The organism is Streptomyces sp. NPDC056580 (genome assembly GCF_042793175.1).
Classification (GTDB): Bacteria; Actinomycetota; Actinomycetes; order Streptomycetales; family Streptomycetaceae; genus Streptomyces.
Genome location: NZ_JBHTVE010000010.1, coordinates 256706 through 312383, shown reverse-complemented (window position 1 = coordinate 312383; position 55678 = coordinate 256706). Strand labels below are relative to the sequence as shown.

The following is a 55678-nucleotide window of genomic DNA, read 5'->3' as shown; positions in this document are numbered from 1 at the left end:
CACGACCACCACCCGCGCACCCCCGTCCGGTCCGGGCAAGGTGCCTCCTGGAGGGCGCGGTGGTGAACTGCCGGTACCCACCACTGTCGCCCGGCGGTCCGCGCCGCGTCGTGCGCGCGTCGCCCGGACCGCCGGTGGCGGCAGGCGGCCGCGCCCCCGCCAGGCGGGGCCGCCCGCTCTGGCGGATAGTGGTGGAGGGGCAGGAACACCTTCCAACCGGGTCTCCGTACACACGGGAGGACCGATGCGCGTTTCACGTCCGCTGGCCGCGCTCGCCTGCGTCGCGTTGTCCGGAGCGGGACTGGCCGCCTGCCAGGACCAGACGATCGGCACGATCACCGGGCTCGACGGGGGCAGACCGGTGCAGTCCTTCACGAACCCGTCGAACGAGGGGTGCCACCGCTTCAAGGCGGACGTCACCCGCGTCGACAACTTCACGCAGAACAGCATCCTGCTGTACGAGACGCCCGACTGCACCACGCCGAAGGGCCGGCCGAGCACCTACCTCAACATGCAGGGCTCGGACGAGGCGGTCCGGGCCACCGGTCCCTGGCGCAGCTTCTCCATCGCCCCCGCGTGACGCCCTGAGACCGGTCCGGCCACCGGGACGCCGCGCTCACTGCTCCTGCGTGCCCTCGTCGTCCCGCAGCCTGCGCCAGAGGTGGGTGCGGTGCAGCACGTACAGGGGGGCGCCCAGGACCGCCGGCTCGACTGTGTCCCGTGCCGGGCGCCGGCTCCCCGCCGCGCGCCGGTGGCTGACGCCCCGCGGTCCGTGCGGTGTGGCCGGGGGGCGGGTCAGCCGGGGGCGGGTCAGCCGGCGTGCGGCCGGGCCAGGCCGTGGTCGTAGGCGAAGATCACCGCCTGTACCCGGTCCCGCGCGCCGATCTTGGACAGGACGCGGCCGACGTGCGTCTTCACCGTGGACTCCGACAGGACGAAACGCGCGGCGATCTCGCTGTTGGTCCAGCCCTTGCCGACGGCGACGAGGATCTCGCGTTCGCGCTCGGTGAGGGCGCTCAGCCGGGCGTCCTCGCCCGTGCCGTCGGCGCCGGGCGGCACGAGACGGGCGAACTCGTGCAGCAGGCGGCGGGTGAGGGTCGGCGCGATCACCGCGTCGCCCGCGGCCACGGCCCGGATGCCCGCGAGCAGTTCGTCGGGCCGGGCGTCCTTGAGCAGGAAGCCGCTGGCCCCGGCGCGCAGGGCCGCGTGCACGTACTCGTCGAGGTCGAAGGTGGTCAGGACGAGGACCCGCGAACGGCCGCCCGTGGCGACGATGCGGCGCGTCGCCTCGATGCCGTCCATGCCCGGCATCCGTACGTCCATGAGGACCACGTCGGGGCGCAGGCCGGCGGCCTTGCGCACCGCCTCGGCGCCGTGCGCGGCCTCGCCTACCACCTCCGTCCCCGGCACGGAGTCCAGCAGCATGCGGAAGCCGTAGCGCTGCAGCGGCTGGTCGTCCACGACGAGCACGGTGGTCATCCGGCGCCTCCCCGAGGCGTGAGGTCGAGGACGGCGCGCACCGTCCAGCCCGGGCCCGCGGGGCCCGCGCTGACGTGCCCGCCGTAGAGAGCCGCGCGTTCCCGCATGCCCACCAGGCCGTGTCCTTCCTCGTTCGCCGGACCGGCCCGGCCGGCCGGAGCGGGCGGCCCCGAGTCCTGGACGGCGATCGTCACCCGGGCGTCCGCCACCACGACCGACAGGTTGGCGCGGGACCCGGCGCCGGCGTGCTTCAGGGTGTTCGTCAGGGCCTCCTGCACGATGCGGTAGACCGTGAGCTGCACCCCGCTGTCGAGCGAGTCGACGTCACCGGCCGTACGGTAGACGACCTCCAGGCCGGCCGCCCGCACCCCCTCGCACAGCGCGTCGATGTCCTTGAGGCCCGGCTGCGGGCTCAGCTCGGGCTCGGCCCGCGGGCCGTCCGCCTCGCGCAGCACGCCGAGCACCCGGCGCAGCTCGCTCAGGGCCTGCCGCCCGGTGCCGCCGATGAGACGCAGGGCCTCCTGCCCCCGCTCCGGGGCGGCGGCGGTGGCGTAGGCGCCCGCGTCGGCGAGGGTGATGATGACGGACAGGTTGTGGCCGACGATGTCGTGCATCTCGCGGGCCACCCGCGTCCGCTCCGCCGCGACGGCCAGCCTGCCGCGCTGGTCGCGTTCGATCTCCAGCCTCGCCGCGCGCTCGCGCAGCCCGGCCAGCTGGGCCCGCCGGATGCGGATCATCAGGCCCAGCGCGAGGGCCGCGGTGGCCGTGCTGAGCAGGAAGAAGAGCGCGTCCCAGGCCGGCACCGCCACCGACACCCGCGCCGCGACCAGGCCCAGCGCGCCCGCCAGGACCGCACAGGCCCAGGGGAGCTGCCGCAGCCGCCCGTGCAGGGCAAGGCTGTACAGGGCGACGAAGAGGGCGACGTCCGCGCGGAGCGCGACGCCGATCGACCACTGGAGGACGAAAACGGCGGTGACGGCGCCGAACGCCACCGCGGGCGCCCGGCGCCGCCACAGCAGCGGCAGCACCAGCCCGGCCTGCATGGCCGCCGTACCGGCCACGGGCAGCCGGGTGAACGCCGCGGGGAAGCGGTGCGGACCGTCCCCGCCGACCGCGTGCAGCAGGTCCGGCAGGCAGAACAGCAGCAGGACGAGGACCACCACCGCCGTGTCCAGCACCCATGGACGGGCCCGGTCGGCGTGCCGGAGCCGCTGGCCGGCCCGGCCGAGCCGGGCGACCAGCGGCCCCATCCCGCTGAGATCGTCGGAGGTCACCGAGGTCGCCGCCCACGACGCGGCCGGCGGCCGCTCACACGTCGCCGCGCAGCAGCCGGCAGGCCGCTCCGGCCAGCACCAGGGCCGTCCAGCCGAGGAGGACCGCGAGGCCGGCGCCCGGCGACAGGGTGGCCGAGTCGTGGGTCAGGGCGAAGAGCGACTCGCCCGCGTGGCTCGGCAGGTAGGGGTTGATGCGGGCCTGCCACGAGCTGGGCAGCAGGGTGATCAGGCCGGGCACGAGCAGGAGGCCGGCCACGAGCACCGAGATGCCACTGGCCACCGACCGCAGCAGCGCGCCCAGAGCGACGCCGATCACGCCGACCAGGCCGAGGTAGAGCCCGGCGCCCAGCAGACCGCGCACGACACCGGCGTGGCCGAGGGTGAGGGCGGCGGGCGTGCCGGAGACGATGCGGCTGCCGACGAGGAAGGCGGTGAACGCGCCCGCGGTCGCCACCACCAGTGCGACCAGCCCGAACACGGCCGCCTTGGACCACAGCACGGGCAGCCGGCGCGGCACCGCCGCCAGGGTCGAGCGGATCATCCCGGTGGACCACTCGCCCGCCGTCACCAGCACGCCGAGCACACCGAGGGCCAACTGCGCGAAGTTGGTGCCGAACAGCGACAGGCTCAGCGCCGTCGCGGTGGCGAAGTCGCGGTCGCCGGGCCCGCCCGAGCCGGGGCCCGCCTTGTAGCGGCTCGCGGCGATCACGCCGAAGGCCACGAGGAACAGCAGGCCCAGGCCGAGGGTGATCCAGGTGGAGCGCAGGGACCAGAGCTTCGCCCACTCGGAGGACAGCACACGCCGGCCGGTCACCCGGTAGGCGGGCCGGGTCCGGGCGGCCGGGGCCGCACCGGAGGTCTCGGGGGTCCCAGGGGTCCCGGAGGTCGCCGTGACGGTGCTCATGCCGCGCCCCCGGAGGTCCCGGCGCCGGTGGTGGAGCCGTGGTACTCCACGGCGTCCCTGGTCAGCTCCATGAACGCCTCCTCCAGCGACACCGCCTTCCCGGTCAGCTCGAACAGCGCGATCCCGTGCTCGGCGGCGGTCAGCCCGATCTGGCGTGCGGACAACCCGGTCACCTGCAGTTCCTCGGAGCCGATGCGGCCGGTGATCTCCACGCCCGGCCCGGCCAGCGCGTCCCGCAGCCGCGCGGGGTCGGACGTCGCGACCTTCACGCAGTCGCCGCCCGCCTCGCGGACCAGGTCCCGCACGGTCGTGTCGGCCAGCAGCCGGCCGCGCCCGACGACGATCAGGTGGTCCGCCACCAGCGCCACCTCGCTCATCAGGTGCGAGGAGACGAAGACCGTGCGCCCTTCCGCCGCGAGGGAGGTGAGCAGGTTGCGGATCCAGAGCACGCCCTCGGGGTCCAGGCCGTTGACGGGCTCGTCCAGCATCACCGTCCGCGGGTCGCCCAGCAGCGCGGCGGCGATGCCCAGGCGCTGTCCCATGCCGAGGGAGAAGGAGCCGGCCCGCTTGTCCGCGACGCTGCCGAGACCGGCCAGTTCCACGACCTCGTCGACCCGGCGGCGCGGGATGCCGTGGGTGAGCGCGAGCGCCCTGAGGTGGTTGCGGGCCGAGCGGCCCGGGTGGACCGACTTGGCCTCCAGCAGCGCGCCGACCTCCTGCAGCGGCGCCCGGTGACGGGCGTAGCGCTGTCCGTTCACCGTGACGGAGCCGCTCGTCGGCGCGTCCAGCCCGACGATCATCCGCATCGTCGTGGACTTGCCCGCGCCGTTGGGCCCCAGGAAGCCGGTCACCCTGCCCGGCCGCACGGTGAACTCCAGACCGTCGACGGCCGTCTTCTCCCCGTACCTCTTGGTGAGCCGCTGTGCATCGATCATTCGCGTTCCCTCTTTCGGGGTGCGGCGTACGGAACGCCCGACGCCTCCCTGGCAACGCTAGGTCCGGGATGTCCGTTTTCCGTGGTACCGGGGGCCCAAGCCCGCGGGGCGGGTGGTACCGGGGTACTACGCCCGCCGCCCGGCGTCCGGAGCGCCGGCCCGCGGGCTGAGGGCGGATGCGGGCAGCAGGTGGACGGCCGCGCACCCGCACGCTCCCAGCCAGCCGGCGGCGAACAGCCAGCCGCCCAGGACGTCGCTGAGCCAGTGCACGCCGAGGTAGCAGCGGGTCAGCCCGACCAGCAGGCCCCAGCAGGCGACGGCGATCCGCAGCGCCGTGCCGCCGCGCGGAGCGCGCAGGGTCAGCGCGACGATCAGCGTCCCCGCGGTCAGGGCGGCGGTGGTGGTGTGCCCGGACGGGAACGCCCAGCCGCTCGCGTGCGTCGCCCAGTCCATGTGCGGTGGGCGCGGCCGGTGGGCCAGCTCCATCACGCCGTACCGCAGCGCCTGTCCCAGTCCGAGACAGGCGAGGCAGAGGGCGGCCGCGACCAGCCGCTGCCGCGCGGTGCGTCCGGCCACGACGCCGGCCACGGCCACCAGGACGTAGGGGACGACGCCCGTGCCGGTGGCGGTCACGCCCCGTGCCAGGCTCACGGCCACCTCGGGGCGGTGGGCGGTCGCCCAGGCGAGGAAGCCGTCGTCCAGCCACAGCGGTGAACCGCCCCGGCCGACGACGACCATGGCCAGTACGGCGAACGCCACCCACGCGCCGAGGCCGGCGCTGCCGGCCAGTTCGGCGGTGTCCTCGCGGTTCACGAGACCGACAGCAGGGGACGGAGCGGAGCCGCCGAGGTCATCCGGCGGGCCAGCTCCGCGGAACGGCGCCGGAGCAGGAGCATCGCGGCGAGCGCGACGAGCCCGCCGACCACCAGTCCGGTCACCACGTCGTGCGGGTAGTGCACGCCGATCCAGACCCGGGAGGCGGCCATGGCGGCCGCCGCCACGCAGGCGACGGCGCCCAGCCGCCGGGAGACGAACAGCAGCGCCACCGCGGCGGCCGCCGCGATCGCCGCGTGGTTGCTGGGGAACGACCAGTCACCGGGCGCCGGACACGCCTCGAGGGTTCTCACCGGCAGGATCTGGCACGGGCGGTCCTCGTGCACGGCCAGCTTCAGCGCGGCGTTGACGCCGTACGCCAGCACCACGACCACCGGAACAGCCAGCGCGGTCACCGCCGGGGCCGCCCCGGTCCGCCGGGCCCGCCACCAGCCGAGGAGCATGAGCAGGGCGAACACCGCGAGCCCGTAGTCCGACCACACCGTCACCGCGGTGTCCAGCCAGCCCGGCGAGTGCTGGGCGAGATCCGTCACGTCCCGATAGGCGGAGCCGTCTATCGACGCCCCGTCGAATGCCAGGATCATCCGCGGACCTCCTTCTCGCGCGCCCGCCTGCGGCCGCGGTACAACTCCGAGGCGAGCGGAACCAGCGACACCACGACGATCAGCGCGACCAGCGGGAGCAGGTAGCGGTCGACGTTCGGGATCGAGGACCCCAGCGCATAGCCGGCCAGGGTCAGACCGAGGCTCCACACCAGGCCGCCGGCCACCTGCCACACCGCGAACGTCCGGGCGGGCACGTCGAGGGCCCCCGCCAGCGGATTGAGCACGGTCCGCACCACCGGCACGAACCTGGCCAGGAAGATCGCCTTGGCGTGCCCGTAGCGCCCGAGCAGTTCCTCGGCCCGCTCCGCGCCTTCGCGCAGCCGCGCCGAGCGGCTGCGCGCCAGCAGCGCACCGCCCGCCCGGCGCCCGATCAGGTAGCCGCACTGGGCGCCGGCCAGCGCGCCGAACGCCGCGGCGGCCAGCAGCGGTCCCAGCGACAGGTGCACGCCGTGCCGCCCCGAGCCTGTGCACAGCAGGCCGGCCGTGAAGAGCAGGGAGTCGCCCGGCAGGAAGAACCCGATCAGCAGGCCCGTCTCGGCGAACATCACGACGCCGACGCCCAGCACGCCGAAGGCGGCCAGCAGCGACTGCGCGTCCAGCGGGTTCACCGCCAGCTGCGACGACAGGGCCACGGATGTGGTCATCGGCATGAAGTCCTCTCCGGGCGCGCTGAAGCGCCAGTCGTCTACAATTCCGTAGACTGTCTACGGTACTGTAGACGATCGTTATGGGCGGACGGTTCCCGTACGGCAGGACGTCACCGGGCCGGGCCCGGCCGCCCGGCGGAGGGACTGGGCTGCCACGTCCCGGCGGAACGGCTGAGCTGCCGCGCCGCGGGCGTTCAGGATGCGTTCAGGCTTTTCGTGCCACGGTCGGGATCACGGCCGCCGCCGGCGGCCGGCTGGATCTCACAGGCGCTCGTCCCACTTCCCGGGGGCGAGCGCCCTGTCGTTCGACCGGACAGGAGAGCCGCATTGGAGAACTCGGAGGTCCTCACCGACCTCGACGTGGCGAGCGCGTCGAATACGACCAAGTCGGTGATGAAGAAGCTGCCCGAGGTCACGCTGGCGTTCTGGATCATGAAGATCGCCGCGACGACCCTGGGCGAGACGGCGGGCGACCTCTTCGCGCAGACCCTGAAGCTGGGCTATTTCCTCACGACGATCGCGCTGTTCCTGGTCTTCGTGGTGACGCTGGTGGTCCAGTTGCGTTCCAGCCGCTACAACCCGTTCTTCTACTGGACCGTGATCCTGTCGACCAGCATGGCCGGCACCACGATGTCCGACTTCATGAACCGCGACGCCAGTGCCAAGTACCTCTCGGCGGGCGCGACCAGACTGGGCTGGGGCCCGCAGGGGCTCGGCCTGGGCTATCCCACCGGGGCCGCCATCCTCGTCTCGATCCTGCTGGTGATCTTCACCGTCTGGAAGCTGAGCGGGATGACGTTCCAGATCCGGGACATCGTCTCCTTCCGGGGCGAGGCCCTGTTCTGGTCGGCGATCCTCGTGTCGAACACCCTCGGCACCTCCATGGGCGACTTCCTCTCCGACAGCTCCGGCCTGGGCTACGCCGGTGGCGCACTGCTGGTGACCGGGCTGCTCGGCGTGCTCCTCGCGCTGATGAAGGTGCCCGCGGTGCCGAACGTCCTGCTGTTCTGGTTCGCCTTCGTCCTCACCCGCCCGCTGGGCGCCACCGCGGGCGACTTCCTCACCAAGCCCGTCGCCAAGGGCGGCCTGGACCTGGGCACCGCGGGCTCGTCCGCCGTGCTCCTCGCCGTCCTGTTCGCGCTGATGGGGTACGCCCAGGTGCGGGAGCGCCGGTCCGCCGCCCGGCCGGCGGGGCAGGAGCCCGGCCCGGTCACCCGGCGGGCAGGCTGACGGTGAACCTGGCCCCGGGCCCGTGCCCGGGGTCGTGGGACACCTCACCGCCGACGGCGCGGGCCAGGCGCCGCGCGAGCGGCAGGCCCAGGCCCGCGCCGTCGTGACCGTCGCCCGGTTCGGCGCGCCGGCCGGGCTGGAACAGCTCGCCCGTGAACGACTCCGGCACACCGGGGCCGTCGTCGACGACGTCGATGCGCACACCGCCGGAGAGCCGCCGCGCGGACACGGTCACGTGCGAGCCGGCGTAGCGGGCCGCGTTGGCGAGCAGCGGGCTGAGGATGCGTTCGAGGAGAGCGGGGGCGACCCCCGCCTCCAGCACGGCCGCGTCCGTCTCCACCGCCGTCCGCACCCGGTCCGGCGTGTCGAGGCGCTGGAGCAGGCGGTCCAGGACGGGCACGACGTCGGTCGTTCCGGGGGCCGCCGCGGGGGGCAGCGCGTTCTCGCGGGCGTCGTTCAGGAGGGTGTCGCAGATGGTGCGCATGGACTGGGCGGCCTCGGCGATCACCTGCTGGGCGGCGCCGGTCTCGGCAGCCGTGCGGGGCCGGGCCCGCCACCAGTCGAGCTCCATGATGATCCGGGTGAGCGGCGTGCGCAGTTCGTGGGACAGCTCCCCGGTCAGCTGCCGCTCGTGGCGCAGCACCGTGCGTATGCGGTCCAGGAGCGCGTCCAGGGAGGCGCCCAGACGGGCGAGCTCGGCCGGGTGGTCGTCGGTGCCGAAGCGCTCGTCGGAGCCCACGGCGCTCCACTGCGTGGCCTGGTCGGTCATCGTCCGCACCGGGCGCAGCGCACGGCCCACCGACAGCCGGGTGAGCACGTAGGTGAAGCCGAGCATCACGACGTCCAGGACCACCGACCCCAGCAGCAGGGTGCCGGCCGAACTGCGGTACGGAGTCAGGTCCAGGGCGGTGACGACGGTGGCGGTGGCGCGGCGGCCGTGGACGGGCTGGGCGCACAGCCGGACGGGCCCGCGGCCGTGCGCCCGCACGGTCGTGCAGGCCTGACTCCGCCGCGCGGCCAGCCGGTCGGCGGCCAGCGCCGGCGGGGTGCCGGCCGCGGCGGACGGCGGCCTCTCCAGCAGACGCGTCCCCGCGTAGATCCACACGTTCGAGTCGAGCAGGCGGTCGTTGACGGTCTCCAGGACCCGCACCCGGGTTCCGGAGGTGTCGACGGTCGTGGCCACCGCCGCCGCCCGGTTGCGCAGTTCGTCGTCCGCCTGGTGCTGCAGGTGCCGGTCCATCACGGCGTTGAACACCACGGTCAGGATCGTCATCAGCAGGGCCGCGGTGGTCAGCGCCACCAGGGAGAGGCGGCCGCGCAGGGTGCGCGGTGCGAGGCGCCGCAGGGCGCGCGGGACCCGGTTCATGACAGGCGGTGGCCGATCCCGCGCGCCGTGTCGAGGGCCAGGCCGCTGCCGGCCTCACGCAGTTTGCGGCGCAGCCGGCTCAGGTACTGGTCCAGGGTGTTGTCGCTGACCTGCGCACCCTCGGGCCAGCCCGCCCGCACCAGGTCGCGGCGGCGTACGAGGGTGCCGTCCGCGGCGACGAGCGTGGCCAGCAGCCGGAACTCGGTGGGGGACAGCGTGACGCGGGCGCCGTGCACGGTCATGCTGTGGTCCACCGCGTCCAGGACCAGGTCGCCGACCCCGGCCACCGGCGGGCCGGCCGTCCGTCTGAGCACGGCCCTGAGCCTGGCGGCGAGCTCGGCGAGGTGGAAGGGCTTGGGCAGGTAGTCGTCGCCGCCGGCGGAGAACCCGGACAGGCGGTCGGTGAGCTGGTGCCGGGCGGTGAGGAAGACGATCGGGGCGAGGAAGCCGTTGGCGCGCATGGCCTGGCACACGTCCCGCCCGTCCGAGTCGGGCAGCCCGACGTCCAGCACGGCCGCCGAGATGTCGGCCGTGGCCAGCCGCAGCGCGGTGGCGCCGTCGGCCGCCGGGACCGGTTCGAAGTCCTCGTCCCGCAGCCCCCGGCGCAGCACGTCCCGCAGGGCGTGGTCGTCCTCGACCACCAGGATCTTGGGGCGCATCAATCCGCCGCCTCTCAGGGATGCACGAGGTCGGCAGCGAAGCGCCCCGGGCGCCCGGTGGCGAGCCGCCGGACCGGGGTTCCGACTGCCGCCGTGCTGCGGGCAAGGGCCGGGACCGAGTGACTACAGGAAAGTAGACCGTCCATCGGACTGTAGACGAACCACGGCCGACGAGCGTTCCCGGCCCACGGACGGCACGCGGAGGTCACCCGCGGTCGCGGTCACCGGCGGCCGCGCGGCGGGCCGGCCCCGCGGTCGCGGTCACGTGCTGTCGCTCGGCCGGCCGGGCGACCGATGCCGATGCCGGCGCCGAAGCCGCGTTCCGCGGGGGCGCCGGGTCCCCCGGCACATGACGAGGGCGGGACCCGGAGATCCCGCCCGCACCGACTCCCGTGAAACCCCAGGTCAGGGCCAGACCAGGCAATAAGGCTGATGCCCCGCCTCGTGCAGCCGGTGGCTGAAGTCCTGCCACTCGTGCAGCAGTTGGTACACGTTGAACGCGTCCCGGGGGCCGCCCCGGTCCGGGACCGTCGACCAGATGAACGCCGCCGCGCCCACCGCCTCCTCGCCGATGCCGCGCAGGGGGTCGACGACCGTCATGGGCAGCTTGACGACGGCGTAGTCGGGGTGCAGGACGACCAGTTCCAGAGGCGGCACCTTGTGCAGGGGGACACCCTCGATGCCGGTCAGCACCATGGCGGCCATCGTCTCCGGCTTGATCTTGGTGAACATGCCGTTCATGCCCAGCTCGTCGCCGCCGAGTTCCTCGGGGCGCATCGAGATGGGGACGCGGGCCGCCGTCGCGCCGTCCGGCGCGCCGAAGTATTTGTACGTCACCCCCACCCGACCACCATTCCTGCCTACCGCCCGTGACCGGTCGATCCGCCGGTCGTACCGCTCGGGCTCGCCCGGTACACCCTGTGTCTGATGTGCGTCGGCCTGACGTGCCTCGGTCGTTTCCTCCACCTCGCGCCGGTGCCTTCCCCGCCGGGCGCGTCGAGGACCCAGGTCGTCAGTCCCCTCGCCCAGTCCGCCACCGCGATGCATATCTCCACCCGACTGCTTTTCTAGGACGCGTGGCCCCCGCCGCGCAACCCGATCATCGTGTCAGTGACCTCCCCCACGGCCGCCCGCCGAAACGTGCGGCGAAACACCAGTCCGCGGGATCCTCCCGGTCACTGATCACTACGTGCCGTATGAGCTGTGTGTATCAGCTCTCAGTCTCGCAGATGGCGCGGCCGTGACCCGGAGGTCGGCCGCTCGACCCCCGGACGGCGGCCTACCCTGAGATGGTCACCACAGCAACCGGAGTCCGAGAAGCCGGAGAAGCCGCACGTCATGAGCGCCAAGAGCGAACTGCCCTATCCCTACGAAGCGCCCGTGTCGCAGGCGCTCTTCGACCGTGCGTCGGCCGTCACGCCGGGCGGCGTGAACTCACCGGTGCGCGCCTTCCGCGCCGTGGGCGGCACGCCCCGGTTCATGGTCTCCGGCAAGGGGCCCTATCTGACCGACGCCGACGGACGGGAGTACGTCGACCTCGTGTGCTCCTGGGGGCCGATGATCCTCGGCCACTCGCACCCCGAGGTGATCGCCGCGGTGCAGGAGGCCGTCGCCCGCGGAACGTCCTTCGGCACCCCGGGCGAGGGCGAGGTCGCCCTGGCCGAGGAGATCGTCGCGCGGGTCGAGCCCGTGGAGAAGGTGCGGCTGGTCAGCAGCGGCACCGAGGCGACGATGTCGGCGATCCGGCTCGCCCGCGGCTTCACCCAGCGCTCCAAGGTCGTCAAGTTCGCCGGCTGCTACCACGGCCACGTGGACTCGCTGCTGGCCGCCGCCGGGTCCGGCGTCGCCACCTTCGCGCTGCCCGACACGCCGGGTGTCACCGGCGCCCAGGCCGGCGACACGATCGTGCTCCCGTACAACGACCTGGAGGCCGTGCAGGAGGCCTTCCACCGGCACCCGGGGGAGATCGCCTGCGTGATCACCGAGGCCTCCCCGGGCAACATGGGCGTCGTGCCGCCGGCGCCCGGTTTCAACCAGGGCCTCAAGGACGCGTGCCGCAGGCACGGCGCCCTCTACATCTCCGACGAGGTGATGACCGGGTTCCGGACCAGCCGCGCCGGGTGGTACGGCGTGGACGGGGTCAGGCCCGACCTGATGACCTTCGGCAAGGTCATGGGCGGCGGCTTCCCCGCCGCCGCGTTCGGCGGCCGGGCCGACGTCATGGCCCACCTCGCGCCCGCCGGCCCCGTCTACCAGGCCGGCACCCTCTCCGGCAATCCCGTCGCCACCGCCGCCGGGCTCGCCCAGCTCCGGCTGCTCGACGACGCGGCGTACGAGACGGTCGACGCCGTCTCCGCGCAGATCCAGAGCCTCGTCACCGAGGCGCTGAGCAAGGAGGGCGTCGCGCACCGGCTGCAGGCCGCCTCCAACATGTTCTCCGTGTTCTTCACCGACCGGCAGGTGCGGGACTACGAGGACGCCAAGCGGCAGGCGTCGTTCCGCTTCACCGCCTTCTTCCACTCGCTGCTGTCGAACGGCGTCTACCTGCCGCCGTCGTCCTTCGAGTCCTGGTTCGTGTCCACGGCCCACGACGAGCGGGCCATCCAGAAGATCGCCGACGCCCTCCCGGCGGCGGCCCGAGCGGCCGCGGAGGCCACGGCAGCATGAGCAGCAGCGCGAGCACCAACGGCAGCGAGCGGGACATCACCGTCGTCCACCTCATGCGGCACGGCGAGGTCGAGAACCCGGGCGGCGTCCTCTACGGGCGGCTGCCCGGCTACCACCTGTCCGAGCTGGGCCGGAAGATGGCCGACCGGGTCGCCGAGCACCTCTCCACCCGGGACGTCACGCACGTCTGCGCCTCCCCGCTGGAGCGCGCGCAGGAGACCGCCACTCCGATCGCCAAGGCGCACGGTCTGGAACTGGCCACCGACGCCCGGCTCATCGAGGCCGACAACGTCTTCCAGGGCAAGACGTTCGGGGTCGGGGACGGCGCGCTGCGCAACCCCGACAACTGGAAGCACCTCGTCAACCCGTTCCGGCCGTCCTGGGGCGAGCCGTACATCGACCAGGTCGTGCGCATGATGGGCGCGCTGCACACCGCCAAGGACCGGGCCCGCGGGCACGAGGCGGTGCTGGTCAGCCATCAGCTCCCGATCTGGACGGTGCGGTCGTACGTCGAGAAGCGGCGGCTGTGGCACGACCCGCGCAAGCGGCAGTGCACCCTGGCGTCGCTGACGACCTTCACCTTCCAGGGCGACCGGATCGTCTCCGTCGGCTACTCCGAGCCCGCCATCGACCTGGTCCCCGCGCACCTGCGGGCCGGCGCCAAGCCCCAGAAGGGCAAGGGGACGGCGCAGGGCAAGGCCTTCGGAGCCTGAACCGCGGGCCGGGCCCTTTTGCCGGGCCTGTTACGAAAAGCACAAAGAAGTACCGGAACCTCCCCGAGCGTCACGCCCTCTGACTGGGTGACCACCAGCAGGCGTGACGAATCGGGGATCTCCATGCGCACCTTCTCCCGGACCGACCGGATGCTCTCCCGCAGGGGAGCGCTGGGCCTCGGCGCGGGCGCGGCCGCCGCCGCCTCGCTGGCCGGCTGCGGGAGCCTCAAGTCCTCGGACGAGAGCGGGCCCCGGTCCGGTTCCGGCCACGAGGGCGGCGGCGGGGGCGGCGCGGGCAAGGGCGGGAGCACGGCGCGTCCGGCCCGGCCCATCGGCGACGGCTCCACCTCGTTCACCGGCCGGCAGCCGCACCAGCCCGCGAAGCCCGAGCCGCTGGAGCCGGGTCAGACGCCTCCGCAGTTCGTGATCTTCTCCTGGGACGGCGCCGGCGAGGTCGGCAACGGTCTCTTCCCGCGCTTCCTGGACCTCGCCCGGGAGCACGGCGCGAGCATGACGTTCTTCCTCTCCGGGCTGTATCTGCTGCCGGAGTCGAAGAAGCGGCTCTACGACCCCCCGAACAACCCGCGCGGCGCCTCCGACATCGGCTACCTCAGCGACCCCCACATCAGGTCGACCCTGGCCAACGTGCGCCGGGCCTGGCTGGAGGGGCACGAGATCGGCACCCACTTCAACGGGCACTTCTGCGCCGGCTCCGGCTCGGTCGGCAACTGGACCCCGCAGCAGTGGCGGAGCGAGATACGGCAGGCCACCTCGTTCGTGAAGGAGTGGCGGACCAACACCGGCTGGACCGACCTGCCGCCGCTGCCGTTCGACTACGACAGGGAGCTGGTCGGCGGCCGCACCCCCTGTCTGCTCGGCCAGGACAACCTGCTGCCCGCCGCCCGCGAGCTGGGCTGGCGCTACGACGCCTCCTCGCCGGGCGGACGCCAGGTGTGGCCGCTGAAGCGGATGGGGATCTGGGACCTGCCGCTCCAGCAGATACCTTTCCCCGGACGCTCCTTCGAGGTCCTGTCCATGGACTACAACATGCTCGCCAACCAGTCCGTCAACTCGACCAACGCGCCCGCCTACAACCACCCGCGCTGGCGCGCCCAGTCCGCGCAGGCCTACATCCAGGGCTTCGAGCGGGCATACGGGACGAATCGGGCACCTCTCTTCATCGGCAACCACTTCGAGCAGTGGAACGGCGGCATCTACATGGACGCCGTGGAGCAGGCCTTCAAGCACATCGCGCGCGAGAAGGACAAGGGCGGGGACGTCCGGCTGGTCTCCTTCCGGCAGTTCGTGGACTGGATGGACGCGCAGAAGCCCGAGGTGCTCGCCCGGCTGCGCACCCTGGAGGTGGGGCAGCGGCCCGCCGGGGGCTGGAAGGAGTTCCTGCGGGACGCCAAGCCGGCCGCGGGCGCCACCGCGTGAGGAATCGCCCGGAATGTCCCGTGTAAATAGCTCCTGAAATGCGGTTTTCCACCCGACAGGGGGGTGCGCGAGATCGCCGGAACAGGCATGCGAAACTTTTCACATGAGTACCCGTAGCCGTACCGTCCTGCTCAGCGCCACGGCCGCCGTCGCGGCCCTGACCCTGTCCGCGTGCGGCAACGGCGGCACCTCCGGCGGAGGCGGCAACACCAACTTCGTCACCGGCAACAACGGCATCGACACCGCAGCCAAGGGCAAGCGCTCCGCCGCGCCCGACCTGTCGGGCAGGACCCTCGACGGCAAGAACCTCGACATCGCCGACTACAAGGGCAAGGTCGTCGTCGTCAACGTCTGGGGTTCCTGGTGCGGGCCGTGCCGGGAGGAGGCCCAGTACTTCTCCAAGGTCTCCAAGGCGTACGAGGGCAAGGGCGTGCAGTTCGTGGGGATCAACACCCGCGACACCAGCACCACCCCCGCGCTCGCCTTCGAGCGGGAGCACGGGATCGGCTACCCGAGCCTGTACGACCCGACCGGCAAGCTGATGCTCCGCTTCAAGAAGGGCACGCTCAACCCGCAGCTCATCCCCTCCACGCTCGTCATCGACAAGGACGGGAAGGTCGCCGCGCGGGCGCTGGAGGCGCTCGACGACACGGCGCTGCTCAAGATGCTCAAGCCGGTCGTCGCGGAGAAGTGACGTGAGCGCGACTTACCTGCTGGCCGCCGCCGGGACGGGCCCGAACGACACCGTGCTGAACGGTGCCCTGCTGGTCGCCCTGCCGATCGCCCTGCTCGGCGGACTGGTCTCCTTCTTCTCGCCCTGCGTGCTGCCGCTCGTCCCCGGCTACCTCTCCTACGTCACCGGCATCGCCGGCACCGACCTCGCCGAGGCCAGACGGGGGCGCATGGTCGCCGGCGCCTCGCTGTTCGTCCTCGGCTTCAGCGCCGTGTTCATCTCCAGCGGGGCGCTGTTCGGCTACTTCGGCTGGACCCTCCAGGACAACAAGGCCACCCTGTCGCGGGTGCTCGGCGTGCTCATGATCCTGCTGGGCGTCTTCTTCATGGGGCTGATGCCCTGGTTCACCCAGCGCGAGTTCCGCTTCCACCGGCGGCCGACCGCGGGCCTGGTGGGCGCGCCCCTGCTGGGCGCCCTGTTCGGCGTCGGCTGGACGCCCTGCATCGGACCGACCCTCGCCGCGGTGAACTTCCTCTCCTGGCACGAGTCGAGCGCCGGGCGCGGGGCGGTGCTGATGATCGCCTACTGCCTGGGCCTCGGTGTGCCCTTCGTCCTCACCGCGGTCGCCTTCCGCAAGGCGCTCGGCGCCTTCGGCTGGGTCAAGCGCCACTATGTCTGGGTGATGCGCGCCGGCGGCACGATGATGATCGTGACCGGCGTGCTGCTGCTGACCGGGGCCTGGGACCACCTGGTGAACGAGATGCAGAGCTGGTCCGACGGCTTCACTGTGGGGATCTGATCGATGAGCACAACCGAAACCGACAAGGGCCGCGAGCAGGAGGACCTGGGGGCGGCCGGCTCCCGGCTGTCCACCGCTCCGCAGGAGGAGGCGGTGAGCCTGCCGGGCCTCGGGGTCGTCGGCTGGGTCCGCTGGTTCTGGCGGCAGCTCACCTCCATGCGGGTGGCGCTGCTGCTGCTCCTGCTGCTCTCGCTCGGCGCGATCCCCGGCTCGCTGATCCCGCAGACCGGCGCCGACGCCACCAAGGTCGACGGCTTCCGCGCGGCCCACAAGACGCTCGCGCCGGTCTACGACAAGCTCGGCCTCTTCCACGTCTACAGCTCGGTGTGGTTCTCCGCGATCTACATCCTGCTGTTCGTCTCCCTCATCGGCTGCATCGTCCCGCGCACCTGGCAGTTCGTCGGCCAGCTCCGCGGCCGTCCGCCGGGCGCGCCAAGGCGCCTGGACCGGCTGCCCGCCTACACCACCTGGCGCACCGCGGCCGATCCCGAGCAGGTCCGCGAGGCCGCGCTCGCGCTGGTGCGCAGGCGCCGCTTCCGGGCCCACGTCGCCGGTGACGCCGTCGCCGCCGAGAAGGGTTACGTGCGCGAGCTGGGCAACCTGGTCTTCCACATCGCGCTGATCGTGCTGCTGGTCGCCTTCGCCTCGGGCCAGATGTACAAGTCGGACGGCACCAAGCTGATGGTCGAGGGCGACGGCTTCTCCAACGCCCTGCCGATGTACGACGACTTCAAGTCCGGCAGCCTGTTCACCACCGACGACCTGTCACCGTTCAGCTTCAGCCTGAAGGACTTCAAGGGCACCTACGAGCTGACCGGACCCAACCGCGGCACCCCGCGCACCTTCCAGGCGAAGGTCGCCTACAGCGAGGGCGCCGACGGCAAGGAGCGCTCCACGACCGTCAAGGTCAACGAGCCGCTGAAGATCGGCGAGGCCAAGGTCTACCTCGTCAGCCACGGCTACGCGCCCGTCATCACCGTCCGCGACGGCAAGGGCGAGGTCGTCTACCAGGACGCCGTGCCGCTGCTGCCGCTCGACGGCAACGTCACCTCGCAGGGCGTGATCAAGGTGATGGACGGCTACCGCGACGCCCAGGGCAAGAAGGACCAGCTCGGCGTCCGGGCCTTCTTCCTGCCGACCTACGGCGGCGGCGCCTCGGTGCTCTCGCAGTTCCCGGCGCTGCTGAACCCCGTGCTGAACCTCGAGCCGTACCACGGCGACCTCGGCGTCAACTCGGGCATCCCGCAGAGCGTGTACCAGCTCGACAAGACACACATGAAGGGCTTCAAGGACGCCAGGGGCCAGCAGCTCCGGGGCAACCTCAAGCCGGGGCAGACCCTGAAGCTCCCGGACGGCGCCGGCTCGATCACGCTCGAGAAGGACGTCAAGGAGTGGGCCGGCTTCGAGATCGTCCAGGAGCCGGGCGGCGGCTGGGCGCTCGCCGGCGCGCTCGGCGCGATCTTCGGCCTGGCCGCCTCCCTGTTCATCCAGCGCCGTCGCGTGTGGGTGCGCGCGGTGCGCGGAGCCGACGGCGTCACCGTGGTCGAGATGGCCGGGCTCGGCCGCAGCGAGTCCGCCAAGGTGCCCGAGGAACTGGGCGACCTCGCCGCGAACCTCTACGACCAGGCGCCGGGGGCACCGGACCCCGACGACGACTCCACCCCATCCCCCGCTGGACCTGCCGAAGGGGCTGAGAAGTGACTCTCGCCGCCGCAACCAACGAACACCTGGCGAGCATCAGCAACACGCTGATCTACTCGTCCATGGCCGTCTACACGCTCGCCTTCTTCGCGTACATCGCCGAGTGGCTGTTCGGCAGCCGCAGCAAGGTCGGCCGCACGGCCGCCGCGCTGACCGCTGCCGCCGCCGGCGGCGAGCGCCGGGCGGGCGCGCCCGCCGTCACCGTCAAGAGCGCCGGCGGGACCGCCGTGCTGGAGCGGCCGAAGGTCGTCGTGCGCTCCGTCTCCGGTGCCCGGGACGTGCCGGACGGGCCGGGCGCGCACGGCGGCGACGAGCAGGGCGACCTCTACGGCCGGATCGCCATCTCGCTCACCGTGCTCGCCTTCCTCGTGGAGCTGAGCGGCGTCGTCGCCCGCGCGGCCTCCGTGGAGCGCGCGCCGTGGGGCAACATGTACGAGTTCAACATCACCTTCTCCACGGTGGCCGTCGGTGTGTACCTCACGCTGCTGGCGCTGAAGAAGAACGTGCGCTGGCTCGGCCTGTTCCTGATCACCACGGTCCTGCTCGACCTCGGTCTGGCCGTGACCGTGCTGTACACCGCGAGCGACCAGCTCGTCCCGGCGCTGCACTCGTACTGGCTGTACATCCACGTCTCCACCGCGATCTTCTGCGGCGCGGTGTTCTACGTCGGCGCGGTCGCCACGATCCTCTACCTCTTCAAGGACTCCTACGAGAACAAGCTGGAGTCCGGCGGCACGCCCGGCCGCTTCGCGCGCTCGGTGCTGGAGCGGCTGCCCGCCTCGGCCTCGCTGGACAAGTTCGCCTACCGCGTCAACGCGGCCGTCTTCCCGCTGTGGACGTTCACGATCATCGCGGGCGCGATCTGGGCGGGCGACGCCTGGGGCCGCTACTGGAACTGGGACCCCAAGGAGACCTGGTCCTTCATCACCTGGATCGCCTACGCCTGCTACCTGCACGCGCGGGCCACGGCAGGCTGGAAGGGCCGCAAGGCCGCCTACCTGGCGCTCATCGCCTTCGGCTGCTGGCTGTTCAACTATTACGGCGTCAACATCTTCGTCACCGGCAAGCACTCGTACGCGGGCGTGTGACGCCCCGGTCGGTGACACTGGTGCCATGAGCGGTTCCATCGAACAGGGCACCAGCCAGACGCACGGGAACACGCACATACTCCACTTCCTGGTGCGGCTCCCGAGGGCCATGGAAGAGGTCTGGACGGCGGTGGCCACGCCCGCGGGACTCGCGGGCTGGTTCACCGCCGTCGACGTTCTCGAGCCAAGACTCGACGGGGAGGTCGCCTTCCGGGAGCTGGGCGCCGGGCGGGTCACCGCGTGGGACGTGGACCGGGTCGCCGAGTACACCGTGGCGGGCGGCCGGCTGCGGTTCCACCTGGAGCGTGAGCGGCCGTCGGGCTGCGTGCTGCGCTTCACCCACGAGTTCCAGGGCGAGGGCGAGTCGCAGGCCGCCTGGCGCACCAGGTTCGAACGGCTGATCGGGAACCTGGGGTCCTCGCCCCCGCCGCCCGGTCCGGAGCCGGCGGAGCCGCTTCCGGGGCAGTACACCTGACCCCGCCGCGGGCCCGGGCCCGGAACCGCCGGGGCCGTCGCGCCCGTCCGCACCGCGGTTCCGCCGCGACCGCGCGCCGGCGGCGCCTGCCTGGACCTCGCCTTCGGCGGGGGCGCGGCCAGCAGGCCCTGCCAGTCCGGAACCGCCTCGCAGAGCTGGGCCCACACCTGACGGCCCGCCGGATCCGCCCCCGGCCTTGGGCCATCGGAGGCGCCGATGGCCCCATCGGCAGGACGCCCCGGCGGCTCGTGGACCCGCCCGGGCGGCCGTCCGTAGCGTCGGCGCCATGACCTCAGAGCACACGGGCACGGCCCAGCTGACCACCGCGATGATGCTGTCCGGCACCCTCGGCGTCTTCGTCGTCGAGTCCGGTGCCCCGCCCTTCGACGTCGTCCTCTTCCGCGTCCTGTTCGGCGCGCTGGCCCTCGGCGGCTACGTGCTGGCCCGCGGCTGGCTGCGCGACCACGGCTTCACTCCGCGCACCCTCGGCCTCGCCGTCCTCGGCGGGGTGTTCATCGTCTTCAACTGGGTGCTGCTGTTCCAGTCGTACGAGAACACGTCCATCTCGGTGGCCACCGTGGTCTACCACACGCAGCCCTTCTACGTGGTGCTGCTCGGCGCCCTGCTGTTCCGCGAGCGGCTCACCGCCGCCCGGGTCGGCTGGATCGGCGTCGCCTTCGCCGGTCTGGTCCTCGTCTCCGGGGTGACACCCGCCGACTTCACCGGCGGCGGCGCGTACCTCACCGGCATCGGCCAGGCCCTGCTCGCCGCCCTGCTGTACGGGCTGTCCACCCTGGTCACCAAGCGGATCACCGGTGTGCGCCCGCACCTGATCGCCCTCGTCCAGGTCCTGGTCGGCATTCCGCTGCTGCTGCCCTTCGCCGACTTCGGCGCCATGCGGGGCACCGGCTGGGACTGGGGCTGGCTGGCCGGCCTCGTGCTGCTGCACACCGGAGTGATGTACGTCCTCATGTACGCCGCCTACGCCAAGCTGCCCACCGCCAAGATCGCCGTGCTCGCCTTCGTCTACCCGGCCGTCGCGATGCTCATGGACTGGGCGGTGTACGGCCACCACATCGGCCTCGTGCAGGCCCTCGGCGTCCCGCTCATCGTGACCGCGAGCCTCAAGGTCACCCTTGCTCGGACACCAGCCGCCGCGCCTGCTCCACGAACAGCCGGGCGTGCGCCGGGAGCCGCTTCCCGGACCGCCAGGCCAGCTGCGTGCGAAGCGTGAACGGCGGCTCCCAGTCCAGCCGCACGAGCGTGCCCGCCGCGAGTTCGGCGGCGACCGTCACCTCGGGCAGCAGCGCCGCCCCGAGACCGGCCGCCGCCGCGCGCTTGGTGGCCTCGATCGTGCCGAACTCCATGAACTCCACCGGCCCCAGCGCCGTCAGCTCCCGCTCGAACAGGTCCCGGTAGGCGCACCCCGGCTCGGTGGCCAGCAGGGACAGGCCGACGAGACCGGCGGAGGCGACGGGTTCCCCGGCCAGGGGGTGCTCCGGGGCCGCGACCAGCGCCAGCGGCTCCACCGCCAGCACCGTGCTCTCCAGCCCCGGGTGCTCGGTCTCCGCCTCCATCAGGAAACCGACGTCGTACGTGCCCTGGCGCAGCGCCTGCCGGGTCTCGTCGCCGATGGTGGTGCGCAGCGCGAGCCGCACCGCGGGGTGGCGGTGGTGGAAGTACTCCAGCAGCGGCGGCAGCCGGTAGGAGGTCAGGGACTCCATGGTGCCGACGGTGAGGGTCCCGGCCGGCTCGCCGGCGCCGGTGACGGCCGCCCGCGCCTCCTCGGCCAGCTCGATCATCCGCCGGGCGTAGGGCAGCAGCCGCTCACCCGCCTCGGTGAGCCGGATCCGGCCGCCGAGCCGGTCGAACAGCTCGGCCCCCAGTGAGGTCTCCAGGGCCCGGATCTGGCTGGTCACACTGGACTGCGCGTACGACAGCTCGGCCGCGGCCCGGGTGAAGCTCAGGACGGTGGCGACCTTCTCGAAGGTGACGAGCAGCCTCAGTTCCACCGGCTCAGTCGTTCCCGGGGTCGTCCCGCTCGAGGGACTTGAGGAACTCGGGGTTGTCGTCGGGGGCGACCCAGCCCGGGCCGCCCGGGGACGCGGCGGCCGGCTGCCGGACCCTGCCGGTGATCAGCCAGGCGACCGGGCCCACCAGCACCCAGCCGAAGACCAGGACGACGAGCAGCCACGCGCCCTTCGGCAGGTGGCGCACCTCTTCCTCGGGGGTGTTCAGGCAGTCGACGAAGGCGTAGATCCACAGCGCCAGCACCAGCAGGGCGGGCAGATACCTGAGCATGACGTGCGATCTCCCGAAGGTGTGGGACGGCCCCGGTGACGGCCCCAGGCTATCGGGTGACGGCCGCGCCGGTACCGGGACCGGCTCCCCGGACCCCCGGCCGGACAGGGGCGGGCGCGGGACGCAGCGGTACGTCGGCGATACTTGGGCGCATGGCTTACGACGATCTTCGCTCCCTGCTCAGGGCGCTGGAGCGCGAGGGAGACCTCAAGCGCATCAAGGCCGAGGTCGACCCGTACCTGGAGGTCGGGGAGATCGTCGACCGGGTCCAGAAGTCGGGCGGCCCGGCGCTGCTGTTCGAGAACGTGAAGGGCTCGGCGATGCCCCTCGCGATGAACGTCTTCGGCACCGACCGGCGGCTGCTGAAGGCGCTCGGCCTGAAGTCGTACGGCGAGATCTCGGAGAAGATCGGCGGCCTGCTGCGGCCCGAGCTGCCGCACGGGTTCGTGGGCGTGCGCGAGGCGTTCGGCAAGCTCGGCGCGATGGCGCACGTGCCGCCGAAGAAGGTCAAGCCGGACAACGCGCCCGTGCAGGAGGTCGTGCTGCACGGCGACGAGGTGGACCTCGACCGGCTCCCGGCGCTGTTCACCTGGCCCGAGGACGGCGGCTCCTTCTTCAACCTGGGCCTGACCCACACCAGGGACCCCGAGACCGGCGTCCGCAACCTCGGCCTGTACCGGCTGCAGCGGCACGACAAGCGCACCATCGGCATGCACTGGCAGATCCACAAGGACAGCCGGAACCACTACCAGGTGGCGGCCCGGCGCGGCGAACGGCTGCCCGTCGCCATCGCCTTCGGCTGCCCGCCCGCCGTGACCTACGCCTCCACCGCCCCGCTCCCCGGTGACATCGACGAGTACCTCTTCGCGGGGTTCGTCGCGGGCAAGCGGATCGAGATGGTCGACTGCAAGACGGTCCCGCTCCAGGTCCCGGCGAACGCCGAGGTCGTGCTGGAGGGCTGGCTGGAACCCGGCGAGATGCTGCCCGAGGGCCCCTTCGGCGACCACACCGGCTTCTACACCCCGCAGGAACCCTTCCCCGCGCTGACCATCGACTGCGTGACGATGCGCAGGCGGCCGCTGCTGCAGTCGATCGTGGTCGGCAGGCCGCCCACCGAGGACGGCCCCCTCGGCCGCGCCACGGAACGCTTCTTCCTGCCGCTGCTGAAGATCATCGTCCCGGACATCGTGGACTACCACCTGCCCGAGGCCGGCGGCTTCCACAACTGCGCGATCGTCTCGATCGACAAGAAGTACCCCAAGCACGCGCAGAAGGTGATGCACGCGGTCTGGGGGGCGCACATGATGTCCCTGACCAAGCTGATCGTGGTCGTGGACGCCGACTGCGACGTGCACGACCTGCACGAGGTCGCCTGGCGCGCCCTCGGCAACACGGACTACGCCCGCGACCTCACGGTCGTCGAGGGCCCCGTCGACCACCTGGACCACGCCTCCTACCAGCAGTTCTGGGGCGGCAAGGCGGGCATCGACGCCACGCGCAAGTGGCCCGAGGAGGGCTACACCCGTGACGGCGGCTGGCCGGAGATGGTCCTGTCGGACCCGGATACGGCGGCCCTGGTGGACCGCCGCTGGAAGGAGTACGGCCTGTGAGCAGCGCCTCCGCGGCACTTCCGCGGCCGGGACGCACCAAGGCGTTCCTGCGCCTGGTGATGATCGAGCACTCGGTCTTCGCGCTCCCCTTCGCCTACATCGCCGCCCTCACCGCGATGTTCCAGCTCGACCGGAACATCCACTGGGTCCGGCTGCTGCTCGTCACCATCTGCATGGTGGGCCTGCGCACGTTCGCGATGGCGGTCAACCGGATCATCGACCGCGAGATCGACGCCCGCAATCCGCGCACGGCCCACCGCGAACTGGTCACCGGTGCGATGTCGGTGCGGCACGCCTGGACCGGCGCGCTGGTCGCGCTCGTGGTCTTCCTGGGCGCGGCGGCGCTGCTGAACCCGCTGTGCCTGGCCCTGGCGCCCATCGCCGTGATCCCGATGGTGGTCTACCCGTACGGCAAGCGGTTCACGAACTTCCCGCAGGCCATCCTGGGCCTGGCCCAGGCGATGGGCCCGGTCGGCGGCTGGCTGGCGATCACCGGCGAGTGGTCCTGGAACGCGGTGATCCTCGGTCTCGCCGTCGGCGTCTGGATCGGCGGCTTCGACCTGATCTACGCCTGCCAGGACGTCGAGACCGACCGCGCGATCGGCGTCAGGTCGGTGCCGGCCCGCTTCGGCGTCCCGGCCGCCATCTGGGGCGCCCGCGCCTGTCACACCGTCACCACGGCGCTGTTCGTCTGGTACGCCCTCGCCACCGGCGCAGGCGCCTTCTTCTGGCTGGGCCTGATCGTCGTGGCCGGCGCCTTCGGTTACGAGCACACCATCGTCCGCCCGCACGACCTGTCCCGCCTGAACAGGGCGTTCTTCAGCGTCAACGGTTTCATCGGCATCGCCCTGTTCGTGTGCGCGCTGCTGGACCTGCTGGTGCGGGGCCTGACGGTCTGAGCACCGGCCGGCGCCGCGGTCGGGCCGACCCGCCCTGAAGGCGGTTCGGTCCGCCGGTACGCTCAAGGTGTGAACGCAGGAGAATCGCAGCGCGCGCCTTGGATCGTGGGGGTGTCCGGAGCTTCCGGGACGCCGTATGCGGCAGCCGTGCTGCGGGGGCTGCTGGACGCCGGCGAGGCGGTCGACCTGGTGGTCAGCCGCGCCTCGCGGCTGACGCTGCTGGACGAGACGGGGATCTCGTTCCGGGACGCGCACTGGCGGGAGGACCTGGGGGAGTGGCTGGCCCGCGGGGCCGACGGCAAGCCCGGGACGTTCGAGGCGGACGTCAGCGGGGTGCGGTACTGGGGCGCGGGGGACCTCGCGGCGGGACCCTCCTCCGGCTCGTACCCGGCCCGCGGCATGCTGATCGTCCCGGCGTCCACCGCCTGTGTCGCCGGGGTCGCCCTCGGCCTCTCCAAGGACCTGCTGCAGCGCGCCGCGAGCGTCACACTGAAGGAGCGCCGGCCGCTCGTCGTGGCCGTGCGGGAGACCCCCCTGAACGGCCAGACCCTGCGGCACCTCGTGGCGCTGGACGACGCGGGCGCGAGCGTGGTGCCGGCCTCGCCCGCCTTCTACGCGGGCGCCACCCACATCCAGGACCTGGTGGACTTCGTCGCCGGCCGGGTGCTGGACGCGGCGGGCGTCGGGCACGGCCTGTACCGGCGCTGGAAGGGCGAGCTGGGCGGCGGCACGGCGGGCCGGTAGCGGAGCAAGTCGCAGTACCTCTCAACACTTCGGGAACTCTTCAGCGGAAGGCTTCGATCGCATGGACGCGGTGGACAGGCAGCTCATCCAGGCCCTGAGGGAGAACGGCCGGGCCTCCTACGCGGAGCTGGGGCGCCTCGTCGGCCTGTCGGGACCCAGCGTCACCGACCGCATCAACCGGCTGGAGGCGGCCGGTGTCATCACCGGGTACCGCGCCACCGTGGACTCGGCCTCCCTCGGCCTCGGCGTGATCGCGCTGATCGGCATCTCGCTGTCCGACGCCGCCGACCACGAGGACGTGGCGCAGCGGCTGCGGGACCTGCCCGAGATCGAGGACTGCTGGTTCATCGCCGGCGACGACTCGTTCATGCTCAAGGTGCGCTCCACGGACGTGGACGGGCTGGAGAGGACGATCCGGCGGCTGAGCGGCACCAAGGGCGTCTCCCGGACCCGGACCACGGTCGTGCTGTCCACGAAGTGGGAGAACCGGGTCGGGGAGCTGCCCGAAGAGGTCTAGGGATACCGTTGGTCGGGCTGTCGGAGAAAGGTGTTGGCATGGACGTCGGGCTCAAGCGCGAGCTGGAGGAGAAGGTCCGCTCCGGTGAGCGGCTGACCCGTGAGGACGGCATCGCGCTGTACGAGTCGGACGATCTGGCCTGGCTCGGCGGTCTCGCCCACGAGGTACGCACCCGCAAGAACGGTGACGTGGTCCACTTCAACGTCAACCGGCACCTCAACATGACCAACGTGTGCACGGCCTCCTGCGCCTACTGCTCCTTCCAGCGCAAGCCGGGGGAGAAGGACGCGTACACGATGCGCATCGAGGAGGCGGTCAAGCTCGCCAAGGCGATGGAGTCGGAGAACCTCACCGAGCTGCACATCGTCAACGGCCTGCACCCCAACCTGCCGTGGCGGTACTACCCGCGGTCGCTGCGGGAGCTGAAGGCCGCGCTGCCGGACGTGTCGCTGAAGGCGTTCACGGCCACGGAGATCCACCACTTCGAGACCATCTCCGGGCTCAGCGCCTCCGAGATCCTCGACGAGCTGATCGACGCCGGCCTGGAGTCCCTGACCGGCGGCGGCGCCGAGATCTTCGACTGGGAGGTCCGGCAGCACATCGTGGACCACCGCACCCACTGGGAGGACTGGTCCCGCATCCACCGGCTGGCGCACGAGAAGGGCCTGAAGACCCCGTGCACCATGCTCTACGGACACATCGAGGAGCCCCGGCACCGCGTCGACCACGTGCTGCGGCTGCGTGAACTGCAGGACGAGACCGGCGGGTTCCAGGTCTTCATCCCGCTGCGCTACCAGCACGACTTCGTGGACATGAAGGACGGCAAGGTCCGCAACCGGCTCCAGGCGCGCACCCAGATGGCGACCGGCGCGGAGGCGCTGAAGACGTTCGCCGTCTCCCGGCTGCTGTTCGACAACGTCCCGCACGTGAAGGTGTTCTGGGTGATGCACGGCGTGCAGACCGCCCAGCTCGCCCTCCAGCACGGCGCCGACGACATGGACGGCTCGGTGGTGGAGTACAAGATCACCCATGACGCCGACAACTACGGCACCCCGAACAAGCTGACCCGCGAGGACCTGCTCGACCTGATCCGGGACGCCGGCTTCCGCCCGGTGGAGCGCAACACCCGCTACGAGATCATCCGCGAGTACGACGGCCCGGACCCGCTGCGCCGTGAGTCCCCGCAGCCGATGCGGGTCTGAGCCACCTCCGGCCCCCGGGGTACCCGGGGGCCATGAGCGGGAGCGGCACCGGCCCCGAGGACCGGTACACCGCCGCCCCCTTCGTCACGGAGCCGGGCTCGACGCGCTGCGCCGGGCCGCCGCCGGCTGCCACGGCCGCCCCCCCCCGCACCGGGACGCCACCCGGACCGTCTTCGGCTCGTCGTTCCGGGTGGGCGAGGCGCGCGGGACCGTGCTGGAGCGGGAGAGCCACGGGCGGCCGGAACGGCTGCTCCCGACGGTGCATCCGTCGTCGGTCTGCGGGCGCGGGGCCAGGACCGCGAGACGGCGGTGTACGCGGGTCTGGTGGCCGACCTGGAAATCGCCGCCCGAGTCCCCTGAAGTAATAGATACGCTGGCCCTATGCCCCTTACCTTCACGCTCGATCCCGCGATCACCCCCGCTCTCCACGAGGGTCTGCTCACCCTGTGGGCGGATGTGACGAACGCGGGCGGAGCCGTCGGGTTCGTGGCCCCGGTGACGCGGGACGACATACGCCCGGCGCTGGTGAAGCAGCTCGCGGCGCTGAGCGGCGGTGGCATGCGGCTGCTCGTCGGGCACGACGAGGCGGGCGAGGTCGCGGCCACCGCCTTCGTCTCCTTCAACACGCACCGGCTGCAGACCCACTGGGTCTGGCTGTACACCGTGATGGTCCATCCCCGGCACCAGGGCAAGGGGTACGGCCGCGACCTGATGGCGGCCGCCGAGGCAGCGGTCCGCGGCTTCGCGGGCATCGACGCGATCCGGCTCGGCTGCCGGAGCGGCCACGGCCTGGAGCACTTCTACGCCGCCTGCGGCTACAAGGAGGTCGGCCGGGTGCCCGGCGCCATCCGCGTCGCCCCCGACGACCACCGCGACGATGTCACCATGCTGCTGCCGCTCACCTGACGCCGAGACCCGCCGGGAGAGCCGGCCGCCGGACGTGCTTCACTGGACGGTGTTCCTCATGGGATTTCGGACCGTACGACACGGAAGAGTGGATTGAGATGCTCCGCTACTCGCTGATGCGCCTCGGCGTCTTCGCCGGCTGCCTCGTGGTCGTCTGGGGAGCCGTCTACTCCGGCATCTTCCCGCGCGGCTTCGGCGACTCCAACTTCCTGTGGGTGCTGCTGCTCGCGCTGGTGCTGTCGGCGCCGATCAGCTGGGTGGTGCTGCGCCGGGAGCGGGACCGGGCCTCGGTGCAGATCGTCAACAAGGTGGACCGGATGAAGGCCAACCTGGAGTCCAACCGCAGCCAGGAGGACCCGGCGGACGACAGCACCCGGACGCACAGCCAGGCCTCCTGAAGTCCCGACCGCCGCTTCCGGGCCGGACCGCTTCGGATGCCCAACTAGGCTTCTCCCCATGGGTGCCGTGAAGACCAAGCGGATGCCGCGTGCGGTGCGGGAGCAGCAGATGCTCGACGCCGCCGTACGGATCTTCGGCCGGCGCGGGTACATGGCCGCGTCGATGGACGAGATCGCCGAACTGGCGGGCGTGTCCAAGCCGTTGGTGTATCTCTATCTGAACTCCAAGGAAGACCTCTTCACCGCGTGCATCCGCCGCGAGGCCGCGGCGCTGTCCGACGCCGTCCGCACCGGGGTGCGCGGTGACCTGCCCGCCGACCGCCGGTTGTGGGACGGGCTCCAGGCGTTCTTCGCGCACACCGCCGAGCATCCGGACGGCTGGGCCGTGCTGCACCTCCAGGCCCGCACCCACGGGGAGATGTTCGCCGCCGAGGTCGCCGCGATGCGTGAGGAGATCGTCGCGTTCGTGACCCGGCTGATCGCCGTCGCGGCCCGCGAGGCCCACCGTGACCCGGACCTCGCCGAGCGCGAGGTCGCCGGGCTGGCCGAGGCCCTGGTCGGCGCCGCCGAGTCCCTGGCCGCCTGGGCGAACGCCACCCCGGGCACCACGGCACGCCAGGCGGCGGCCACCCTGATGAACTTCGCCTGGGCGGGCCTGGGCAACCTGATGCAGGGGCGGCCCTGGTGCCCGCCGCGGTTGGAGGAGGACTGAGGACCCGGCCCCGCCGAGGCCCTACGGCGCCAGTGGCCCTACCTCGCCGGTCAGGTGCAGCCGGTCCCCGGCCCCGCGCAGCTCGAACCGGCCGGCGCCGTCCGTGCCGTAGGACACGGTGCCGGGCAGCAGCACCGGCGCGCGGAACCGGGCCTCGACCCGGGCCGCCTCGGGCGTGCCGTGGGCGGCCAGACAGCGGGCCACCGTCCACATGCCGTGCGCGATGGCGCGCGGGAAGCCGAAGAGGCCGGCGGTCAGCGGGTGCAGGTGGATGGGGTTGCGGTCACCGGATGCGGCGCCGTACCGGCGGCCGAGGTCGTCGGCCAGCCGCCACCGGCCCGCCACCGCGAGCGGCGGCCGCGGTTCCTCGCGCTCCGCGCCCGGCCCGCGCTCCTCGGGCGCGCCGCCGGTCCGGTGCCGGGCGAGGTAGGTGCTGCGCGACTCCCACACGGCGTCCCCGCCGGCCCGCAGCTCGGTGACCACCGTGGCCTCGGTGCCGCGCCGGTGCGGGGTCAGCCCCGCGATGCGCACGGCGAGTTCGTACTCCCCGGTGGCCGGCAGGCCGGTGCGCCGGACGATTCCGATCGAGGTGTGCACCAGGCCGAGCAGCGGCAGCGGGAAGTCCCGCCCGCTCATCAGCCGCATGGCCAGCGGGAAGCCGAGGACGTGCGGGTAGGTGACGGGCAGGGCGTCCGCCTCGCCGGCGGCGCCGGGGGCGAAGCCGCACACCCGCTCGTAGGCGGCCAGCCGGGCGAGGTCGACGCGCAGGCCGGGCAGGACCAGGCGGGCGCGCGGGAAGTCCGCCTCCGGGGACGGGCGCTTGAAGGGCGAGCGCAGGGCGCCGCGGGCCAGCAGCGGGACCAGCGCGGGGGCGGCGGACAGGGTGACGGTGGTCATCTCAGGCTCCCAGCAGGCTCTGGCCGCACACGCGGACGACCTGGCCGTTGACCGCGCCGGAGGCCGGGTGGGCGAGCCAGGCGGTGGTCTCGGCGACGTCGGCCGGCAGGCCTCCTTGCGCGAGGGAGTTCATCCGGCGGCCGGCCTCCCGGATCAACAGCGGGATGGCGGCCGTCATCCGGGTCTCGATGAACCCGGGCGCGACGGCGTTCACGGTCACCCCGTGCTCGGCGAGCGCGCGCGGCGCGAGGGACCGTACGAGCCCCACGACGCCCGCCTTGCTCGCGCCGTAGTTGGTCTGGCCCGCGTTGCCCGCGAGCCCGGCGATGGAGGCGGTGGCCACGATCCGGCCGCCGGAGCGCAGCGCGCCCTTGGCGAGCAGGGCGTCCGTGGTGCGCAGCACGCTGCCCAGGTTCACCTCCAGCACGGTGCTCCAGCGGTCCGCGGGCATGTTGACCAGGCGCCGGTCCCGGGTGATGCCCGCGTTGTGGATCAGGGCGTCCAGCCCGTCGGGGAGGGCGCCGGCGATGCGCTCGCCCGCGTCGTCGGCGGTGATGTCGAGGGCGAGTGCGGTGCCGCCGAGCCGCTCGGCGACCCGGCGGGCGTCCGCCTCGGCGGCGGGCACGTCGAGCACGACGACATGGGCGCCGTCCCGGGCCAGCGTCCCGGCGACGGCCTCGCCGATCCCGCGCGCGGCGCCGGTGACCAGCGCGGTGCGCCCGGCGAGCGGCTTCGTCCAGTCGGCCGGTGCGGTGGCCGGTCCGGCGCCGACCTCGACCACCTGGCCGCTGACGTAGGCCGACCTGGGCGAGAGCAGGAAGCGCAGGGTGGACTCGGCGGCGGCCGCGTCGGTCAGCCGGACCAGGTTGACCGTCCTGCCCCGGCCGATCTCCTTGCCCAGCGAGCGGGTGAGTCCCTCAAGGGCCTGCTGGGCGGCGGCCTGGTGGTGGTCGGCGGGGTCGAGCGGGGCGCCCAGGACCAGGACCCGGCCGCTCGTCGCGACGGAGCGCACGACGGGACGCAGGGCCGCGTGCACCTCGGCGAGCGAGCCGACGTCGCGTACGCCGGTGGCGTCCAGGACGACGGCGGCCGGGTCCCGGTCGCCGTCGGTGAGGCCGGTGCGGGCGAGCACGGGGGCCAGGTCCAGGACGGAGGACCCCGCCGTCAGATGCAGCAGCGGGCCGTCCAGCGAGGGGTGTTCGGCGGACCAGCGGCGCAGCTCGGTCGGCTGGGGCAGGCCCAGGCGCCGGGTCAGGAAACGGCCCGGTGCCGTGCCGGTGAAGCTCAGGTAGCGGTCGGCCATGTCCAACTCCCGTGCGACTCGGTCGAAGTTTCTTACTCTGGAGTAAAGTTACCGGAGGTAAGCCTATGTCACGGCTGAGGAGCAGGTCGAGATGAGTCCCCTCGCAACCCCGTCCGAGCGGCCCCTGGTGCGGCGCGTCGCGGTGATCGGCGGCGCCCGCCTGCCGTTCGCCCGCTCCGACGGCCCCTACGCCACCGTCTCCAGCCGGCGGATGCTCACCGCGGCCCTCGACGGCCTGGTCGAGCGGTACGGCCTCGAAGGGCCGGGCGCCGTCGGCGAGTTCGTGGCCGGCGCCGTCCTCAAGCACAGCCGGGACTTCAACCTGGCCCGGGAGACCGTGCTCGGATCCCGGCTGGACCCGCGCACCCCCGCCTACGACATCCAGCAGGCCTGCGGCACCGGACTCCAGGCCGTCATCGCCGCCGCCAACAAGATCGCCCTCGGCCAGAGCGAGTCGGCGGTCGCGGGCGGCGCCGACACCGCGAGCGACGCGCCCCTCGGCGTCAACGACGGGCTGCGCCGCATCCTGCTGGAGGCCCGCCGGGCGAGGAGCGCGGGCGCCCGGCTGAAGGCCCTCGCCCGCATCAGGCCCGGGCACCTGATTCCCGACATCCCGCGCAACGCCGAACCCCGCACCGGCCTCTCGATGGGCGAACACGCGGCGGTGACCGCACGCGCCTGGGGCATCACCAGGCAGGCACAGGACGAACTGGCCGCCACCAGTCACCGGCGGCTGGCGGCGGCGTACGACCGGGGCTTCTTCGACGACCTGGTCGTCCCCTTCCACGGCCTGGACCGCGACCAGAACCTGCGTCCCGGCTCCACAGCCGAGCAACTGGCCGCGCTGAAGCCGGTGTTCGGCCTGCAGGACCCCGGCCCCACCATGACCGCCGGCAACTCGACCCCGCTCACCGACGGCGCGGCCCTCGTCCTGCTGGCGAGCGAGGAGTGGGCCCGGGCACGCGGGCTCGAACCGCTCGCCTACCTCACCGCGTACGAGACGGCCGCCGTCGACTTCCCGCACGGTGACGTGGCGGACGGCGAGGACGGCCTGCTGATGGCCCCGGCCCACGCGGTGCCGCGCCTGCTGGAGCGCACCGGGCTCGGCCTGGGCGACTTCGACCTGATCGAGGTCCACGAGGCCTTCGCCTCCCAGGTGCTGGCCACGCTCGCTGCCTGGGAGAAACGAGGGCTGCCGGCGGTGGACCGGGACCGGCTGAACGTGGCCGGATCGTCGCTGGCCACCGGTCATCCGTTCGCGGCGACCGGGGCGCGGATCGTCGCCACCCTGGCGAAGCTGCTCGCGGAGCGGGAGGGGCCCGGCAGGGGCCTGATCTCCGTCTGCGCGGCGGGCGGCCAGGGCGTGACCGCGATCCTGGAGCGCCCGTGAGCGCGTGAGTCCGTGAGTGCGCGGGTCCGTGAGCCCGTGAGTGGGGGTCCGTGGGCTCGTCAGAGGGGGTCGGTGGGCCCGTGTGATCGCCGGCCGCGGGCCGTGACCGGCGCGAGACGGCGGGTGTGACGCGGCGAACATGAACGCCTCTCACATGATCTTCGAGGTTGCACACCCCCGTCCCCGGATCATCCCGGAATCCGCACAACCCCCCCACCGCCGACCCGTACGATCGCCAGCCTGACCACCGGTAACCCCTTACAGCGGACCGCCGCCGGTGAACGCCTCGCCGCCCGAGGCACGTACGTCAGGCAGCAAGCAGTTCTCCGCTGCACGCCCGAGGAGCCGCCCCGTGTCCACCCCGTACCCGAGCGCCCCGGTCTCCTCCGGCGCCCCCGTCCAGGCCACCGACTACGACGGCCTGCCGGTCCTGGTGGCACCCGAGACCCGGCGGCTGGACGGCGCCGTACGGGAGGCGTACGTCCCGCCGTTCGCGCCGCCGGTGCGGCACGGATCGCTCGCCGACCTGCCGTTCGACAACGCCGAGGCCGACCCCGGCGCCGTCGTGCTCAGCCGCCGGGCGGCGGGCGGCGGCTGGGCGGACGTGACGGCGGAACGGTTCGCCGCGCAGGTGCTCGCCGTGGCCAAGGGCCTGATCGCCGAGGGGCTCATGCCCGGCGACCGGATCGCCGTGATGGCCCGGACCACGTACGAGTGGACACTGCTCGACTTCGCCGCCTGGGCGGCCGGCCTGGTCACAGTCCCCGTCTACCCCACCTCCTCCGTCTTCCAGACCCGCTGGATCCTGCACGACTCCGGCGCGGTCGCCCTGGTCACCGAGAACACCGCCCAGGCCGCCGCGATGGGCCCCGAGCTCGAGCGGCTGCCGGACCTCGGGCACGTGTGGGTGATGGAGCAGGGGCACGTGGACCGGCTGGCGGAGGCGGGCGGCCAGGTGCCGGACGGCGAAGTGGCCGTGCGCCGGGGCATGCTCGGCCCCGACACGCTCGCCACGCTCATCTACACCTCGGGCACCACCGGGCGCCCCAAGGGCTGCGCCCTCTCGCACGGCAACTTCTTCGCCGAGGTCGACAACGCCATCGAACTGCTCCGCCCGGTCTTCCGGGCGGGGTCGGCCGAGGAGGCGTCGGTGCTGCTCTTCCTGCCGATGTCCCACGTCTTCGGGCGGATGGTGGCGATCGCCTGCGTACGCGCCCGGGTCAGGCTCGGCCACGTACCGAGCCTGAAGGCCGAGGACCTGCTGCCCGACCTCGCGGCCTTCCGGCCGACCTGCCTGCTGACCATCCCGTACATGCTGGAGAAGATCTTCAACTCCGCGCGGGCCAAGGCCGAGGAGGGCGGCCGGGCGGGCGCCTTCGACCGGGCGACCACGGTGGCCGTGCGGTACGGCGAGGCGCTGGAGGCCCGGCAGACCGGCGCCGGCAGCGGCCCCAACCGGGCCCTGCGCACGACCCGTTCCTTCTACGACCCGCTCGTCTACCGGCGCATCCGCAACGCCATGGGCGGCAGGGTCAGGTACGTCATCTGCGGCGGCTCACCGCTCGGCCGGCGGCTGGCCGCCTTCTACGCCGGCGCCGGAATCGAGGTCTTCGAGGGGTACGGCCTGACCGAGACCACCGGCGCCTCCACGGTCACCCCGCCGCTCAAGCCCCGGCTGGGCACGGTCGGCTGGCCGCTGCCCGGCACCCGGGTGCGGATCGCGGCGGACGGGGAGATCCTGCTCGCCGGCGACCACGTGCTGCGCGGCTACTGGGACCCGCAGGCCGGCGGGGTCGTCCCCGCCACCCGGGACGGCTGGCTGTACACCGGCGACATAGGCGAGCTGGACGACGAGGGCTACCTGACCATCACCGGCCGCAAGAAGGAACTGCTGATCACGGCCGGCGGCAAGTCGGTGGCCCCGGCGCCGCTGGAGAACTGGCTGCGCCAGCACCCGCTGATCTCCCAGGTCATGCTCGTCGGGGACGGGCGGCCCTACGTCGCCGCCCTCGTCACCCTCGACCCCGACGGCATCACCCACTGGCGCCAGATGATCGGCAGGCACCCGGTGCCGCCGGAACTCCTGGTCGGCGACGCCGAGCTGGAGGCCGTACTGCAGCGGGCCCTGGACGAGGCCAACCGGCTGGTGTCCCGCCCCGAGTCGATCCGCAGGTTCACCGTGCTGCCCGTGGACTTCACCGAGGAGGCCGGTCATCTGACGCCCTCGATGAAGCTGCGCAGGGAACGGATCATGCGGGACTTCGCCCGCGAGATCGAGGACCTCTACGCACGCTGACGCGTCCGGCGCGCCGGGCGGGGAAACAGCCTGACAGAGGTGCTGACCGGCTGCTCCGCCCATGCCGTGGATCCGCCCCCGGCAAGTGCCCGGGAACGGGTAGCGTACGAGAGGGGTTCCGTTGTGTCCGCGTTCCGTCAGCCCCCGCAGAAGCACGCGCTGCGGGCGCTCGCACCACCTCGGGAACCGGCCGGGACCGGATCGGTATCGGCCGCTCGTAGCCTGCCTTTCCACCCCCGCCTACTCCGTCCCCCGAGCAGAGGCATGAACGAAGACAACGACGTCCGCCGGATCTTCCTGCTGAACCCGGACCAGCGACTCGTGCGCCAGGCCGCGCACGCGGGAGTCCAAGTGCGCTCCATACGCGCCGACGCCACGGACGAGGAGGCGCTGCGCGCGCCCCTCGCCGAGGCCGCCGAGGCCGGGCTGTGCGTCAACCCGGCCCGTGCCCTGGTGGTGCTCTCCGACCCGGCCGCGGTGCAGCGCCTGGTCCGCGACAACCGGCTCTCGCCCGGCGGCACCGCGGTGGCCCCCGCAGACCTGCGGCTGACCGTGGAGACGCTGAGCGTGCACGGCATGCACCAGGCCGTCGCGATCGTCGCCCGCACGCCCTACGGCCTCCTCCATCCCGCCCCGCTGACGGCCGACACGGCCGCCGAGGTGCGCGCGGTGGTGACCGCGCTGCTGGACCTGACCGGGTACCAGTACGGCCCGGCCCACTCGAGCGTCGCCCTCACCCCGCGCGGCCCGGTGATCACCGGGTGCCGGGCCGGTCTGCCCGACGACCCGGTCCCGGAACTGGTCAAGGCGGCCGGCGGACTCGACCTGGCGGCCGGGGCGGTGGAGGTGCTGGCCGGTCGGCTGGTCGACACGGTGCGGCCGAACCGCTTCGCCGCCGCCGCGCTGATCGGCCCGCCGTGGCGGCTGCCGGAGGCGGAGGTGGGCGGCCTGCCGCACGTCCGCCACGTCTCGCCGCCCGACGCGCCGCACCCCGGCCACCTGGTGATCGGCGCCGACTCGCCCGACGTGGCGGCCCGGCGCATGGCCTCCCTGCGGGCGCTGGTCGTCGGGGACGACACCCGGCCGGGAACGGATCGGTAACGATCCGGTAGCTCCGCCCCGCACTGTTGATACGTCGCCGGAAGAAGGACGACGACGCCAGCGGCATCAACGGGAGGCGGAGTCAGGATGCTGAAGTTCTCGATCCTAGGTGCGCTGCAGGTCCGTACCGTGTCCGGCCCTGCTGAGATCTCCGGCGACCTGCAGCGCACCCTGGTGCAGACTCTGCTGATCAGCGAGGGCCAGCCGGTGTCGGGGGAGAGCCTGGTCGAGGAGATGTGGGGGGACGCCGTACCGGACAACCAGGCCAACGCCCTGCAGGCGCACATCAGCCGGCTGCGCCGCAAGCTGCGCGGCCTGGAACCGGGCCGGGCGGGCTCCCGGGTGACCATCCACCCCTCGGGCTACCGGCTCGTCGTGGAGGACGGGGAACTGGACGCCGCCGAGTTCGTCCGGGCCGTGCGGCACGCCGAGTCGTCCTGCGCCGACGCGGCCTACACCGCCCGGCTGCTCGGCGACGCCCTCGCGCTGTGGCGCGGCCCCGTCTTCGGCGGGTTCGCCTGCGGAACCCTCTGCCAGCTCGCGGGCGCCCGTTTCGAGGAGTACCGGATGCGGGCCATGGAACTGCGCTTCGACGCCGAGCTGAAGCTCGGCCGGCACGCGGCGGTCCTCGCCGAGCTGACCGAGGCGCACACCAACCACCCGCTGCGGGAGCGGTTCTGCGAGCAGCTCATGATCGCCCTCTACTGCTCGGGACGGCAGGCCGACGCGCTCGACGTCTTCCGCAGGATGCGCCGCCACCTCGACGACGAACTGGGCATCCAGCCGTCCCCCGCGCTGCGCCAGGTGGAGAGCGCCATCCTGTGCCACGACCCGGCATTGGCCGGCGATACCCGGTCCGTTCTCCTGCAGCTTGCCTGAACATGGCCTGGCTTTTGACGCATACCTAGGGATAACCCTTGTAACGTGAAGTCGTCTTCCGACGTGACAGGTTCGGGGTACAACCTAGGATTGGCCCGAACGTCAGGGGGCTGAGCGGTACGACGGGGCGGGGGGACGGGTTCAGTGGAGTCGGCGGCATCCGTTCTGCCTGTCGTACGCTTCAACATCCTGGGCTCGCTGGAAGGGTGGCACGGCGACCGGCGGCTGAGACTCGGCAGCCCCACGCAAGAACGGGTGCTCGTCACGCTGTTACTCGAGCCGGGGCGGATGGTGCCGATGCCCAGGCTGGTGACCGCCGCCTGGGACGACGAGCCGCCGCAGACCGCCGGCCACCAGATCCGCAAGGCCGTCGCCGCGCTGCGCACCCGTATCCCCGGCGGCTCGTCCCTGATCGTCACCGACGGCGCCGGATACCGGGCCGTGCTCGAGGAGGAGCAGCTCGACCTGCACGAGTTCGGCCGGCGCGCCCGTGAGGCGCGGCAGGCGGTGGCCGCGGGCCGGCCCGCCGAGGCGGTCGACCACCTGCGGGCCTGCCTGGACCTGTGGCGCGGCCCGGTCATGGCGGGCGCCGGCGGCCCGGTGATCTCCGCGGCCTCCGCCGCCCTCGAGGAACGGCACATGGCCGTCGCCGAGCAGTACTTCGAGCTGCAGCTCGAACTCGGCCAGTCCGGCGACCTGGTCGGGCCGCTGCGCGAGCTGGTCACCGCGCACCCGCTGCGGGAGACCCTGCGCGGCCGGCTGATGCTCGCCCTGTACCGGGCCGGGCGGCAGGCGGAGGCGCTGGAGGAGTTCGGCCGGATGCGCGAACTCCTCGTCGAGGAGCTGGGCATCGACCCGGGCGCCGAACTGACCCGGCTGTACGAGGCCATCCTGCGCGACAGCCCCGAGGTCGCCCCCCGGGTGCCGCAGTCGGTGGCCGACCGCGCCGCCCTGCTCGTACCGGCCCCGCCCGCCCAGCCGTCCGGGTCCGAGCCCGCGCCCTGCACCCTGCCGTACGACCTGCCGGACTTCACCGGCCGGGACGCCGAACTGGCCCGGCTGCTGGAGGTGGGCCGGGGTGCGGCCGGCGAGCGCGCCCGGATCGTCGGTGTGGACGGCATGGGCGGCAGCGGCAAGACCGCGCTCGCGGTGCACGCCGCCCACCAGCTCGCCGCCGACTACCCCGACGGCCAGCTCTTCGTCGACCTGCGCGGATTCAGCCCCGGCGAGAAGGCGCAGGAGCCGGGCGCGGTGCTGCACTCGCTGCTGCGCACCCTGGGCGTCGCGGACGACCGCATTCCCGATGACCTGGAGAGACGCACGGCCCTGTGGCGAAGCGTTTCCTCACAGCGCAAGCTGCTGATCCTGCTGGACAACGCCGCCGACGCCGCCCAGATCCGGCCACTGCTGCCCGCCTCCGAGGACTCCCTGGCCATCCTCACCGGCCGGGTGCGCATGCTCGACCTGGACGCCGCCGAGTGGCTCTCGCTCGGGCAGCTCTCCGCCGACGACAGCACCACCCTGCTCAACCGGATGCTCGGCGCCGAACGCACCGCCGCCGAACCCGACGCCGTCGCCCAGCTGGCCGACCTCTGCGGCGGCCTGCCACTCGCCCTGCGCATCACCACCGCCCGGCTGCGCAACCGGCCCCGCTGGACCGTCCGGTACCTGGTCGACCGGCTCGCCGACGAGACCCGGCGGCTGCGCGAACTGAGCGCCGGGGAACGCAGCGTCGAGGCCACGCTGCGGCTGTCGTACCAGGCGATGGAGGAGGACCAGCGGGTCGCGTTCCGGCTGCTCGGGCTGCATCCGGGCAGCACCATCGACGTCCACTCCGCCGCCGCGCTGCTCGGCGTCGGCGTCCACGACGCCGAGGACGCCCTCGAACTGCTGCTGGACGCCCACCTGCTGGAGCAGCACGAGGCCGGTCTGTACGGCTTCCACGACCTGGTGCGCACCTACGCGATGAGCGTGCGGGAGGCCGAGGACGACGAGGAGGCGGCGGTCGAGCGGCTGGTGTCGTACTACACGCTCGCCACCGACGTGGCCTGCGAGACGCTCTTCCCCGGCCGCAGCCGCTACGGCGACCCGCCCGCCTCCGGCGGCCCCGAGCTGCCCCGGCTGGACGGCGACGAGGGGGCGCTGCGCTGGTTCGACCGCGAGTACGACGCGCTGCTCGCGGTCGCCACCCAGGCGGGCACCCGGGGCCTGCACCGCTACGCCGCGCTGCTCGCCCGCAACCTGCTCTTCTACCTCGACCTGCGCGGCGACTACGAGGAGTACCGAGTGGTCGGCCGGATCGGCGTCGGCGCCTGCCGGCAACTCGACGACCCGGCGCTGCTCAGCATCAGCCTGGGCAACCTGGCCGTGGGGCACTGGTGGCTCGGCGACTTCCAGGACGGCATCACCACCGCCCAGGAGGCCCTGGAGCTGGCCGCCGCCGACGACCGCCGGGGCGAGGCGATGTGCATCGACGTCCTGGGCCTGCTGCACGGGGCGCTCGGCAACTTCGACGAGGCCCGCGCCTACCTGGTCCAGGGCATCGCGCTGCACCAGGAACTGGGCTCGGCCCGGATGGAGGCGCAGGCCCTGGACAACCTCAGCACGGTGGAGACCTGGTCGGGCCACTACGCCGAGGGCGCCCGGTACGCGGCCCGGGCCACCGAACTGAACCGGAGCCTGGGCGACCGCAGCAACGAGATCGCCTCGCTGACCTGGCTGGCCCTGGCCCACCTCGGCACCGACGAGGACGAGCGGGCCCGCGCCTGCCTCGCCCAGGCCCTCGAACTGTGCGACGAGTCCCGCAAGCCGGCCAACGTCGCCGTCGTCCTCGCCCACTGGGCGCAGGTCTGCCAGCGGCTCGGCGAGGTGCGCTCGGCCGCCGAACACGCCGAGCGGGCCCTGGAACTGGTCTCCGCCGAGGGCACGGCGCTGCGTCAGGCGTCCGTGGTCAACGTTGTCGCGCTGGTCCACCTGCGGCGCGGCGCGCCCGAGCGGGCGATGGAACTGCACCGCCACGCCTACGAACTGGCCTCCCGCCTCGGCTACCGCATCGAGATGGCCCGCGCCCTGCTGGGCCAGGCGGAAGCCGCCCGCGCACTGGGCGACGAGCCCACGGCCCACGCCCACCAGCAGGCCGCGGAGGCGCTCTACGACGCGATGGGCGTGACCCCGGAGGGCCGCCGCCTGTAGCCGGCACCGCCTGCGTGGGGCCGGGGCCGGCCGGATGCGGGAGGCCGTGGCATGTGAAACGGCACCGGCCGGGGTGGGGCCCGGCCGGTGCCGTTGGTCGCTGGAGGGTGCTGGGGTCAGCCCTGGGGGTCAGCCCTGGGCGAAGCCGGGGCCGTGTCCGTTGGCCAGAGCCGGGGCGTCGGCCTGGTGGAGCGTGAAGCCGGAGGCGACGCGCACCAGGGCGTCCTGTACACCGGTCGCCGGAACGGCCGCCGCGGTACCGAGTGCGAGAACACCGGCGCCGGTGAGTGCGGCCAGAACCGTCTTGGTACGCAGTGCGATGGTGCGCATGTCGTGACTCCCCCTGGGTAGACGGACCGTGATCCGGTCGCCGGGCTTCTCCCTGGCGCCGCAACCGATGCTCGGGGGAGCCGATCCCCATACCGTCCCAGCCGGTTACCGGCACAGGTCGCGCTCCCGGTACTCCCGGTTTCAACCGCTCCCAGGGCGCCTGAGTCACCCTCGAACATGCGTCGTGACCTGCGGGGACTTCTGGGCGAGGAGGGGGATCCGGGAGACCGATTCAGCGGGAACCGGCCGGGTGGACCCCCGTTTCCCGGGCAGCCGCGTCATGCGCTCGGGCCGGCGGCAGCGGCTCCCTCCCGGTCTGGAAGGCGAGCGGCATCCGCCCGCCGGCGAGCGAGCGCTCGAGCCGGCCGGCGCGGTAGGCGGCGACGGTGTCGTGGAAGGCGCGGGCGGGGGTGAGGAAGTCCCGGGCGCCCGTTGATGGCCGGGGCCGCAGCCGGGATCACCGCAGACGGGTGCGAATTGGCTTCCGGTGATTGACCGGCCGTCCTCGGCGTCCCCGGGGCACGGTCCGGCTCGCGGCGCACGCGCAACGGACGGACGCACCGGGAATTCGCCCGGAATTCACGAAAGGGGCGGCCCGGAAAAGGCAGGAGCCCCGTCGCCGTACGGCGTGGGGCTCCTTGGGTACTGCACTCAGGTTCTGCGATCAGGCAGTGATCAGACGGGGGTGACGTTCTCCGCCTGCGGACCCTTCGGGCCCTGCGTCACGTCGAAGCTCACCTGCTGGTTCTCCTCGAGCGAGCGGAAGCCGCTGGCGTTGATCGCGGAGTAGTGAACGAAGACGTCGGGGCCGCCGCCCTCCTGGGCGATGAAGCCAAAGCCCTTTTCGGCGTTGAACCACTTCACGGTTCCGGTAGCCATAAGCCCTCCTTGGGCTCAAAAGGGTTGCCCTGCTCCAGAACCTGCACGTGCGAAACGGTGCTGCACAACTGCATTCGTCTGAAAACGACGAGAGCCCGCGGTCACATGCTCCGCAGGCTCTGTACTGCAAGGGAAACCAAACTGCAACTTGCGGCGAGCCTAGCACGCGGGCAGCCGAAAGCAATAGAGGTCAAGATCACTTCACCCGAATGTTTGAACGTCCCCTCGGGTGGGTTGACGTGGGGCCGGTCTCAGCACCGTACCGCACGGGGTCTAGTCTCGCGATGTGGACAATTCTCGCACCCGGCCGCGCGTCGGCCACATCCAGTTCCTGAACTGCCTGCCCCTCTACTGGGGGCTCGCGAGAACCGGCACGCTCCTCGATTTCGAGCTGACGAAGGACACCCCCGAAAAGCTCAGCGAGCAGCTCGTGCGCGGCGACCTCGACATCGGGCCGGTCACCCTCGTGGAGTTCCTGCGCAACGCGGACGATCTGGTGGCCTTCCCGGACATCGCCGTCGGCTGCGACGGCCCGGTGATGTCCTGCGTGATCGTCTCGCAGGTACCGCTCGACCGGCTGAACGGCGCCCGGGTCGCCCTCGGTTCGACCTCGCGCACGTCGGTCAGGCTGGCCCAGCTCCTGCTGGCGGAACGCTTCGGCGTCCAGCCGGACTACTACACCTGCCCGCCCGACCTCAGCCTCATGATGCAGGAGGCGGACGCCGCCGTCCTGATCGGCGACGCCGCCCTGCGCGCCAACCTGATCGACGGCCCCCGCTTCGGCCTGGAGGTGCACGACCTGGGCGCGCTCTGGAAGGAGTGGACCGGGCTGCCGTTCGTCTTCGCGGTCTGGGCGGCCCGCCGGGACTACGCCGAGCGCGAGCCGTTCATCACCCGCAAGGTCCACGAGGCCTTCCTCTCCTCCCGCAACCTCTCGCTGGAGGAGGTAGGCAAGGTCGCCGAGCAGGCCGCCCGCTGGGAGTCCTTCGACGAGACGACCCTGGAGCAGTACTTCACCACCCTCGACTTCAGCTTCGGCGGGCCGCAGCTCGCGGCGGTCACGGAGTTCGCCCGCCGGGTCGGCCCGACGACCGGTTTCCCGGCGGACGTGAAGGTGGATCTGCTTCAGCCGTAGTCGCCACGGCACTACGCTGCGGGCAGTGAGGCGTTGCCGGGGGAAGGCGCTACGGGGGAGAGGTGCACGCCATGCAGCCGCTCGGAGCCGACGAACCGGCCGCCGTCGGGCCCTACCGGCTGCTCGGCCGGCTCGGATCCGGCGGCATGGGCCGGGTCTACCTGGGCCGCAGCACGGGCGGCCGCACGGTCGCGGTGAAGATCGTGCATCCGCACTTCGCGCTGGACGAGGAGTTCCGGGCCCGCTTCCGGCGGGAGGTGGAGGCCGCCCGCCGGGTCGGCGGCGTCTGGACCGCGCCCGTCCTGGACGCGGACCCGGAGGCCGCCGTGCCCTGGGTCGCCACCGCCTACGCGGCGGGCCCCTCCCTGGCCGCGGCCGTCACGGACGGCGGCCCGCTGCCCGCGCGCAGCGTACGGGCCCTCGGCGCGGGCCTCGCCGAGGCGCTCGCCGCCGTGCACGAACTGGGCCTGGTGCACCGGGACGTGAAGCCGTCCAACGTGCTGCTGACCCTGGACGGCCCGCTGCTCATCGACTTCGGCATCGCCCGGGCCACGGCGGGCACCGCGTCCCTGACGTCGACCGGCGTCTCCGTCGGCTCGCCCGGCTACATGTCCCCCGAGCAGATCCTCGGCAAGGGAGTCACCCAGGCGGCCGACGTCTTCTCCTTCGGCGCGGTGCTGGCCTACGCGGCGACCGGCGAGCCCCCGTTCCCGGGCGACTCCTCGGCCGCGCTGCTGTACAAGGTCGTCCACGAGGAACCGGAACTGGGTGGTCTGACCGGCGAGTTGCGCGAGGTGGCGGCCGCCTGCCTGGCGAAGGACCCGGCGGCCCGGCCGGTCCCCGCGGAACTGGCCCGCCGGCTCGCGCCCGAGGGCGCCGCCCGCCTGGTCGCCGGCGGCTGGCTGCCGGGCGCGCTGGTGGAGCAGGTCAGCCGGAGCGCGGTGAGCCTGCTCAACCTGGAGACGGCCGAGGCCGCTCCGTCCGGACCGGTGGGCTTCAGCAGCCCCTCGGTCGGCGGGACTCCGGACGCCGCCCGGCCCGCGCCCCGGCCGGACGGCACGGGGGCGTCCGATTCCGGCCGGGTTCCGTCCGCGGACCGCCCGGCGCCGCTCCCGGCCGGCTTCGGACCGCCCCCCACGATGACTCCGCCCCCGCCGCCCGGCGCTGCGCCGGCCGGGGCGCCGGGCGGCTTCCCGGAGGCTTCCGCCGCGCGGCACGGCGCCGGGGGCCCGGAGCCGGCCGCCACCGGGCCGCGCGACGCACCGCCGGCCCCCGGCCGGGTCACGGTGAGCGTGGCGGCGGCCTCCACACCCGGGGAGGAGGGGCGCGGACGCCGGGTGAGCTGCACCGTCGCACTGGCCGTGGCGGGCGCGACGGCCGCGGCGGCGATCGGGCTCGGGGCGCTGCTGCGGCCGTGGACCGGGAGCGAGGACGACTCGGCGGGCAGCGCACCGCACTCCTCCCGCTCGGCCGGCGCCCAGGCCTCCGAGGCGCCCGACGCGACCGGCGGCACGGCGCGCGCGGTCCCGGCCCGCTACCTGGGCACCTGGGAGGGCCAGGCCAGCGGGCTGGGCGGCAGCCTCCCGATGGGCACCTTCCGGCTCACCGTGCACAAGGCGGCTGTGGGCGGGGAACTGGGCCGGCTGCGGCAGACCGACCAGCTCGGCGGGGTCTGCACCGACATCCTCACCCTGAAGCAGGTGACGCCGTCCCGGATCGTGGCCACCTCCGTCGGCGTCCGGTCCAACCACGCCGGCTGCGACCCGGCGCCGCACCCCGTCGAGTTGACGCCGGTCGGCGACGACCTGCGTTACTCCGCGGAGAGCTCGGCCGAGGGCGATCCGGTGGCCCGGATGGCGAAGGTCGGCTGAGGCGAACGGCGCCGGCGCCGGGAGGGAGAGCGGATGAGTACCGCAGGGCCCAGTACGCAGGAACTGGTCCTCGCCGCCGCGCTGTGGGGCGCGGCGGCCGGAGCGCTGCTGCCCCGGGCCGCCTTCCGCCTCGCGGTCCCGGCCGGCGAGCCGTGGCGGGCACGGTGCGCGCGGGGGCACCCGATCCGCGGATGGCTCGGGCGGGCGCGATGCGGGCGGTGCCGGGTGGGAACGGAGCGGGAAAGGGGCGCGGCGCGGCCACCGGCGGAGGCGCCCGCACCGGCGGCGGAGGCCCAGGTCGCCGCACGGACGCGGGAGGCGACGGGGGCTCAGGAGACGGCGAGTGCGCCCTACTCACCCTCCACCGCGCTCCTCGCCACCGTCACCGCCCTCGCCTGCGCCGCCCTCGCCGCCGCCACCGGCACCCGGCCCGAGCTGGGCGTCTGGCTGCTGCTCACGCCGGTGTGGGTGCTGCTGGCCGCCGTGGACGTACGGGTGCAGCGGCTGCCCGACCCGCTGACCCTGCCGCTCGCGGCGGCCGGGCCCGGCCTGCTCGCCCTCGTCGCCCTGCTGCCGGAACACGCCGGTGACTGGCTCACCGCGCTGTACGGCACGCTCGCGCTCGGCGGCGGCTACCTCGTGCTGTTCCTCGTCAACCCGTCCGGCATGGGCTTCGGCGACGTGAAGCTCGCGCTCGGCATGGGCGCCGTGCTCGGCTGGTACGGCTGGCCGGTCCTGCTGCTCGGCGCCTTCGCCGGCTTCCTGCTCGGCGCGCTCTACGGCGGCGCGCTCTTCGTCGCCCGGCGAGCGGGCCGCGGGACGGCCATCCCGTTCGGGCCGTTCCTCATCGCCGGCGCCTTCGCCGGGCTGCTGATCGGCGCCTACGCGGCCTGACGGCGGGCGGCCGAAGCGGCTGGCGTAGGCTGGTCCGGTCCGTCCACAACCCTTGACGAAAGGGACCATCGGTGTCCGAGAAGGCCGACCTCCAGTCCGTCCTCGATCGTGCCGCCGCCGGTGGGCGGATCACCCCCGAGGAGGCTCTCGTCCTCTACCGCGACGCCCCGCTGCACGCGCTGGGCGCCGCCGCCGACGCCGTGCGCCGCCGCAAGTACGCGGGCATCGAGCACATCGCCACGTACATCATCGAGCGCAACATCAACTACACCAACGTGTGCGTCACGGCGTGCAGGTTCTGCGCCTTCTACGCGGCCCCCAAGGACACCGACAAGGGCTGGACCCGCGACCTCGACGACATCCTGCGCCGCTGCGCGGAGACCGTGGAGCTGGGCGGCACCCAGATCATGTTCCAGGGCGGCCACCACCCGGACTACGGCGTCGAGTACTACGAGAAGCACTTCAAGGCCATCAAGGACGCCTTCCCCCAGCTCGTGATCCACTCGCTGGGCGCCTCCGAGGTCGAGCACATGGCCCGGATCAGCGGTGTCCCGGTGGAGGAGGCCATCGCCCGGATCCACGAGGCGGGCCTGGACTCCTTCGCGGGCGCCGGCGCCGAACTCCTGCCCGAGCGGCCCCGCAAGGCCATCGCCCCGCTGAAGGAGAGCGGCGAGCGCTGGCTGGAGATCATGGAGATCGCGCACGGGCTGGGCGTGGAGTCGACGTCCACCATGCTCATGGGCACGGGTGAGACCAACGCCGAGCGCATCGAGCACCTGCGCATGATCCGCGACGTGCAGGACCGCACGGGCGGCTTCCGCGCCTTCATCCCGTACACCTACCAGCCGGAGAACAACCACCTGAAGGGCCGTACCCAGGCCACCCTGTTCGAGTACCTGCGGATGATCGCCATCGCCCGCGTCTTCCTGGACAACGTCCAGCACATCCAGGGCTCGTGGCTCACCACCGGCAAGGAGGTCGGCCAGCTGTCCCTGCACTACGGCGCGGACGACCTCGGCTCGATCATGCTGGAGGAGAACGTGGTCTCCTCCGCCGGCGCCAAGCACCGGTCCAACCGGCTCGAGATCATCGACCTCATCCGCAAGGCCGGCCGCGTCCCGGCGCAGCGCGCCACGACGTACGAGCACCTCGTCGTGCACGACGACCCGGCGAACGACCCGGTCGACGACCGCGTCGTCTCCCACATCTCCTCCACGGCGATCGCCGGCGGCACGGCCCACCCGGAACTGAAGCTGCTGGCGTCCAACTGACCGCGTCGTGCTGACACTTCACTTCGCCGAGCGGTCCCCGGAGGCCGCCGTCCTGATCGACGGGGCGCACGTCGTCGGTGTCGGCCCGTACCAGGAGCTGGCCGCCGCCGAGCCCCGGGCGCGGGTGCGGCGCTGGCCCGGCATCCTCACCCCGGGACTGCTGAACCCGTACGGTCCGGAGCTGCTGGAGGCCACCTACCACCCCGACCCGCGCGAGGCCGACGAGTTCGGCACCGAGCCCATCACCGGGGCGCGGGCGCGGGCGATCCTGAGCGCCGACCCCGCACGCCTCGGCGCGAGCGCGCGGCGCGGGGTGCAGCGGATGCTTGCCCACGGCACGGTGGCGGTGGCCGGGGAGCTGCGGTCGCGGGCCGCGCTCGACGCGGTGCGCAGGGCCGGGCTCGCGGTGGGGCAGCGGCCGGACCGTCTGCCGGGCCCGGCGTCGCTGTCCCCGGTCCCGCTCATCCTGCTGCCGGGACCGGTCGCGGGCGGTCCCGCCCGGCTCGCCGTGTTCGACGTCGCGGACCGCGCCGAACTGGTCCGCCGCGGCGCCGGGACCTGCGTGGCGACCGTGATCGGCGGGCGGCTGGTGTACCGCGGCCGCTGACCGGCCTCAGCCGGCGAACCGCTTCCCGAATGCTCCCTGCCGCCGGACAGCCAGTGGTTCCTGTTCGGCGTCGGCCGGGTCCTGATCGCCGTGTTCGCCCTGGCCTGCGGCTGGGTGGAGGACATGGCCGCGAAGAGGAAGCCGCGACTGATCCCGGGAGGGCGGGCTGCAACAATGGGCGGGTGACCCGCGCCTCCCTGAACAAGCAGCCGCACGAAGTCGCCTCGATGTTCGACGACGTGGCGGAACGGTACGACCTGACGAACGACGTGCTGTCGCTCGGCCAGGACCGGCGCTGGCGCAAGGAGGTGGCGAAGGCGGTCGACGCGCGCCCCGCGCAGAAGGTCCTCGACCTCGCGGCCGGCACGGCCACCTCCTCGCTGCCCTTCGCGCGCACGGGCGCGTACGTCGTCCCGTGCGACTTCTCCCTCGGGATGCTCCAGGTCGGCAAGAAGAAGCACACCTGGCTGCCGTTCACGGCGGGCGACGCGACCAGGCTGCCGTTCCGGGACGACACCTTCGACGCCGTGACGATCTCCTTCGGGCTGCGCAACGTGCAGGACACGGACGCGGCGCTGCGGGAGATGTACCGGGTGACCCGGCCCGGCGGACGCGTGGTGATCTGCGAGTTCTCGCACCCCACCTGGGCGCCCTTCAGGACCGTCTACACCGAGTACCTGATGCGCGCGCTGCCGCCGGTGGCCCGTTCGGTCTCCTCCAACCCCGACGCCTACGTCTACCTCGCCGAGTCCATCCGCGCCTGGCCCGACCAGCCCGGCCTCGCCGAGCGGCTGCAGAAGGCGGGCTGGTCGAAGGTGGCCTGGCGCAACCTCACCGGCGGCGTGGTCGCGCTGCACCGGGGCTTCAAGGAGAGCTGAGCCCCGCGGGCGCGCGCGACCGCCGCTTCACCGGTCGATCATCTCGAAGGCGTTCCCGGGCTCGCCCAGTTCGCGTCGCACTCCGCCCGCGGGCGGCCGCGGGACGCGCGGTTCGCGCACGCCTCCGCCGCCCTCGCCCGCACCGAAGTCGAACCACACGTACACCACGGAGTCCGGCGGCACCTCGGCGCCGGGCTGCGGATACTGGCGTACGACGTAGTCGACCACGGTGTGCCGGAAGTCCGGGCGGTCCGGCGCGTTGAGGAACAGCCCTCGGGCCTGGGCCGTTTCGCGCGCGTCCATGGCCATCAGGCCGACAAGACGGGGAACGCGCGCGTCGGGTGTATTGGGTGTTATACGCACAGATGTCACCCCCAGCGGTACTGGAAGGGTAACGCGGGCGCGGGTCACCCGGAAGTGACATGTGGCTTTCTGTGACACTTGGTTACTCTGCGTCACAGATCAAGTCGGTAGCAGTGCCCCCGTCGTGCCGAGGCCGGCGTCGTGAACGTCTCCGCGAGCCGCATGCCCAGGCGCCGGGTGACCGCGATGGAGCGCTCGTTGCGCGCGTCGACCATCGCCACCACCCGCGCCACCCCGGCCGCCCGCAGCCGGTCCAGCGTCTCCTCGGCGGCCGCCGTGGCGTACCCGCGCCCCCAGTGCGCCCGGCCCAGCCGCCAGCCGATCTCGATCTCGCCCTCGGGTCCCCACGCGTGCGGCCAGGGCTGCGCGCCGGTGAAGCCGACGACACCGCCCTCGTCGTCCAGCACCGACCACAGGCAGAACCCCCGCTCCGCGTCGTGCCTGCGCTGGCGCGCGGTCAGCTCCTCGTACACGGAGACCTCGGCGGACCGGCCCCCGTGGAACTCCATGACCTCCGGGTCGTCGAAGACCCGGTGCCAGGAGAACGCGTCCTCGTCGGTGGGCACACGCAGCCGTACAGCGGGGAGAGCTCGGTTCACGGGGCAGCCCTTCAGCCGGGTGATCAGTACTGCTGAATAGACTGCCCATGTCCAGTGCCGGTCGGCACGCCAGAATCCGAACTTGGGGAGATCCCGCCGTGACCGTCGTGACTGAGCCCCTCTCCGAGAACACCGCCGATGTGATCGTCGTCGGCGCGGGGCCGGCCGGCTCCACCACCGCGTACCACCTCGCCAAGGCCGGACTCGACGTCCTCCTGCTGGAGAAGACCGAGTTCCCGCGCGAGAAGGTCTGCGGCGACGGCCTCACCCCGCGCGCGGTCAAGCAGCTGGTGGCGATGGGCATCGACATCTCAGAGGAGGCCGGCTGGCTGCGCAACAAGGGCCTGCGCATCATCGGCGGCGGCAGCCGTCTCCAGCTCGACTGGCCCGACCTCGCGTCGTTCCCCGACTACGGCCTCGTCCGCAAGCGTGACGACTTCGACGAGCAGCTCGCCCGCAACGCCCAGAAGGCCGGCGCCCGCCTCTACGAGCGCTGCAACGTCTCCGGCCCCGTCGTCGACGACCGCACCGGCCGCATCACCGGTGTGACCGCCAAGCTCGGCGAGGAGAAGCGCGAGGTCGCCTTCCACGCGCCGCTCGTCGTCGCCGCCGACGGCAACTCCACCCGGCTGTCCCTCGCGATGGGCCTGCACCGCCGCGAGGACCGCCCGATGGGCGTCGCCGTGCGCACCTACTTCACCTCCCCGCGCCACGACGACGACTACCTGGAGTCCTGGCTGGAGCTGTGGGACCGGCGCGGCTCCCAGGAGCGCCTGCTGCCCGGCTACGGCTGGATCTTCGGCATGGGCGACGGCACCTCCAACGTCGGCCTCGGCGTGCTGAACACCTCGGCCGCCTTCAAGGAGCTGGACTGGCGCGAGGTCCTCAAGGCCTGGTGCGCGTCCATGCCGGAGGACTGGGGCTACACCCCCGAGAACATGACCGGGCCGATCCGCGGCGCCGCCCTGCCCATGGCCTTCAACCGCCAGCCGCACTACACCAAGGGGCTGCTGCTGGTCGGCGACGCGGGCGGCCTGGTGAACCCCTTCAACGGCGAGGGCATCGCCTACGCGATGGAGTCCGGTCAGATCGCCGCCGACGTCATCGTGCAGGCCCACGCGCGCGCGACGCCCGCCCAGCGCGAGATCGCCCTGCAGCGCTACCCGCGCGTCCTGAAGGACACCTACGGCGGCTACTACAGCCTGGGCCGCGCCTTCGTGAAGCTCATCGGCAACCCGAAGGTCATGCAGATCGCCGCCCAGCGCGGTCTGACCCACCCCGTCCTGATGAAGTTCACCCTGAAGCTCCTGGCGAACCTCACCGACCCCACCGGCGGCGACGCGATGGACCGCATCATCAACGGCCTGAGCAGGGTCGCGCCGAAGGCGTGAGGGACCGCGCCCGGCACCCGGCCGGGCGCGGGAGCGCAGACACCGGCGGCCCGGCGGACGAGGACCTCGTCCGCCGGGCCGCCGTCGCGCGCCTTCCTCCCGCCGGCCCGCGGCGACACCGTCCGCCCGAGGCCCCAGGGTGACCGCCTGCCCCTGGCGGGCCGCCGGCGGCCCCTCCCCGCCTTCACCGCACCCGCCGAGCCGTGAGCGGGCCGGAAGGGAGCGGGCCGGAAGGGAGCGGGACGGACGGGAACAGGAAGGGCCGCGGCCCCCGAGCGGCCGCGGCCCTTCCTGTGCGGATCGTGGTGACGGTGTGCTCAGAGCACCCGCACCGCGCCGGTGGGCGGGTCGTACGACAGCGGCTTCTCCTGGACGCCGCTGGAGGGGTTCTGGGCGCCGACGAACATACCGCCGCCGACGTACACCGCCACGTGGTACGCGCTGCCCGCGCCGCCCCAGTAGAGGATGTCGCCGGGCTGAAGGTTGCTCAGCGACACCTGGGTGCCGGCGGTCGACTGGTCCTGGGAGACGCGCGGCAGGCTGATGCCGACCTGCTTGAAGGCCGTCTGCACCAGGCCGGAGCAGTCGTACGCGGAGGGGCCGGTGGCGCCGGAGACGTAGGCCTTGCCGACCTGGGCCTTCACGAAGGAGACGACGGCCGCCGCCGAACCGGTGGCGGTGGACGTGGAGGTGGACGTGCTGGTGCTCGCGGAGACACCGGTGCTCGCCGTGGTGGTGAGCGTCGGGCGCTCGGCGCTGCGGGCGGCGCGCTCGGCGGCGGCCTTGCGGGCGGCCTCCTGAGCCTTCTTCTTGGCCACGGCGGCCTTGTGCTTGGCGTCCGCGAGATCCGACTTGGCCTGCTTCGCGGCGTTCGCGGCGGCCGCGTCACGCTCGGCCTGGAGCTCGTAGTTGGCCGCCGCCTGCTGAGTGGCGTCGGCGGACTGGGCGACCTGAGCGGCCAGGTCGGCCGTCAGCGTGGGCAGTTCGAGGGTCTGCGTCACCGGCTCGGCAGCGTTCGCCGATCCGGCCGCCCCGGCGACTGCCAGGGTGCTGAGGACGCCACCGGCGACTCCGGCCCGCATCGCGAGGGTCGACGCGCTGCGGCGGGGCTTCCGGTGGCTGCGTATGTGAGCGGTGTGGGACATGGGAACAACCGGTACCAGGGGCTCCTTCATATCTTCAAGAAACGTGTGGTGCGCCACAATTGCTCAATCGGGGCCTCAAAAGGCGGGCGCGAGCTTCTTTATTGACGCCGTAACGGACATTACGGACGCTCGCGATCAGGCCCTTGATCACGGTCTTTGATCATTAAGTCCGAATTGCCCTTCGCTTACCACTCGTTCGGGTCGTTGGCCAAGCCCCGTTCTCGGACACCTCTCATCAGTGTGGCGGAGGTCACGGAACGGTCACCGGAGGAGCGACGTCCCGCGCGGGCGGTAGGCGGAGGAGGCGAGGGCGGGATGCGGACGGGAGTTCGTGAACCCGTGCACGCAGTGCCCCGCGTCCACACCCCGCCCCGGACCTCCCCCTGATGTGTGAACGGCGTCCTCTATCAGGGCATGGCGTCCAGAGCCAATTTGCATGCAGCGGAACTCTCTTGATATGGAGACGCCCCCCTTCACCTGCGACGACGAGCGAAAATGTCACTTCTGGTGATCAGCTGGACGCTTCGCGTACGAAGATCACCCATCATCCGACTTCATGATCCTTCGTCAGGTGGTGGAGATCACAAAGGTTGTGTAATACCCCGTGTCGCAGATCACAGAGCGGCAGGCATAAGATGCGAGGCAGTTGGGCTTGTGACCTGCTTCACATGTTCTCGATCTTCGCCCGGGACGAGCGTGGTTCGTGGGACCGGTGAGACGGATGTGAGCCCAGTGCAACCGCCAGCAGTCAGTGCCGACTGAGAGGAGCGAGGAGCGGTGAACGCGTATGCGCCCATCCTCGTACTGGGAGCCCTCGGGGCAGGCTTTGCGATCTTCTCCGTGGTCATGGCCACGCTGATCGGTCCGAAGCGGTACAACCGCGCCAAACTCGAGGCCTACGAGTGCGGTATCGAGCCGACCCCCACGCCGGCCGGCGGCGGGCGCTTCCCCATCAAGTACTACCTGACGGCGATGCTCTTCATCGTCTTCGACATCGAGATCGTCTTCCTCTACCCCTGGGCCGTCACCTTCGACGCCCTGGGGATCTTCGGGCTCGTGGAGATGCTGCTCTTCGTGCTCACCGTCTTCGTCGCGTACGCGTACGTATGGCGGCGCGGCGGCCTGGAATGGGACTGAGGGGCCTTTAACGACATGGGACTCGAAGAAAAGCTGCCGAGCGGCTTCCTGCTGACCACCGTCGAGCAGGCCGCGGGGTGGGTGCGCAAGGCGTCCGTCTTCCCGGCCACCTTCGGCCTCGCCTGCTGCGCCATCGAGATGATGACCACCGGCGCCGGCCGCTACGACCTCGCGCGCTTCGGCATGGAGGTCTTCCGCGGGTCGCCGCGCCAGGCGGACCTGATGATCGTCGCCGGCCGGGTCAGCCAGAAGATGGCGCCGGTCCTGAGGCAGGTCTACGACCAGATGCCCAACCCCAAGTGGGTGATCTCCATGGGTGTCTGCGCCTCCTCGGGCGGCATGTTCAACAACTACGCGATCGTCCAGGGCGTCGACCACATCGTCCCGGTCGACATCTACCTCCCCGGCTGCCCGCCCCGGCCCGAGATGCTGATGGACGCGATCCTCAAGCTCCACCAGAAGATCCAGTCCGCCAAGCTCGGCGTGAACGCCGAGGAAGCGGCCCGCGAGGCGGAGGAGGCGGCGCTCAAGGCCCTGCCCACGATCGAGATGAAGGGGCTGCTGCGGTGAGCGACGCGAACGGCGCCAACGGCGTCAACGGGTCAGCGGACGGGGTGAACCCGGAGAAGGACCTCGCCGGCTCCAACCTCCCCGGCCAGCGCGGCCAGGGCGGCGAGGAGATCCGCGTCCAGCGCGGCATGTTCGGCGCCGGCAACGGCGGCGACACCTCCGGCTACGGCGGCCTGGTCCGCTCGGTCCGCCTCCCGGGACCGGCGAACCGGCCCTACGGCGGCTGGTTCGACGAGGTGGCCGACGAGCTCGAGGGCGCCCTGGAGGAGCAGGGACTCCTCCCGGAGAACGCCATCGAGAAGACGGTCGTCGACCGCGGCGAACTGACCTTCCACATCGAACGCGAGCACCTGGTCCGCGTCGCCCGCACCCTCCGCGACGACCCCGCGCTCCGCTTCGAGCTGTGCACCGGGGTCAGCGGGGTCCACTACCCGCAGGACAAGGGCCGCGAGCTGCACGCCGTCTACCACCTGCGCTCGATCACCCACAACCGGCTGATCCGCCTCGAGGTGAGCGCCCCCGGCAGCGAGCCGCGCATCCCGTCCCTGGTCTCCGTGTACCCGACCAACGACTGGCACGAGCGCGAGACCTACGACTTCTTCGGGATCGTCTTCGACGGTCACCCGGCCCTGACCCGGATCATGATGCCGGACGACTGGCAGGGCCACCCGCAGCGCAAGGACTACCCCCTCGGCGGCATCGCCGTCGAGTACAAGGGCGCCCAGATCCCGGCTCCGGACCAGCGGAGGTCGTACTCGTGAGCACTCCCAACCCGTCGCCCGGCCACCGCCCCTCATCGAGTCCCTCCGGGACCACCTCCTCGATGGCATCGGCCCGCGAGACCACCGAGGGCGCCGTCTACACGGTCACCGGTGGCGACTGGGACGAGATCGTCCAGTCCGCGGCCCGCGCCGACGACGAGCGCATCGTCGTCAACATGGGTCCCCAGCACCCGTCCACCCATGGAGTGCTCCGGCTCATCCTCGAGATCGATGGCGAGACGGTCACCGAGGCCCGCTGCGGCATCGGCTACCTCCACACCGGCATCGAGAAGAACCTCGAGTACCGGACCTGGACGCAGGGCACCACGTTCGTGACGCGCATGGACTACCTGACGTCCTTCTTCAACGAGACGGCCTACTGCCTCGCCGTCGAGAAGCTCCTCGGCATCGAGGACCAGGTACCCGAGCGCGCCGAGATCATCCGGGTGCTCCTGATGGAGCTGAACCGGCTCTCCTCCCACCTGGTGTGCATCGCCACCGGCGGCATGGAGCTGGGCGCCACCACGATCATGATCTACGGATTCCGTGATCGTGAAATGATTCTCGACATCTACGAGCTCATCACGGGCCTGCGGATGAACCACGCGTACATCCGCCCCGGCGGACTCGCCCAGGACCTGCCGCCCGGCGCGGTGGACCAGATCCGCGAGTTCGTGAAGAAGATGAAGAAGAACCTCCCCGAGTACGACGCGCTCGCCACCGGGAACCCCATCTTCAAGGCCCGCATGCAGGACGTCGGCTACCTCGACCTCGCCGGCTGCATGGCCCTCGGTGCGACCGGCCCGATCCTGCGCTCCACCGGCCTGCCGCACGACCTGCGCAAGACACAGCCCTACTGCGGCTACGAGACGTACGACTTCGACGTCCCGACCGCCGACTCCTGCGACGCCTACGGCCGCTTCCTGATCCGCCTCGAGGAGATGCGCCAGTCGCTGGGGATCGTCGAGCAGTGCCTGGACCGGCTCCAGCCCGGCCCCGTCATGGTCGCCGACAAGAAGATCGCCTGGCCCGCCCAGCTCGCCCTGGGACCGGACGGGCTCGGCAACTCCCTCGACCACATCAAGAAGATCATGGGCACCTCCATGGAGGCCCTGATCCACCACTTCAAGCTGGTCACCGAGGGCTTCCGCGTCCCGCCGGGCCAGGCCTACGCGGCCGTCGAGTCCCCCAAGGGCGAACTCGGCGTGCACGCCGTCTCCGACGGCGGCACCCGCCCCTACCGGGTCCACTTCCGCGACCCGTCCTTCACCAACCTGCAGGCCATGGCGGCGATGTGCGAGGGCGGCCAGGTCGCCGACGTCATCGTCGCCGTCGCGTCCATCGACCCCGTGATGGGAGGCGTCGACCGGTGACCACCAGTTCTTCGGAGCGTGGCGTCAGCCTGGGCATGCCCCAACCGCCCGCGCCCGCGTACCCGGATGACGTCCGGACCCGGCTCGAGGCGGACGCGCGCGAGGTGATCGCGCGCTACCCCGACTCCCGTTCGGCCCTGCTGCCGCTGCTCCACCTCGTGCAGTCGGAGGAGGGTCACGTCACCCGCACCGGCATGCGGTTCTGCGCGGACATGCTGGACCTGACCACGGCGGAGGTCACCGCCGTCGCCACCTTCTACACCATGTACCGGCGCAGGCCGTCCGGCGACTACCAGGTGGGCGTCTGCACCAACACGCTGTGCGCGGTGATGGGCGGCGACGCGATCTTCGAGACCCTCCAGGAGCACCTGGGCGTCGGCAACGGCGAGACCACCGACGACGGCAAGGTCACCCTGGAGCACATCGAGTGCAACGCGGCCTGCGACTTCGCACCGGTCGTGATGGTCAACTGGGAGTTCTTCGACAACCAGACCCCCGGCAGCGCCAAGCGCCTGGTGGACGACCTGCGCGAGGGGCGGCCCGTACAGCCCACGCGCGGGGCGCGCCTGTGCACCTTCAAGGAGACCGCGCGGATCCTGGCCGGCTTCCCCGACGAGCGGCCCGGCGCCGTCGAGGAGGGC

Annotated in this window: 55 protein-coding genes and 2 pseudogenes (1 of these 57 only partly in view); 38 read left to right on the top strand and 19 right to left on the bottom strand. The window is 72.5% G+C overall.

All coding sequences use genetic code 11. The features are described 5' to 3' along the window. The first annotated feature begins 244 nt into the window (after positions 1 to 244). A complete protein-coding gene (locus ACFQ9Z_RS24145) occupies positions 245 to 580 on the top strand; it encodes a hypothetical protein (protein ID WP_383022309.1) in 336 nt (111 codons plus the stop codon). 230 nt (positions 581 to 810) lie between these two features. Here the strand turns inward: ACFQ9Z_RS24145 and ACFQ9Z_RS24140 are convergent, their stop codons facing one another. The 7 genes from ACFQ9Z_RS24140 to ACFQ9Z_RS24110 form a co-directional block, all read right to left on the bottom strand. Then, positions 811 to 1479: a response regulator gene (locus ACFQ9Z_RS24140; RefSeq protein ID WP_383022306.1), complete on the bottom strand. Its 669-nt coding sequence runs from the start codon at positions 1477 to 1479 to the stop codon at positions 811 to 813. Further along, entirely contained in the window at positions 1476 to 2753 is a 1278-nt protein-coding gene (locus ACFQ9Z_RS24135) for a histidine kinase (RefSeq protein ID WP_383022304.1), read from the bottom strand. Before ACFQ9Z_RS24135 ends, ACFQ9Z_RS24140 begins: the two co-directional genes overlap by 4 nt. Before the next feature lie 34 nt (positions 2754 to 2787). After that, on the bottom strand, positions 2788 to 3657 hold the full coding sequence (locus ACFQ9Z_RS24130; RefSeq protein ID WP_383022302.1) for an ABC transporter permease: 870 nt from the start codon (positions 3655 to 3657) through the stop codon (positions 2788 to 2790). Then, a complete protein-coding gene (locus ACFQ9Z_RS24125) occupies positions 3654 to 4592 on the bottom strand; it encodes an ABC transporter ATP-binding protein (protein WP_383022300.1) in 939 nt (312 codons plus the stop codon). Before ACFQ9Z_RS24125 ends, ACFQ9Z_RS24130 begins: the two co-directional genes overlap by 4 nt. A 126-nt stretch (positions 4593 to 4718) precedes the next feature. Further along, complete coding sequence (locus ACFQ9Z_RS24120) at positions 4719 to 5405, bottom strand: phosphatase PAP2 family protein (RefSeq protein ID WP_383022297.1); 687 nt, start codon at positions 5403 to 5405, stop codon at positions 4719 to 4721. Next, entirely contained in the window at positions 5402 to 6010 is a 609-nt protein-coding gene (locus tag ACFQ9Z_RS24115; RefSeq protein ID WP_383022295.1) for a phosphatase PAP2 family protein, read from the bottom strand. The genes ACFQ9Z_RS24120 and ACFQ9Z_RS24115 overlap by 4 nt, the downstream gene beginning before the upstream one ends. Further along, a complete protein-coding gene (locus ACFQ9Z_RS24110; protein ID WP_383022293.1) occupies positions 6007 to 6675 on the bottom strand; it encodes a DedA family protein in 669 nt (222 codons plus the stop codon). Before ACFQ9Z_RS24110 ends, ACFQ9Z_RS24115 begins: the two co-directional genes overlap by 4 nt. 330 nt (positions 6676 to 7005) lie before the next feature. Between ACFQ9Z_RS24110 and ACFQ9Z_RS24105 the strand changes: the two genes are divergently transcribed. Further along, positions 7006 to 7908, top strand: coding sequence for a hypothetical protein (locus ACFQ9Z_RS24105; protein WP_383022291.1), 903 nt, complete (start codon positions 7006 to 7008; stop codon positions 7906 to 7908). Here ACFQ9Z_RS24105 and ACFQ9Z_RS24100 read toward each other — a convergent pair. The 3 genes from ACFQ9Z_RS24100 to ACFQ9Z_RS24090 form a co-directional block, all read right to left on the bottom strand. Beyond that, the gene (locus ACFQ9Z_RS24100) at positions 7889 to 9274 is read right to left on the bottom strand and encodes a sensor histidine kinase (protein ID WP_383022289.1); all 1386 of its coding nucleotides are present in this window, start codon (positions 9272 to 9274) and stop codon (positions 7889 to 7891) included. The two genes, ACFQ9Z_RS24105 and ACFQ9Z_RS24100, sit on opposite strands and share 20 nt — an antisense overlap. After that, positions 9271 to 9933, bottom strand: coding sequence for a response regulator transcription factor (locus tag ACFQ9Z_RS24095; RefSeq protein WP_383022287.1), 663 nt, complete (start codon positions 9931 to 9933; stop codon positions 9271 to 9273). The genes ACFQ9Z_RS24100 and ACFQ9Z_RS24095 overlap by 4 nt, the downstream gene beginning before the upstream one ends. Before the next feature lie 405 nt (positions 9934 to 10338). After that, complete coding sequence (locus tag ACFQ9Z_RS24090; protein WP_003974483.1) at positions 10339 to 10776, bottom strand: hypothetical protein; 438 nt, start codon at positions 10774 to 10776, stop codon at positions 10339 to 10341. 495 nt (positions 10777 to 11271) lie between these two features. On the opposite strand from ACFQ9Z_RS24090, the gene hemL reads away from it, so the two are divergent. The 9 genes from hemL to ACFQ9Z_RS24045 all read left to right on the top strand — a co-directional run bounded on the left by hemL (position 11272) and on the right by ACFQ9Z_RS24045 (position 20720). Beyond that, positions 11272 to 12600 carry a glutamate-1-semialdehyde 2,1-aminomutase gene (gene hemL, locus ACFQ9Z_RS24085; protein WP_383022284.1) on the top strand — a complete coding sequence of 443 codons (1329 nt, stop codon included), beginning with the start codon at positions 11272 to 11274 and terminating at the stop codon, positions 12598 to 12600. Next, a complete protein-coding gene (locus ACFQ9Z_RS24080; RefSeq protein ID WP_383022282.1) occupies positions 12597 to 13313 on the top strand; it encodes a histidine phosphatase family protein in 717 nt (238 codons plus the stop codon). Before hemL ends, ACFQ9Z_RS24080 begins: the two co-directional genes overlap by 4 nt. Before the next feature lie 123 nt (positions 13314 to 13436). Further along, positions 13437 to 14750, top strand: coding sequence for a hypothetical protein (locus ACFQ9Z_RS24075; RefSeq protein WP_383022412.1), 1314 nt, complete (start codon positions 13437 to 13439; stop codon positions 14748 to 14750). Between the two features lie 103 nt (positions 14751 to 14853). Beyond that, complete coding sequence (locus tag ACFQ9Z_RS24070; protein WP_383022280.1) at positions 14854 to 15444, top strand: TlpA family protein disulfide reductase; 591 nt, start codon at positions 14854 to 14856, stop codon at positions 15442 to 15444. A 16-nt stretch (positions 15445 to 15460) separates the two neighbouring features. Beyond that, positions 15461 to 16222, top strand: coding sequence for a cytochrome c biogenesis CcdA family protein (locus tag ACFQ9Z_RS24065; protein WP_383022410.1), 762 nt, complete (start codon positions 15461 to 15463; stop codon positions 16220 to 16222). A 3-nt stretch (positions 16223 to 16225) separates the two neighbouring features. Next, positions 16226 to 17923, top strand: a complete 1698-nt coding sequence (locus tag ACFQ9Z_RS24060; protein WP_383022278.1) for a cytochrome c biogenesis protein ResB — start codon at positions 16226 to 16228, stop codon at positions 17921 to 17923. Next, the gene (gene ccsB / locus ACFQ9Z_RS24055) at positions 17920 to 19011 is read left to right on the top strand and encodes a c-type cytochrome biogenesis protein CcsB (RefSeq protein WP_383022276.1); all 1092 of its coding nucleotides are present in this window, start codon (positions 17920 to 17922) and stop codon (positions 19009 to 19011) included. The genes ACFQ9Z_RS24060 and ccsB overlap by 4 nt, the downstream gene beginning before the upstream one ends. A 25-nt stretch (positions 19012 to 19036) precedes the next feature. After that, positions 19037 to 19486: a hypothetical protein gene (locus tag ACFQ9Z_RS24050; RefSeq protein ID WP_383022273.1), complete on the top strand. Its 450-nt coding sequence runs from the start codon at positions 19037 to 19039 to the stop codon at positions 19484 to 19486. Positions 19487 to 19772: 286 nt separating this feature from the next. Next, positions 19773 to 20720: a DMT family transporter gene (locus ACFQ9Z_RS24045; RefSeq protein ID WP_383022271.1), complete on the top strand. Its 948-nt coding sequence runs from the start codon at positions 19773 to 19775 to the stop codon at positions 20718 to 20720. Here the strand turns inward: ACFQ9Z_RS24045 and ACFQ9Z_RS24040 are convergent. Then, positions 20617 to 21498, bottom strand: coding sequence for a LysR family transcriptional regulator (locus ACFQ9Z_RS24040; protein WP_383022268.1), 882 nt, complete (start codon positions 21496 to 21498; stop codon positions 20617 to 20619). The two genes, ACFQ9Z_RS24045 and ACFQ9Z_RS24040, sit on opposite strands and share 104 nt — an antisense overlap. Positions 21499 to 21502: 4 nt before the next feature. Further along, positions 21503 to 21787, bottom strand: coding sequence for a PLD nuclease N-terminal domain-containing protein (locus ACFQ9Z_RS24035; RefSeq protein ID WP_383022265.1), 285 nt, complete (start codon positions 21785 to 21787; stop codon positions 21503 to 21505). A gap of 152 nt (positions 21788 to 21939) precedes the next feature. Here ACFQ9Z_RS24035 and ACFQ9Z_RS24030 point away from each other — a divergent pair, with 152 nt between their 5' ends. The 9 genes and pseudogenes from ACFQ9Z_RS24030 to ACFQ9Z_RS23990 all read left to right on the top strand — a co-directional run bounded on the left by ACFQ9Z_RS24030 (position 21940) and on the right by ACFQ9Z_RS23990 (position 28775). Next, the gene (locus tag ACFQ9Z_RS24030) at positions 21940 to 23397 is read left to right on the top strand and encodes a menaquinone biosynthesis decarboxylase (RefSeq protein ID WP_383022263.1); all 1458 of its coding nucleotides are present in this window, start codon (positions 21940 to 21942) and stop codon (positions 23395 to 23397) included. Continuing rightward, complete coding sequence (gene mqnP, locus ACFQ9Z_RS24025) at positions 23394 to 24296, top strand: menaquinone biosynthesis prenyltransferase MqnP (RefSeq protein ID WP_383022260.1); 903 nt, start codon at positions 23394 to 23396, stop codon at positions 24294 to 24296. Before ACFQ9Z_RS24030 ends, mqnP begins: the two co-directional genes overlap by 4 nt. Positions 24297 to 24365: 69 nt before the next feature. Then, positions 24366 to 25040, top strand: coding sequence for a UbiX family flavin prenyltransferase (locus ACFQ9Z_RS24020; protein WP_383022258.1), 675 nt, complete (start codon positions 24366 to 24368; stop codon positions 25038 to 25040). Positions 25041 to 25101: 61 nt separating this feature from the next. Further along, positions 25102 to 25557, top strand: coding sequence for an Lrp/AsnC family transcriptional regulator (locus ACFQ9Z_RS24015; protein WP_250401914.1), 456 nt, complete (start codon positions 25102 to 25104; stop codon positions 25555 to 25557). A gap of 38 nt (positions 25558 to 25595) precedes the next feature. After that, positions 25596 to 26759 carry an aminofutalosine synthase MqnE gene (gene mqnE, locus ACFQ9Z_RS24010; RefSeq protein ID WP_383022254.1) on the top strand — a complete coding sequence of 388 codons (1164 nt, stop codon included), beginning with the start codon at positions 25596 to 25598 and terminating at the stop codon, positions 26757 to 26759. Between the two features lie 172 nt (positions 26760 to 26931). Next, positions 26932 to 27119 (top strand): annotated as a pseudogene (locus ACFQ9Z_RS24005) (uracil-DNA glycosylase); the annotation flags it as partial. Between the two features lie 21 nt (positions 27120 to 27140). Further along, a complete protein-coding gene (locus ACFQ9Z_RS24000; protein WP_383022251.1) occupies positions 27141 to 27665 on the top strand; it encodes a GNAT family N-acetyltransferase in 525 nt (174 codons plus the stop codon). A gap of 98 nt (positions 27666 to 27763) precedes the next feature. Continuing rightward, positions 27764 to 28063 (top strand): DUF4229 domain-containing protein, encoded by a 300-nt coding sequence (locus ACFQ9Z_RS23995; protein WP_383022248.1) that lies wholly within the window; start codon positions 27764 to 27766, stop codon positions 28061 to 28063. Positions 28064 to 28121: 58 nt separating this feature from the next. Further along, positions 28122 to 28775, top strand: coding sequence for a TetR/AcrR family transcriptional regulator (locus ACFQ9Z_RS23990; protein WP_383022246.1), 654 nt, complete (start codon positions 28122 to 28124; stop codon positions 28773 to 28775). Positions 28776 to 28796: 21 nt separating this feature from the next. Here ACFQ9Z_RS23990 and ACFQ9Z_RS23985 read toward each other — a convergent pair whose 3' ends face one another. Both ACFQ9Z_RS23985 and ACFQ9Z_RS23980 read right to left on the bottom strand, forming a co-directional pair. Then, the gene (locus ACFQ9Z_RS23985) at positions 28797 to 29672 is read right to left on the bottom strand and encodes a MaoC family dehydratase (RefSeq protein WP_383022244.1); all 876 of its coding nucleotides are present in this window, start codon (positions 29670 to 29672) and stop codon (positions 28797 to 28799) included. A gap of 1 nt (position 29673) precedes the next feature. Next, positions 29674 to 30975, bottom strand: coding sequence for a 3-oxoacyl-ACP reductase (locus ACFQ9Z_RS23980; protein ID WP_383022242.1), 1302 nt, complete (start codon positions 30973 to 30975; stop codon positions 29674 to 29676). A 91-nt stretch (positions 30976 to 31066) separates the two neighbouring features. On the opposite strand from ACFQ9Z_RS23980, the gene ACFQ9Z_RS23975 reads away from it, so the two are divergent. From ACFQ9Z_RS23975 to ACFQ9Z_RS23955, 5 genes are all read left to right on the top strand, one after another. After that, positions 31067 to 32365: an acetyl-CoA C-acetyltransferase gene (locus ACFQ9Z_RS23975; protein ID WP_383022240.1), complete on the top strand. Its 1299-nt coding sequence runs from the start codon at positions 31067 to 31069 to the stop codon at positions 32363 to 32365. 352 nt (positions 32366 to 32717) lie between these two features. Beyond that, complete coding sequence (locus tag ACFQ9Z_RS23970; protein WP_383022238.1) at positions 32718 to 34661, top strand: AMP-dependent synthetase/ligase; 1944 nt, start codon at positions 32718 to 32720, stop codon at positions 34659 to 34661. 264 nt (positions 34662 to 34925) lie between these two features. After that, positions 34926 to 35762 carry a hypothetical protein gene (locus ACFQ9Z_RS23965; protein WP_383022235.1) on the top strand — a complete coding sequence of 279 codons (837 nt, stop codon included), beginning with the start codon at positions 34926 to 34928 and terminating at the stop codon, positions 35760 to 35762. Positions 35763 to 35849: 87 nt separating this feature from the next. After that, a complete protein-coding gene (locus tag ACFQ9Z_RS23960) occupies positions 35850 to 36641 on the top strand; it encodes a BTAD domain-containing putative transcriptional regulator (protein ID WP_383022233.1) in 792 nt (263 codons plus the stop codon). Positions 36642 to 36785: 144 nt separating this feature from the next. Next, positions 36786 to 39833: a BTAD domain-containing putative transcriptional regulator gene (locus ACFQ9Z_RS23955; protein WP_383022231.1), complete on the top strand. Its 3048-nt coding sequence runs from the start codon at positions 36786 to 36788 to the stop codon at positions 39831 to 39833. A 129-nt stretch (positions 39834 to 39962) separates the two neighbouring features. Here ACFQ9Z_RS23955 and ACFQ9Z_RS23950 read toward each other — a convergent pair whose 3' ends face one another. Next, positions 39963 to 40163 (bottom strand): hypothetical protein, encoded by a 201-nt coding sequence (locus ACFQ9Z_RS23950; protein ID WP_143628075.1) that lies wholly within the window; start codon positions 40161 to 40163, stop codon positions 39963 to 39965. A 675-nt stretch (positions 40164 to 40838) separates the two neighbouring features. Continuing rightward, on the bottom strand, positions 40839 to 41042 hold the full coding sequence (locus tag ACFQ9Z_RS23945) for a cold-shock protein (protein WP_003992177.1): 204 nt from the start codon (positions 41040 to 41042) through the stop codon (positions 40839 to 40841). A gap of 286 nt (positions 41043 to 41328) precedes the next feature. On the opposite strand from ACFQ9Z_RS23945, the gene ACFQ9Z_RS23940 reads away from it, so the two are divergent. The 7 genes and pseudogenes from ACFQ9Z_RS23940 (at position 41329) to ACFQ9Z_RS23910 (ending at position 47698) form a co-directional block, all read left to right on the top strand. Further along, positions 41329 to 42177, top strand: coding sequence for a menaquinone biosynthetic enzyme MqnA/MqnD family protein (locus tag ACFQ9Z_RS23940; RefSeq protein ID WP_383022228.1), 849 nt, complete (start codon positions 41329 to 41331; stop codon positions 42175 to 42177). Positions 42178 to 42248: 71 nt separating this feature from the next. Further along, positions 42249 to 44048: a protein kinase gene (locus tag ACFQ9Z_RS23935; protein WP_383022226.1), complete on the top strand. Its 1800-nt coding sequence runs from the start codon at positions 42249 to 42251 to the stop codon at positions 44046 to 44048. 33 nt (positions 44049 to 44081) lie between these two features. Further along, complete coding sequence (locus ACFQ9Z_RS23930; RefSeq protein ID WP_383022223.1) at positions 44082 to 44942, top strand: prepilin peptidase; 861 nt, start codon at positions 44082 to 44084, stop codon at positions 44940 to 44942. A 71-nt stretch (positions 44943 to 45013) separates the two neighbouring features. Continuing rightward, positions 45014 to 46213 (top strand): cyclic dehypoxanthinyl futalosine synthase, encoded by a 1200-nt coding sequence (mqnC, locus tag ACFQ9Z_RS23925; protein WP_383022221.1) that lies wholly within the window; start codon positions 45014 to 45016, stop codon positions 46211 to 46213. A 7-nt stretch (positions 46214 to 46220) separates the two neighbouring features. After that, positions 46221 to 46820: a hypothetical protein gene (locus ACFQ9Z_RS23920; RefSeq protein ID WP_383022219.1), complete on the top strand. Its 600-nt coding sequence runs from the start codon at positions 46221 to 46223 to the stop codon at positions 46818 to 46820. 18 nt (positions 46821 to 46838) lie between these two features. Continuing rightward, positions 46839 to 47006 (top strand): annotated as a pseudogene (locus ACFQ9Z_RS23915) (acyltransferase); the annotation flags it as partial. Then, entirely contained in the window at positions 47003 to 47698 is a 696-nt protein-coding gene (locus ACFQ9Z_RS23910) for a demethylmenaquinone methyltransferase (protein ID WP_383022217.1), read from the top strand. The pseudogene ACFQ9Z_RS23915 and the gene ACFQ9Z_RS23910, both read left to right, overlap by 4 nt. Positions 47699 to 47725: 27 nt before the next feature. Here ACFQ9Z_RS23910 and ACFQ9Z_RS23905 read toward each other — a convergent pair whose 3' ends face one another. Together ACFQ9Z_RS23905 and ACFQ9Z_RS23900 are read right to left on the bottom strand one after the other, a co-directional pair. Beyond that, a complete protein-coding gene (locus ACFQ9Z_RS23905) occupies positions 47726 to 48061 on the bottom strand; it encodes a PASTA domain-containing protein (protein WP_383022214.1) in 336 nt (111 codons plus the stop codon). A gap of 92 nt (positions 48062 to 48153) precedes the next feature. Continuing rightward, positions 48154 to 48660, bottom strand: a complete 507-nt coding sequence (locus ACFQ9Z_RS23900) for a GNAT family N-acetyltransferase (RefSeq protein ID WP_143628061.1) — start codon at positions 48658 to 48660, stop codon at positions 48154 to 48156. A gap of 98 nt (positions 48661 to 48758) precedes the next feature. On the opposite strand from ACFQ9Z_RS23900, the gene ACFQ9Z_RS23895 reads away from it, so the two are divergent. Continuing rightward, complete coding sequence (locus ACFQ9Z_RS23895) at positions 48759 to 50051, top strand: geranylgeranyl reductase family protein (protein WP_383022209.1); 1293 nt, start codon at positions 48759 to 48761, stop codon at positions 50049 to 50051. Between the two features lie 317 nt (positions 50052 to 50368). Here ACFQ9Z_RS23895 and ACFQ9Z_RS23890 read toward each other — a convergent pair whose 3' ends face one another. Next, positions 50369 to 51196, bottom strand: coding sequence for a C40 family peptidase (locus ACFQ9Z_RS23890; protein ID WP_383022207.1), 828 nt, complete (start codon positions 51194 to 51196; stop codon positions 50369 to 50371). Positions 51197 to 51973: 777 nt separating this feature from the next. Here ACFQ9Z_RS23890 and ACFQ9Z_RS23885 point away from each other — a divergent pair. The 5 genes from ACFQ9Z_RS23885 to nuoE form a co-directional block, all read left to right on the top strand. Beyond that, positions 51974 to 52333 (top strand): NADH-quinone oxidoreductase subunit A, encoded by a 360-nt coding sequence (locus tag ACFQ9Z_RS23885; RefSeq protein ID WP_003992243.1) that lies wholly within the window; start codon positions 51974 to 51976, stop codon positions 52331 to 52333. Between the two features lie 15 nt (positions 52334 to 52348). Further along, positions 52349 to 52903, top strand: coding sequence for an NADH-quinone oxidoreductase subunit B family protein (locus tag ACFQ9Z_RS23880; RefSeq protein ID WP_143628055.1), 555 nt, complete (start codon positions 52349 to 52351; stop codon positions 52901 to 52903). Beyond that, the gene (locus ACFQ9Z_RS23875) at positions 52900 to 53664 is read left to right on the top strand and encodes an NADH-quinone oxidoreductase subunit C (RefSeq protein ID WP_383022204.1); all 765 of its coding nucleotides are present in this window, start codon (positions 52900 to 52902) and stop codon (positions 53662 to 53664) included. Before ACFQ9Z_RS23880 ends, ACFQ9Z_RS23875 begins: the two co-directional genes overlap by 4 nt. Positions 53665 to 53726: 62 nt before the next feature. Then, complete coding sequence (locus tag ACFQ9Z_RS23870; RefSeq protein ID WP_383022202.1) at positions 53727 to 55037, top strand: NADH-quinone oxidoreductase subunit D; 1311 nt, start codon at positions 53727 to 53729, stop codon at positions 55035 to 55037. Beyond that, positions 55034 to 55678, top strand: partial view of an NADH-quinone oxidoreductase subunit NuoE gene (gene nuoE, locus ACFQ9Z_RS23865; protein ID WP_383022200.1) — the 5' portion only. 225 nt of this gene lie beyond the right edge of the window; 645 of the gene's 870 nt are visible here — the first part of the coding sequence; it begins with the start codon at positions 55034 to 55036; its stop codon lies beyond the right edge, outside the window. Before ACFQ9Z_RS23870 ends, nuoE begins: the two co-directional genes overlap by 4 nt.

Bases quoted from the DNA above. Each gene is read 5' to 3' on its own strand.
- ACFQ9Z_RS24145 (WP_383022309.1), top strand. From the start codon at position 245: ATGCGCGTTTCACGTCCGCTGGCCGCGCTCGCCTGCGTCGCGTTGTCC.
- ACFQ9Z_RS24140 (WP_383022306.1), bottom strand. From the start codon at position 1,479: ATGACCACCGTGCTCGTCGTGGACGACCAGCCGCTGCAGCGCTACGGC.
- ACFQ9Z_RS24130 (WP_383022302.1), bottom strand. From the start codon at position 3,657: ATGAGCACCGTCACGGCGACCTCCGGGACCCCTGGGACCCCCGAGACC.
- ACFQ9Z_RS24125 (WP_383022300.1), bottom strand. From the start codon at position 4,592: ATGATCGATGCACAGCGGCTCACCAAGAGGTACGGGGAGAAGACGGCC.
- ACFQ9Z_RS24115 (WP_383022295.1), bottom strand. From the start codon at position 6,010: ATGATCCTGGCATTCGACGGGGCGTCGATAGACGGCTCCGCCTATCGG.
- ACFQ9Z_RS24110 (WP_383022293.1), bottom strand. From the start codon at position 6,675: ATGACCACATCCGTGGCCCTGTCGTCGCAGCTGGCGGTGAACCCGCTG.
- ACFQ9Z_RS24100 (WP_383022289.1), bottom strand. From the start codon at position 9,274: ATGAACCGGGTCCCGCGCGCCCTGCGGCGCCTCGCACCGCGCACCCTG.
- ACFQ9Z_RS24095 (WP_383022287.1), bottom strand. From the start codon at position 9,933: ATGCGCCCCAAGATCCTGGTGGTCGAGGACGACCACGCCCTGCGGGAC.
- hemL (WP_383022284.1), top strand. From the start codon at position 11,272: ATGAGCGCCAAGAGCGAACTGCCCTATCCCTACGAAGCGCCCGTGTCG.
- ACFQ9Z_RS24080 (WP_383022282.1), top strand. From the start codon at position 12,597: ATGAGCAGCAGCGCGAGCACCAACGGCAGCGAGCGGGACATCACCGTC.
- ACFQ9Z_RS24075 (WP_383022412.1), top strand. From the start codon at position 13,437: ATGCGCACCTTCTCCCGGACCGACCGGATGCTCTCCCGCAGGGGAGCG.
- ACFQ9Z_RS24070 (WP_383022280.1), top strand. From the start codon at position 14,854: ATGAGTACCCGTAGCCGTACCGTCCTGCTCAGCGCCACGGCCGCCGTC.
- ACFQ9Z_RS24060 (WP_383022278.1), top strand. From the start codon at position 16,226: ATGAGCACAACCGAAACCGACAAGGGCCGCGAGCAGGAGGACCTGGGG.
- ACFQ9Z_RS24050 (WP_383022273.1), top strand. From the start codon at position 19,037: ATGAGCGGTTCCATCGAACAGGGCACCAGCCAGACGCACGGGAACACG.
- ACFQ9Z_RS24045 (WP_383022271.1), top strand. From the start codon at position 19,773: ATGACCTCAGAGCACACGGGCACGGCCCAGCTGACCACCGCGATGATG.
- ACFQ9Z_RS24035 (WP_383022265.1), bottom strand. From the start codon at position 21,787: ATGCTCAGGTATCTGCCCGCCCTGCTGGTGCTGGCGCTGTGGATCTAC.
- ACFQ9Z_RS24030 (WP_383022263.1), top strand. From the start codon at position 21,940: ATGGCTTACGACGATCTTCGCTCCCTGCTCAGGGCGCTGGAGCGCGAG.
- ACFQ9Z_RS24015 (WP_250401914.1), top strand. From the start codon at position 25,102: ATGGACGCGGTGGACAGGCAGCTCATCCAGGCCCTGAGGGAGAACGGC.
- mqnE (WP_383022254.1), top strand. From the start codon at position 25,596: ATGGACGTCGGGCTCAAGCGCGAGCTGGAGGAGAAGGTCCGCTCCGGT.
- ACFQ9Z_RS24000 (WP_383022251.1), top strand. From the start codon at position 27,141: ATGCCCCTTACCTTCACGCTCGATCCCGCGATCACCCCCGCTCTCCAC.
- ACFQ9Z_RS23995 (WP_383022248.1), top strand. From the start codon at position 27,764: ATGCTCCGCTACTCGCTGATGCGCCTCGGCGTCTTCGCCGGCTGCCTC.
- ACFQ9Z_RS23990 (WP_383022246.1), top strand. From the start codon at position 28,122: ATGGGTGCCGTGAAGACCAAGCGGATGCCGCGTGCGGTGCGGGAGCAG.
- ACFQ9Z_RS23985 (WP_383022244.1), bottom strand. From the start codon at position 29,672: ATGACCACCGTCACCCTGTCCGCCGCCCCCGCGCTGGTCCCGCTGCTG.
- ACFQ9Z_RS23980 (WP_383022242.1), bottom strand. From the start codon at position 30,975: ATGGCCGACCGCTACCTGAGCTTCACCGGCACGGCACCGGGCCGTTTC.
- ACFQ9Z_RS23975 (WP_383022240.1), top strand. From the start codon at position 31,067: ATGAGTCCCCTCGCAACCCCGTCCGAGCGGCCCCTGGTGCGGCGCGTC.
- ACFQ9Z_RS23965 (WP_383022235.1), top strand. From the start codon at position 34,926: ATGAACGAAGACAACGACGTCCGCCGGATCTTCCTGCTGAACCCGGAC.
- ACFQ9Z_RS23960 (WP_383022233.1), top strand. From the start codon at position 35,850: ATGCTGAAGTTCTCGATCCTAGGTGCGCTGCAGGTCCGTACCGTGTCC.
- ACFQ9Z_RS23950 (WP_143628075.1), bottom strand. From the start codon at position 40,163: ATGCGCACCATCGCACTGCGTACCAAGACGGTTCTGGCCGCACTCACC.
- ACFQ9Z_RS23945 (WP_003992177.1), bottom strand. From the start codon at position 41,042: ATGGCTACCGGAACCGTGAAGTGGTTCAACGCCGAAAAGGGCTTTGGC.
- ACFQ9Z_RS23935 (WP_383022226.1), top strand. From the start codon at position 42,249: ATGCAGCCGCTCGGAGCCGACGAACCGGCCGCCGTCGGGCCCTACCGG.
- ACFQ9Z_RS23930 (WP_383022223.1), top strand. From the start codon at position 44,082: ATGAGTACCGCAGGGCCCAGTACGCAGGAACTGGTCCTCGCCGCCGCG.
- ACFQ9Z_RS23890 (WP_383022207.1), bottom strand. From the start codon at position 51,196: ATGTCCCACACCGCTCACATACGCAGCCACCGGAAGCCCCGCCGCAGC.
- ACFQ9Z_RS23880 (WP_143628055.1), top strand. From the start codon at position 52,349: ATGGGACTCGAAGAAAAGCTGCCGAGCGGCTTCCTGCTGACCACCGTC.
- ACFQ9Z_RS23870 (WP_383022202.1), top strand. From the start codon at position 53,727: ATGGCATCGGCCCGCGAGACCACCGAGGGCGCCGTCTACACGGTCACC.